At 60.2% G+C, this 57,122-nt stretch carries 52 protein-coding genes (1 of these 52 running past the window's edge); 26 read left to right on the top strand and 26 right to left on the bottom strand.

Annotated features, from left to right (window positions below; translation table 11 throughout):
* The 3 genes in view from DSM14862_RS19100 to glpD are tightly spaced (at most 13 nt apart) and all read right to left on the bottom strand, a layout consistent with a single transcriptional unit that may run on beyond the window.
* Positions 1–906: the 5' portion of an ABC transporter ATP-binding protein gene (locus tag DSM14862_RS19100; RefSeq protein WP_007121389.1), read on the bottom strand. The gene continues 180 nt to the left of window position 1, outside the view; 906 of the gene's 1,086 nt are visible here — the first part of the coding sequence; the start codon lies at positions 904–906; the stop codon falls past the left edge of the window.
* On the bottom strand, positions 906–1,991 hold the full coding sequence (locus tag DSM14862_RS19095) for an ABC transporter ATP-binding protein (protein ID WP_243254629.1): 1,086 nt from the start codon (positions 1,989–1,991) through the stop codon (positions 906–908). Before DSM14862_RS19095 ends, DSM14862_RS19100 begins: the two co-directional genes overlap by 1 nt.
* A gap of 13 nt (positions 1,992–2,004) precedes the next feature.
* Positions 2,005–3,594, bottom strand: coding sequence for a glycerol-3-phosphate dehydrogenase (gene glpD, locus DSM14862_RS19090; protein ID WP_040702012.1), 1,590 nt, complete (start codon positions 3,592–3,594; stop codon positions 2,005–2,007).
* A gap of 222 nt (positions 3,595–3,816) precedes the next feature.
* Between glpD and DSM14862_RS19085 the strand changes: the two genes are divergently transcribed.
* Positions 3,817–4,584 (top strand): DeoR/GlpR family DNA-binding transcription regulator, encoded by a 768-nt coding sequence (locus DSM14862_RS19085; RefSeq protein WP_040702013.1) that lies wholly within the window; start codon positions 3,817–3,819, stop codon positions 4,582–4,584.
* An 8-nt stretch (positions 4,585–4,592) separates the two neighbouring features.
* Here the strand turns inward: DSM14862_RS19085 and DSM14862_RS19080 are convergent, their stop codons facing one another.
* The 3 genes from DSM14862_RS19080 to DSM14862_RS19070 all read right to left on the bottom strand — a co-directional run bounded on the left by DSM14862_RS19080 (position 4,593) and on the right by DSM14862_RS19070 (position 7,822).
* Positions 4,593–5,996: an alpha,alpha-trehalose-phosphate synthase (UDP-forming) gene (locus DSM14862_RS19080; RefSeq protein ID WP_050770481.1), complete on the bottom strand. Its 1,404-nt coding sequence runs from the start codon at positions 5,994–5,996 to the stop codon at positions 4,593–4,595.
* Positions 5,997–6,159: 163 nt separating this feature from the next.
* Positions 6,160–6,756 carry an exopolysaccharide biosynthesis protein gene (locus DSM14862_RS19075; protein WP_007121273.1) on the bottom strand — a complete coding sequence of 199 codons (597 nt, stop codon included), beginning with the start codon at positions 6,754–6,756 and terminating at the stop codon, positions 6,160–6,162.
* A 97-nt stretch (positions 6,757–6,853) separates the two neighbouring features.
* On the bottom strand, positions 6,854–7,822 hold the full coding sequence (locus DSM14862_RS19070; protein WP_040702011.1) for a DNA topoisomerase IB: 969 nt from the start codon (positions 7,820–7,822) through the stop codon (positions 6,854–6,856).
* 197 nt (positions 7,823–8,019) lie between these two features.
* Here DSM14862_RS19070 and otsB point away from each other — a divergent pair, with 197 nt between their 5' ends.
* Positions 8,020–8,766 (top strand): trehalose-phosphatase, encoded by a 747-nt coding sequence (gene otsB / locus DSM14862_RS19065; RefSeq protein WP_243254628.1) that lies wholly within the window; start codon positions 8,020–8,022, stop codon positions 8,764–8,766.
* Positions 8,767–8,811: 45 nt separating this feature from the next.
* Positions 8,812–10,587 carry a glycoside hydrolase family 15 protein gene (locus DSM14862_RS19060; protein ID WP_007121546.1) on the top strand — a complete coding sequence of 592 codons (1,776 nt, stop codon included), beginning with the start codon at positions 8,812–8,814 and terminating at the stop codon, positions 10,585–10,587.
* On the opposite strand, the gene DSM14862_RS19055 is transcribed toward DSM14862_RS19060, so the two are convergent.
* From DSM14862_RS19055 to DSM14862_RS19025, 7 genes are all read right to left on the bottom strand, one after another.
* A complete protein-coding gene (locus DSM14862_RS19055) occupies positions 10,584–11,186 on the bottom strand; it encodes a LysE family translocator (RefSeq protein ID WP_243254627.1) in 603 nt (200 codons plus the stop codon). The two genes, DSM14862_RS19060 and DSM14862_RS19055, sit on opposite strands and share 4 nt — an antisense overlap.
* A gap of 125 nt (positions 11,187–11,311) precedes the next feature.
* On the bottom strand, positions 11,312–12,850 hold the full coding sequence (locus DSM14862_RS19050; RefSeq protein WP_243254635.1) for an indolepyruvate oxidoreductase subunit beta family protein: 1,539 nt from the start codon (positions 12,848–12,850) through the stop codon (positions 11,312–11,314).
* Positions 12,851–12,852: 2 nt separating this feature from the next.
* Entirely contained in the window at positions 12,853–15,003 is a 2,151-nt protein-coding gene (locus DSM14862_RS19045; protein WP_243254626.1) for a thiamine pyrophosphate-dependent enzyme, read from the bottom strand.
* A 9-nt stretch (positions 15,004–15,012) separates the two neighbouring features.
* A complete protein-coding gene (locus DSM14862_RS19040; protein ID WP_243254634.1) occupies positions 15,013–15,444 on the bottom strand; it encodes a MarR family winged helix-turn-helix transcriptional regulator in 432 nt (143 codons plus the stop codon).
* Between the two features lie 51 nt (positions 15,445–15,495).
* Positions 15,496–16,287: a cyclase family protein gene (locus tag DSM14862_RS19035; RefSeq protein WP_040702036.1), complete on the bottom strand. Its 792-nt coding sequence runs from the start codon at positions 16,285–16,287 to the stop codon at positions 15,496–15,498.
* A 175-nt stretch (positions 16,288–16,462) separates the two neighbouring features.
* Positions 16,463–17,425, bottom strand: coding sequence for a dihydrodipicolinate synthase family protein (locus DSM14862_RS19030; RefSeq protein WP_007121336.1), 963 nt, complete (start codon positions 17,423–17,425; stop codon positions 16,463–16,465).
* A 131-nt stretch (positions 17,426–17,556) separates the two neighbouring features.
* Positions 17,557–18,255, bottom strand: coding sequence for a GntR family transcriptional regulator (locus DSM14862_RS19025; RefSeq protein ID WP_007121337.1), 699 nt, complete (start codon positions 18,253–18,255; stop codon positions 17,557–17,559).
* A gap of 347 nt (positions 18,256–18,602) precedes the next feature.
* On the opposite strand from DSM14862_RS19025, the gene DSM14862_RS19020 reads away from it, so the two are divergent.
* From DSM14862_RS19020 to DSM14862_RS18940, 17 genes are all read left to right on the top strand, one after another.
* Positions 18,603–19,610, top strand: coding sequence for an ABC transporter ATP-binding protein (locus DSM14862_RS19020; RefSeq protein WP_007121338.1), 1,008 nt, complete (start codon positions 18,603–18,605; stop codon positions 19,608–19,610).
* Positions 19,607–20,716, top strand: a complete 1,110-nt coding sequence (locus tag DSM14862_RS19015) for an ABC transporter ATP-binding protein (RefSeq protein WP_007121339.1) — start codon at positions 19,607–19,609, stop codon at positions 20,714–20,716. The genes DSM14862_RS19020 and DSM14862_RS19015 overlap by 4 nt, the downstream gene beginning before the upstream one ends.
* Positions 20,717–20,757: 41 nt before the next feature.
* Positions 20,758–22,272 (top strand): ABC transporter substrate-binding protein, encoded by a 1,515-nt coding sequence (locus DSM14862_RS19010; protein ID WP_243254625.1) that lies wholly within the window; start codon positions 20,758–20,760, stop codon positions 22,270–22,272.
* A gap of 67 nt (positions 22,273–22,339) precedes the next feature.
* Positions 22,340–23,284, top strand: coding sequence for an ABC transporter permease (locus DSM14862_RS19005; RefSeq protein ID WP_007121231.1), 945 nt, complete (start codon positions 22,340–22,342; stop codon positions 23,282–23,284).
* A complete protein-coding gene (locus DSM14862_RS19000; protein ID WP_007121232.1) occupies positions 23,284–24,183 on the top strand; it encodes an ABC transporter permease in 900 nt (299 codons plus the stop codon). The genes DSM14862_RS19005 and DSM14862_RS19000 overlap by 1 nt, the downstream gene beginning before the upstream one ends.
* An 11-nt stretch (positions 24,184–24,194) precedes the next feature.
* Entirely contained in the window at positions 24,195–25,988 is a 1,794-nt protein-coding gene (locus DSM14862_RS18995) for a gamma-glutamyltransferase family protein (RefSeq protein ID WP_007121233.1), read from the top strand.
* A gap of 3 nt (positions 25,989–25,991) precedes the next feature.
* Positions 25,992–26,753, top strand: coding sequence for a DUF1028 domain-containing protein (locus DSM14862_RS18990; RefSeq protein ID WP_007121234.1), 762 nt, complete (start codon positions 25,992–25,994; stop codon positions 26,751–26,753).
* Positions 26,754–26,757: 4 nt separating this feature from the next.
* Entirely contained in the window at positions 26,758–27,600 is an 843-nt protein-coding gene (locus DSM14862_RS18985; protein ID WP_007121235.1) for a sulfite exporter TauE/SafE family protein, read from the top strand.
* Positions 27,597–28,310 carry a FadR/GntR family transcriptional regulator gene (locus DSM14862_RS18980; protein ID WP_007121236.1) on the top strand — a complete coding sequence of 238 codons (714 nt, stop codon included), beginning with the start codon at positions 27,597–27,599 and terminating at the stop codon, positions 28,308–28,310. Before DSM14862_RS18985 ends, DSM14862_RS18980 begins: the two co-directional genes overlap by 4 nt.
* Positions 28,311–28,498: 188 nt before the next feature.
* Positions 28,499–29,479 carry a phosphate/phosphite/phosphonate ABC transporter substrate-binding protein gene (gene phnD / locus DSM14862_RS18975; protein ID WP_007121237.1) on the top strand — a complete coding sequence of 327 codons (981 nt, stop codon included), beginning with the start codon at positions 28,499–28,501 and terminating at the stop codon, positions 29,477–29,479.
* Positions 29,480–29,533: 54 nt separating this feature from the next.
* Positions 29,534–30,307, top strand: coding sequence for a phosphonate ABC transporter ATP-binding protein (gene phnC / locus DSM14862_RS18970; RefSeq protein WP_243254624.1), 774 nt, complete (start codon positions 29,534–29,536; stop codon positions 30,305–30,307).
* A complete protein-coding gene (gene phnE / locus DSM14862_RS18965; RefSeq protein WP_007121373.1) occupies positions 30,304–31,098 on the top strand; it encodes a phosphonate ABC transporter, permease protein PhnE in 795 nt (264 codons plus the stop codon). Before phnC ends, phnE (DSM14862_RS18965) begins: the two co-directional genes overlap by 4 nt.
* Positions 31,095–31,904, top strand: a complete 810-nt coding sequence (gene phnE / locus DSM14862_RS18960; protein ID WP_007121374.1) for a phosphonate ABC transporter, permease protein PhnE — start codon at positions 31,095–31,097, stop codon at positions 31,902–31,904. Before phnE (DSM14862_RS18965) ends, phnE (DSM14862_RS18960) begins: the two co-directional genes overlap by 4 nt.
* Positions 31,901–32,806 (top strand): HAD-IIA family hydrolase, encoded by a 906-nt coding sequence (locus tag DSM14862_RS18955; protein WP_007121375.1) that lies wholly within the window; start codon positions 31,901–31,903, stop codon positions 32,804–32,806. The genes phnE (DSM14862_RS18960) and DSM14862_RS18955 overlap by 4 nt, the downstream gene beginning before the upstream one ends.
* Positions 32,807–32,921: 115 nt before the next feature.
* The gene (locus DSM14862_RS18950; RefSeq protein WP_007121376.1) at positions 32,922–33,905 is read left to right on the top strand and encodes a TRAP transporter substrate-binding protein; all 984 of its coding nucleotides are present in this window, start codon (positions 32,922–32,924) and stop codon (positions 33,903–33,905) included.
* A gap of 66 nt (positions 33,906–33,971) precedes the next feature.
* Positions 33,972–34,490 (top strand): TRAP transporter small permease, encoded by a 519-nt coding sequence (locus DSM14862_RS18945; RefSeq protein ID WP_007121377.1) that lies wholly within the window; start codon positions 33,972–33,974, stop codon positions 34,488–34,490.
* Positions 34,483–35,766 (top strand): TRAP transporter large permease, encoded by a 1,284-nt coding sequence (locus DSM14862_RS18940; RefSeq protein WP_243254623.1) that lies wholly within the window; start codon positions 34,483–34,485, stop codon positions 35,764–35,766. Before DSM14862_RS18945 ends, DSM14862_RS18940 begins: the two co-directional genes overlap by 8 nt.
* Before the next feature lie 38 nt (positions 35,767–35,804).
* Here DSM14862_RS18940 and DSM14862_RS18935 read toward each other — a convergent pair whose 3' ends face one another.
* On the bottom strand, positions 35,805–37,301 hold the full coding sequence (locus DSM14862_RS18935) for an aldehyde dehydrogenase family protein (protein ID WP_243254622.1): 1,497 nt from the start codon (positions 37,299–37,301) through the stop codon (positions 35,805–35,807).
* A 180-nt stretch (positions 37,302–37,481) separates the two neighbouring features.
* Between DSM14862_RS18935 and DSM14862_RS18930 the strand changes: the two genes are divergently transcribed.
* A complete protein-coding gene (locus DSM14862_RS18930) occupies positions 37,482–38,354 on the top strand; it encodes an NAD(P)-dependent oxidoreductase (RefSeq protein ID WP_007121367.1) in 873 nt (290 codons plus the stop codon).
* A gap of 9 nt (positions 38,355–38,363) precedes the next feature.
* On the opposite strand, the gene DSM14862_RS18925 is transcribed toward DSM14862_RS18930, so the two are convergent.
* From DSM14862_RS18925 to DSM14862_RS18890, 8 genes are read right to left on the bottom strand one after another with little or no spacing between them, the layout of a single operon-like run.
* Positions 38,364–39,089 (bottom strand): SDR family NAD(P)-dependent oxidoreductase, encoded by a 726-nt coding sequence (locus tag DSM14862_RS18925; protein ID WP_007121368.1) that lies wholly within the window; start codon positions 39,087–39,089, stop codon positions 38,364–38,366.
* Positions 39,086–39,868 (bottom strand): cyclase family protein, encoded by a 783-nt coding sequence (locus tag DSM14862_RS18920; RefSeq protein WP_007121369.1) that lies wholly within the window; start codon positions 39,866–39,868, stop codon positions 39,086–39,088. The genes DSM14862_RS18925 and DSM14862_RS18920 overlap by 4 nt, the downstream gene beginning before the upstream one ends.
* Positions 39,865–41,112 (bottom strand): SDR family NAD(P)-dependent oxidoreductase, encoded by a 1,248-nt coding sequence (locus DSM14862_RS18915; protein WP_007121370.1) that lies wholly within the window; start codon positions 41,110–41,112, stop codon positions 39,865–39,867. Before DSM14862_RS18915 ends, DSM14862_RS18920 begins: the two co-directional genes overlap by 4 nt.
* Positions 41,109–42,278 carry a thiolase family protein gene (locus tag DSM14862_RS18910; protein WP_243254621.1) on the bottom strand — a complete coding sequence of 390 codons (1,170 nt, stop codon included), beginning with the start codon at positions 42,276–42,278 and terminating at the stop codon, positions 41,109–41,111. Before DSM14862_RS18910 ends, DSM14862_RS18915 begins: the two co-directional genes overlap by 4 nt.
* Positions 42,275–43,900 (bottom strand): AMP-binding protein, encoded by a 1,626-nt coding sequence (locus tag DSM14862_RS18905; protein WP_007121289.1) that lies wholly within the window; start codon positions 43,898–43,900, stop codon positions 42,275–42,277. The genes DSM14862_RS18910 and DSM14862_RS18905 overlap by 4 nt, the downstream gene beginning before the upstream one ends.
* Positions 43,897–44,376 (bottom strand): aromatic-ring-hydroxylating dioxygenase subunit beta, encoded by a 480-nt coding sequence (locus DSM14862_RS18900; protein WP_007121290.1) that lies wholly within the window; start codon positions 44,374–44,376, stop codon positions 43,897–43,899. The genes DSM14862_RS18905 and DSM14862_RS18900 overlap by 4 nt, the downstream gene beginning before the upstream one ends.
* Positions 44,373–45,707, bottom strand: a complete 1,335-nt coding sequence (locus DSM14862_RS18895) for an aromatic ring-hydroxylating dioxygenase subunit alpha (protein ID WP_007121291.1) — start codon at positions 45,705–45,707, stop codon at positions 44,373–44,375. Before DSM14862_RS18895 ends, DSM14862_RS18900 begins: the two co-directional genes overlap by 4 nt.
* A gap of 11 nt (positions 45,708–45,718) precedes the next feature.
* Complete coding sequence (locus DSM14862_RS18890) at positions 45,719–46,669, bottom strand: PDR/VanB family oxidoreductase (protein WP_007121292.1); 951 nt, start codon at positions 46,667–46,669, stop codon at positions 45,719–45,721.
* A gap of 136 nt (positions 46,670–46,805) precedes the next feature.
* Between DSM14862_RS18890 and DSM14862_RS18885 the strand changes: the two genes are divergently transcribed.
* The 5 genes from DSM14862_RS18885 (at position 46,806) to DSM14862_RS18865 (ending at position 51,468) form a co-directional block, all read left to right on the top strand.
* Positions 46,806–47,300, top strand: coding sequence for a MarR family winged helix-turn-helix transcriptional regulator (locus DSM14862_RS18885; RefSeq protein WP_007121293.1), 495 nt, complete (start codon positions 46,806–46,808; stop codon positions 47,298–47,300).
* A 139-nt stretch (positions 47,301–47,439) separates the two neighbouring features.
* Positions 47,440–48,459: a TRAP transporter substrate-binding protein gene (locus tag DSM14862_RS18880; RefSeq protein WP_007121294.1), complete on the top strand. Its 1,020-nt coding sequence runs from the start codon at positions 47,440–47,442 to the stop codon at positions 48,457–48,459.
* A 58-nt stretch (positions 48,460–48,517) separates the two neighbouring features.
* The gene (locus tag DSM14862_RS18875) at positions 48,518–49,021 is read left to right on the top strand and encodes a TRAP transporter small permease (protein ID WP_243254620.1); all 504 of its coding nucleotides are present in this window, start codon (positions 48,518–48,520) and stop codon (positions 49,019–49,021) included.
* On the top strand, positions 49,018–50,331 hold the full coding sequence (locus tag DSM14862_RS18870; RefSeq protein WP_243254619.1) for a TRAP transporter large permease: 1,314 nt from the start codon (positions 49,018–49,020) through the stop codon (positions 50,329–50,331). The genes DSM14862_RS18875 and DSM14862_RS18870 overlap by 4 nt, the downstream gene beginning before the upstream one ends.
* Positions 50,332–50,415: 84 nt before the next feature.
* Positions 50,416–51,468, top strand: coding sequence for a M42 family metallopeptidase (locus tag DSM14862_RS18865; RefSeq protein WP_243254618.1), 1,053 nt, complete (start codon positions 50,416–50,418; stop codon positions 51,466–51,468).
* A gap of 28 nt (positions 51,469–51,496) precedes the next feature.
* Here DSM14862_RS18865 and DSM14862_RS18860 read toward each other — a convergent pair whose 3' ends face one another.
* The 4 genes from DSM14862_RS18860 to repA all read right to left on the bottom strand — a co-directional run bounded on the left by DSM14862_RS18860 (position 51,497) and on the right by repA (position 57,122).
* Complete coding sequence (locus DSM14862_RS18860; RefSeq protein WP_243254617.1) at positions 51,497–53,464, bottom strand: sensor histidine kinase; 1,968 nt, start codon at positions 53,462–53,464, stop codon at positions 51,497–51,499.
* Between the two features lie 153 nt (positions 53,465–53,617).
* Positions 53,618–54,772: a plasmid replication protein RepC gene (gene repC / locus DSM14862_RS18855; protein ID WP_040701969.1), complete on the bottom strand. Its 1,155-nt coding sequence runs from the start codon at positions 54,770–54,772 to the stop codon at positions 53,618–53,620.
* A gap of 176 nt (positions 54,773–54,948) precedes the next feature.
* A complete protein-coding gene (gene repB, locus DSM14862_RS18850) occupies positions 54,949–55,947 on the bottom strand; it encodes a plasmid partitioning protein RepB (protein WP_040701972.1) in 999 nt (332 codons plus the stop codon).
* Complete coding sequence (gene repA, locus DSM14862_RS18845; protein ID WP_040701970.1) at positions 55,947–57,122, bottom strand: plasmid partitioning protein RepA; 1,176 nt, start codon at positions 57,120–57,122, stop codon at positions 55,947–55,949. Before repA ends, repB begins: the two co-directional genes overlap by 1 nt.

Below are 57,122 nucleotides of genomic sequence, written 5' to 3'. Positions count from 1 at the left end.
GCGGGTTACCTTGGCAGGCAGCCCCAAGCCTTCGCCGTTGAGGCGGATAAACTCGGGCCGGACGCCCAGTTGCGTTTTGCCACCTTTGGGGGCGTAGCTTTTGGTCAGGTCAATGCTTGTGCCCGCGACCTGCGCGGCATTCCCCGAGATTTGCGCGTCAAACAGGTTCATCCCCGGTGAGCCGATGAAATAGCCCACGAAAGTATGCGCGGGCCGTTCGAACAATTCCTGCGGTGTGCCAATCTGCACGACGCGACCATCGTACATCACCACGACCTTATCCGCGAAGGTCAGCGCCTCGGTCTGGTCATGGGTCACATAGATCATCGTATGGCCGAACTCGTGGTGCAGCGATTTCAACTGCGTGCGCAATTCCCACTTCATATGCGGGTCGATCACCGTCAGCGGCTCATCGAACAACAGCGCGTTGACATCTTCGCGCACCATGCCCCGGCCGAGACTGATCTTTTGTTTGGCATCCGCCGTGAGGCCCCGCGCCTTGCGGTTCAATTCGTCTTCCATGCCGATCATCTGCGCGATCTGCTGAACGCGGCTCGCGATATAAGAGGCATCCGCACCCCGGTTGCGCAGCGGGAAGGCGAGATTGTCGCGCACGGTCATCGTGTCGTAGACCACCGGGAACTGGAACACCTGCGCGATGTTGCGCTCGGCGGTGGGGGCGTGGGTCACGTCCACATCGTTAAACAGGATGCGACCCTGCGAAGGCTGCAACAGCCCCGAAATGATGTTGAGCAACGTAGACTTGCCGCAACCGGAAGCGCCCAAAAGCGCATAGGCTTCGCCGTCGATCCAGTCGTGGTTCAATTCCTTGAGGGCAAAGTCATCCTCATGGCCGGGGTTCGGCAGATAGGAATGCGCAAGGTTATCAAGCGTGATCTTGGCCATTATGCCGCCTCCGCATAGGGCGCGGCAGAGACGAGAGCCCCGTGCGCGTCAAAGAGATAGATATGCGCTGGATCCAGATAGACCGACAGCGGCTGACCCGGCTTCAGGTGCTGGATGCCATGCACCAGCCCGACCCATTTTGCGCCGTGATAGTCGAGGTGAACAAAGGTTTCCGATCCGGTGATCTCGGTCACGTTCAGCTTTGCGTCAAACGCGATCGCGCCCGGTGTTTGCGCCGCGAGTGTCAGGTGGTTGGGGCGGAAGCCAGCGGTATATTCGCCGTCTCTGAGGCTCGCCATACTGGCGGGTGCGGGCATTTCGCCGCCATCGAAGCGCAGGGTGCCTCCCGATTTGGTCATGCTCAGGAAGTTCATCGGCGGGTCGGAGAAGACCCGCGCCGTCGTGGCATTCTCGGGCCGGCGGTAGACGCTTGGCGTCAGGCCGAATTGCGTCACGCGGCCCTCCCAAAGCGTCGCGGTGTTGCCGCCCAAAAGCAGCGCCTCTTCCGGCTCTGTCGTGGCATAGACAAAGATCGACCCGGCGCGTTCGAAAATGCGGGGGATCTCGGCGCGAAGCTCTTCGCGCAATTTGTAGTCGAGGTTTGCCAGCGGCTCATCCAACAGGACGAGACCTGCGTTTTTCACCAGCGCCCGCGCCAAAGCACAGCGCTGTTGCTGGCCGCCCGAAAGCTCCAGCGGCTTGCGGTCAAGCATCGGGGTCAGCTGCATCAACTCTGCCGTCTCGCGCACTGCGCGGTCGATCTCGTCTTTGGATTTACCGACCAACTTCATCGGCGAGGCGATGTTGTCATAGACCGTCATCGACGGGTAATTAATGAACTGCTGATAGACCATCGCCACCTTGCGGTCCTGCACCCGCATGCCGGTGACATCCTCGCCGTTCCAGATCACTTGTCCAGTGTTGGGCACATCCAGCCCGGCCATCAGCCGCATCAGCGACGTCTTGCCCGCAGATGTCGGCCCCAAGAGCACGTTCATCGTGCCCTTTTCCAAGGTCAGGTCGGTCGGGTGGATATGCGTTTGACCGCCCACTTTCTTCGACACGTTTTTCAGGATCAAACTCACGTTCGTCCTCCCCTCATTCTGCCGCAGAGGCAGCTTGTTTCGCTGCGCGCGCCTGCATCCATTTATCCAGACGCGCAACCTGCGTCTCATTCAATCGCAGCCCAAGCTTGCTGCGTCTCCAGATCACGTCATGCGCGGTCTGCGCATATTCGCGGTCCATCAGCCAAGCCACCTCGCGCGCGGTCAGCGTCGCACCGAAATGCTCGCCCAAATCCGAAAGCGTCGCGGCCTCGCCCAGGATGGTGCGTGCATCGGTACCATAGGCCCGTACAAACCGCGCTGCCCAGCTTTCATCCAAAAATTCGTAATCCGACCTAAGCCGCGCGATCAACCGCGCCACACCGTCCACCGGGAAATCCCCGCCGGGCAGCGCCACACCAGCGGTCCAATGCCCTGACAGCCCGTTGAAATGAGGGGCGATCAGCTCCAGCGCATCCTCGGCCAGTTTGCGGTAGGTGGTGATCTTGCCGCCAAAGACATTGAGGATCGGCGCGCCGCCGGTTTCATCCACTTTCAGCGTATAGTCCCGCGTGGCCGCTGTGGCGCTGCTGGCCCCGTCATCATAAAGCGGGCGCACGCCGGAGTAGGTCCAAACGATGTCTTTGCGGGTGATGTCCTGCTTGAGATAGCCGTTTACGAAGTTGATCAGGTAATCTTGTTCTTCGGGGGTGCATTCCGGGGCGACCGAAGGATCGGGGTGATCTGCATCGGTGGTGCCTATGAGGGTGAAATCTTGCTCATAAGGGATCGTGAAGATGATCCGCCCATCGGTCCCTTGGAAGAAATAGCATTTGTCGTGATCGTAAAGCTGTTTGGTCACGATATGGCTGCCGCGCACCAGCCGCACCCCTTCGGAGGAGTTCAGCCGCACGGTGTTGTGGATAATCTCGCCTACCCATGGGCCGCCCGCGTTGACTAGCATTTTCGCGCGGATCACTTCTTGCGGGCCGTCTTTGCCGTGCTCAACCGTCACGGCCCAGACACCACCCTCGCGAGAGGCCGCGAGCACTTTGGTCTGCGTCAGGATGCGGGCGCCGCGCAATTCTGCGTCGCGGGCGTTCAGCACCACAAGGCGCGAGTCCTCAATCCAGCAATCAGAATATTCGAACGCTTTTTCGAACCGATCCTCCAGCGGCGCGCCCTCTGGCGTGTCGCGCAAAGAAAGGCTGCGGGTGGCGGGCAGAATTTCGCGCCCGCCGAGATTGTCATAAAGAAACAGGCCCAAGCGGATCAGCCAAGCCGGACGGCGGCCGCGCATCCACGGCATGAACAGCCGCAGCAATTTGGAGGTCGGCGTGTCCCCCTCAAAGCGCATGTCGCGGTGATAGGGCAGCACGAAGCGCATCGGCCAAGAGATATGCGGCATGGCTTTCAGCAACACTTCGCGTTCGGTCAGCGCGTGCCGCACGAGGCCGATCTCGAAATACTCAAGGTAGCGCAGACCGCCATGAAACAGTTTGGTCGAAGCCGAAGAGGTCGCGGAGGCCAGATCATTCATCTCGGCCAAGGTCACGCTAAGACCCCGCCCTGCGGCATCGCGTGCAATACCAGCACCGTTAATACCGCCGCCGATGACGAAAAGATCGACCGGGGCCGTGGTCATATGGCTCTCGGGCTGTTGGTTCACGATCCGGCCCTCCCCCAAGCTCAGACTGTCCAATTCGGGGGCAGTGTTACGAAACGACTCTCATTTGCACAAGTTTTATTTTCGTTTATGTTCGTTTTACCGGCATAGCGAACATGTTAAGCGTAAGCTGCTGCGCGATTGCTTGCGTTAGCCAAAGCGATGGAGATAATGCGCCAACAGCAGGCAGGAGCGACGCCCATTTCACAGACATTCCGCCATCCCGACATTCTTGAAATCGCCCGACGCGAAGGCAAAGTCACCGTCGATGGGCTGGCCGAACATTTCGGCGTCACCCATCAGACCATCCGCCGTGACCTCACCGAACTGGCAGATAGCGGCAAGTTGGAGCGGGTGCACGGCGGCGCGGTGCTGCCCTCGGGCGCCAGTAACATCGGCTATGCCGAGCGGCGCAACCTGCATGAGGAGGCTAAGACGCGCATCGCCCGCGCCTGTGCCGAACACATCCCTGACGGCTGCTCGGTCTTTCTCAACATCGGCACCAGCACCGAGGCAGTGGCCCGCGCGTTGCTCCATCACCGCGATCTGATGGTGGTCACAAACAACATGAACGTGGCCAATATTTTGGTCGTCAATCCCGAATGCCGCATCGTGCTAACGGGGGGTGCGCTGCGCCGCATGGACGGTGGCTTGGTCGGCAATCTGACGATTGAGACGATCCGTCAGTTCAAATTTGACATTGCGGTGATCGGCTGCTCGGCCATGGATGCGGATGGCGATCTCTTGGACTTCGACATCGAAGAGGTGGGTGTCAGCCAATGTATCATCGCACAGTCGCGCAAGACCTTTCTGGTGACGGATCATTCCAAATTCAAACGCTCTGCCCCGGCGCGCATCGCCTCGGCCCGAGAAGTTGATATGTTCTTTACCGATCTGCCCCTGCCCGCTGGCTTGGCTGAAAAATGCGACGGCTGGGGAACCGAAGTGCACTTCGCCCCGGAGGAGTGATGCTGATCCTAAGCCTCTGACCATTCCCGTGCCGGCGGTTTGACCACCAGCGTTGCCGCGCAGGTCTTGAGCGCCTGTACGTAAGTCTGGCTCCACCGGCTTACGTCGGTCGCGCGCACCTGCGCCATGCATTTGGCATGACGGCGTTTGCGCTCCTCCAAAGGTAGGGCCAATGCCGTTTTCAACGCTTCGCTCATCTCTTCGATGTCATAGGGATTGACCAAAATTGCATCGGTCAGGTCTTCGGCGGCACCCGCCATATGCGACAGGATCAATACGCCCGGGTCTTCGGGGTCTTGTGCTGCGACGTATTCCTTAGCGACAAGGTTCATCCCATCCGCAAATGGCGTGACGATCCCCACCCGCGCACGGCGGTAGAGCCTTGCCAATAAATTGCGGTCAAGATTGCGGTGAATATAACGCAACGGGGTCCAGTCGATCTCTCCATGCTCGCCATTCACGCGGCCAACCAATTCTTCCAACTCGTAGCGCAACTCGCGGTAGGCGGCGACTTCCTCGCGGCTTGGCGGGGCGATCTGAACCATACTCACACGCCGCTCACGTTCATCACGGGTTTCAAGGTAGCGGCCAAAAGCACGGAAACGATTGGGCAGGCCCTTGGAATAATCCAGCCGGTCCACGCCAATGACAATGTCGCCTGCCATATCATCGGCAAGCCGATCTTGCTCGCTTCCTCCCTGTGCGGCCTGCACAAAAGTTTCCACGTCGATGCCAATGGGGAAGGACCGGATCGCCACAGCGCGTGCACCGCATTTGATCGTGCCGTTCATTAGAAACTCGGCATCAGTCTCGGCGCGGAACATCTCAAGGCAGCGCGCTACGTCGGCGCGGGTCTGCAAGCCAACAAGGTCATAATCCGCCAGCCAATGCGCCAGATTGGCCTCCCGCGGGAGGGCGCCCATGTCACCCAAAGCGGGGAAGGGAACATGCAAGAAAAACCCAATTTTGCCCGTAAAGCCAAGTTTGCGCAGTTCTGTCGCAAGGGGAAAGAAATGATAGTCATGCACCCAGATCATATCGTCCGGCGCGGCGACCTTCATTACCTGACGGGCAAGGCGCGCGTTCACAGCGCTATAGCCCCGCTCAAACCCACGGTCGAGCTTTACCAGATCGCCACGACGGTGACAGACGGGCCAGAGCACCGAATTGGAAAAGCCGAGATAGAAGTTTTTGTAGTCTTCTGGGCTAAGGCTGAAGCTCAGCCGTGCATATTCACCCTGATCGCCGTATTCGCTTAGACTTTCAGCAGGGTCATCTGTGGTTTCAGGATGCGAGCCGATCCAGACGCCGCCGATTTTGCGTAGCGTCTCATGCAGTGCAAACACCAATCCACCAGAAGGGGCGGCCTCTGACGGGATACGATTTGAGATTACAATTAATCTGCCAGCCATTTTTTGCCTCGGGAACAATCATTTTCGGCCGCCGAGCCTGAATTGACGGAACGCCGACCACCACTAACGGTTTAATGGTTCAATTCACCAAAGGTTCCCATCTGGGACGCCGCCGGTCAAACCTTTTGCAGCCGGAGCAAGGTGATACGGCCAGATTATTTTTTTAGCGCCCAAGAAAGAACCATGTAACGCCAACAGGCAGCAGCGACATCAATATCATCGAAAGGATCACCACCCTACCGTCCCGCATGAGGTAGCCCGCCGCGAATATAGCGATCATTGCAGAGGCAATGGAGCCGGAAGTTGGTACGATCTCCATGAACGGCATAAAAATGGTAACTGAAAGCACCATAATCAGCGGTAGATATATCCATGGGCGATGGAGCAAGAACGTCGTGCGCTCATGTAAAAACCGATCCACAAATGACACCGGACGGCGCAACCACTTGACGCCTGCACGAAGCTTTTTGGCAGCAATATCCCGGCGCATGATGAAGCCGGGGAGCCATAGCTTCTTGCGGCCAAAAATCATCTGAACCACCAAAAACATGACCACAAGGCCCACAAAGGCCGTGACCCCGGGAATGCCGCTGGCAGGCGACGTGGATATCAGGCTGAACGCGAAAATGGTTGATGCAAAGGAATGTTTGCCCAGACAGTCAATGATTTCTTCGACGGTGATCTGCCTATCCGCCCCTCCGGAAAGATGCTCCATTTGATCAAGAACACCGCTGAGAGTTGACCCATCTTTATCGCTCATGAAATTCGCATCCTTCTAAAAATAGGCTAAACGCTATTCATGTTAACAATGCTTGAGCGCGGTTAAAGTTCGGCTGAACAACAAAAGAAACTTATGCCTACGCGCGCAAAAACGCCAAAAGCCCACGTTCGGCTTGGGTCATATCGTCTATATCAGGGGGTTCCGGCAGGTCCAGCGGATGCTGACAAAGGTCGATCACCTGCGGATGGATATAGCTGTTGCGTGCAATGGTGGGTGTATTGTGCAACCGCTCAGCGGCGGCCTCAGCCATCGCCTTAATGGTCGGTCTATCGTGGATCAGCGCCACATTGAACGCCGCGACCGAGCCTGCCCAAGTGCGAAACGTCTTGGCCGAGAACCCTTCTACGGCTGCAGCGTCGGAAATGTAATCGTTCAACGCCGAAGAGGTTAACGTGCGCGACGTCCCATCGTCATCAACCCAGGTTAGCAGGTCGGCGCCCGGCAGGTCGCGAATCTTTTCAAGTGCGCGCATAAGGGTTCGATTGGCAATTTGTCGACGCACCCGTTTGCCCCCTTTCGCCATGAAGGACGCCTGCAACTTTCCATCGCGCAACGTCAGGTGCCGCCGTTTCAGCGTCAGCGTGCCATAGGTGCGGTTGGTTTTGGCATAGACCTGATTGCCCACCCGCAGAGACAAACGGTCAATCATCGCGACCGCGGCCGCTAGTGCAAAGGCGCGGTCGCCCAGTTCGCCTTTCAGATCACGGCGGACCCGACGGCGGAGCCGGGGCAGGGTTTCGGCGAAATCGACCAAACTCGCGTATTTTTCCTGCGCTTGCGCCTCGGACCAGAGCGGATGATAGCGATATTGCTTGCGCCCCCGCGCATCGAAACCTGTGGCCTGTAGGTGGCCATTCACATGAGGGCAGATCCAGACCTGTTCATAGGCCGGGGGCACCGCCAACTTTACCAGCCGCTCGCGTTCAACCTTGTCTTTGATGCACGCGCCATCCGGCGCGAAGTAAGAAAACCCTCGCCCGCAGCGTCGGCGGGCAATGCCAGGCTTACTGTCGGGGTAGTATCTAAGCGAGGACGGTGCGTTCATCGGGGTTTCCGGGGGCAAGCATGCGAGGCAGGCAATAGAGGGCGACGTTCTGCTTAACGTTCTTGCAGTGCATGGGTTCCCGCTGTGCGCTCTGCAGGTCTTTGCGCAGTTGCAGCATAAAGACTTTGATTTCGCTGCGGCGACGCATAGGTTTCTCGGTGAAATACCCGCGTCATGAGACGGATAGACCCGAGCCTATGGACAGCACCACCTTGCCGCACAACGATCTGCCGCCGCTGATCCCAGTCCAGCGCCACGCGTTTTTTCTGGATCTGGACGGCACTTTGGCCCCCATCGTCGACAATCCAGAAGATGCCTGCCTGCCCGATCGTACGCGCCAATTGCTGACCCGTCTCGTTGCGGCGACCGATGGCGCGGTGGCGGTGATCTCGGGTCGTGCGCTCGCGGATGTGGATGGCATTCTGGGCGCATTGCGCCTACCGGTTTCGGGCTCTCACGGTCTTGAGCTTCGATTGGGGGCCGATGATCATGTGACGACACAAGACGCAGGCATCCCCACCGAGGTCATTGACCGGGTTGAGAAATTTGCCCTGCTGCAGGGTGTCACGTCAGAGCGTAAGCCCGGCGCGATCGCCGTGCATTACCGCAAAGCACCCGATCAAGGCGACGCCTGCCGTGCCTTTGTCGATAGGCTTACCAGTGAAAACGCCAGCCTGCGTGGCCTACACGGCAAAATGGTCAGCGAGGTCGCGCTTAAAGGTGTCGACAAGGGTGGCGCGGTTGAGCGTTTCATGGCCTCTCCCGTCTTTGCCGATCGTCTGCCTGTGATGGTTGGCGATGATGTAACCGACGAAGACGGGTTTCGCGCAGCTCAGGCATTGGGTGGCTTTGGTATCAAGATCGGTCAGGGGTCCACGCAGGCGCAGCACCGGATCGACGATGTGGCAGGCTTTGCCGATTGGCTAGAAGAGATTTTGCGCTGACTTGGTTCGCCCGGCAGACGCGTTGAGAATGGAAAAGAGGAACTTATGGATCTGGGTGTTATCGGGAACTGCGCTGTTGCAGCATTGGTCAGTCGCGAAGGGGCAATCAATTGGTTCTGCTTGCCACGATTTGACGGTGATCCGGTCTTTCACAGTCTCATGGGGCATGGTGCTGGCGAAGAGGGTGATGGTGAATTTGCCGTCGAACTTGAAGGCATGACCGAAAGCGAACAGAGCTATCTGCCCAACACCGCGATCCTGCGCACGGTATTGCGCAGTCCCAAGGGCGCGGTTGAGATTATCGACTTTTGCCCCCGTTTTTCGGCCTATGGCCGCAGCTTTCGCCCGCAAATGTTGGTGCGCCAGGTGCGGCGTATCGAAGGTTCGCCCCGTGTGCGGATGCGTCTGCGCCCGCGCTTCCAATGGGGGGAGGTCGCCCCGACGCTTACCCGCGGTTCCAACCATGTGCGTTTCGTCGGGCCAGAGCAGAACATGCGCTTGACCACCGACGCGCCGATTGACCATGTGCTTGACGCGCGGCTGATCAATCTTGAAGGCGAAATGACCTTCATTCTCGGCCCGGACGAGACGCTGTCAGACAGTGCCGAGCAGATCGGCACCACCTTTCGCACCAAAACCACGCGCTATTGGCAGCGCTGGACGCAGCGGCTGGCGATCCCCTTTGAGTGGCAAGAGGCCGTCATCCGCGCTGCGATCACGCTGAAACTGTGCAGCTATGAGGCCACGGGTGGGGTTATCGCCGCGATTACCACCTCGCTGCCCGAAGCCCCGGATTCAGGGCGCAATTGGGATTACCGCTATTGCTGGGTCCGTGATGCGTTTTTCACGGTCCGCGCGCTCAACAGCCTCGCTGCGACCCGTACGTTGGAGCATTATTTCCAATGGCTGATGAATGCCGTCGCCGATGCCGAAGGCGGGCATATCCAGCCGGTGCTGGGGCTGGGGCTTGAAACGGCATTGACCGAACGCATCTCGCCCAGCTTGCAGGGGTTTCGCGGCATGGGGCCGGTGCGGATCGGCAATCAGGCACATGAGCATTTCCAGCATGACACCTACGGCAATATCATCCTCGGGGCGGCGCCCGCTTTCTTTGATCACCGCCTGCCCCTCAACACCGGGCGCACGGCATTTGAACAGTTAGAACCTTTGGGCGAGCAGGCTTGGGAATTGCACGATCAGCCCGATGCGGGAATTTGGGAGCTGCGCAGCCGCGCGCGAATTCACACGTCTTCGTCGCTGATGTGCTGGGCCGCCTGTGACCGGCTGGGCAAGATTGCGCGGCATCTGGAACTGGAAGATCGCGCCACCCTTTGGTCAGACCGGGCGGAGGTGATCCGCGATAAAATCCTCGACAATGCATGGTCAGAGGACCGCGGCGCCTTTGTCGAAAGCTTTGGCGGCAGCACCTTGGATGCAAGTGTCCTGCTTATGGGGGAGGTCGGTTTCCTGCCGCCGAAAGACCCGCGTTTCATCGCGACGGTGGAGCGGTTGTCCGAAGTGCTGGGCCGCGGCCCCTTCATGCTACGATATGAGGAAGCGGATGATTTTGGCGTCCCGGAGGTGGGCTTCAACGTCTGTGCCTTCTGGCGAATTGATGCGCTTGCTCGCATTGGGCGTGAGGAAGAGGCCCGCAAGCTGTTCGAAGAATTGCTGGAAGCCCGCAACCACCTTGGCCTCATGTCAGAAGACACGGCATTCGCCACGGGCGAAGGTTGGGGTAACTTCCCGCAGACTTATTCGATGGTCGGGATCATCAACGGCGCGATGCGTCTGTCGCGGCGTTGGGAGGCTGAGCTTTAACGCGAGAACAGCAGTCGCAACCCCAAGAGCCCCAGCACGACCGAGGCGACCCGGTCGAGGTAAACCTTTGCGCGCAGATAACGCTGGCTCACCGCTGGGCGGCTCATGCCGAAGGCGAGCGTGGTGTAGAAGATCACTTCAATGATCAAGTGGTTGGCGACGATCAACAGGTTCTCGCTCAAGCGCATCTTTTCCGGGAAGATGACCACCAGTACCGCTGCAGCGAAAAGCACCGATTTGGGGTTTAGGATGTTGATCATCATCCCCTGCCGGAAGGCATGACGAGCAGGTTTCACGGTGGTTGTCACAGGTTCACGCGCGCCGCGCCACATGCCATAGGCGACATAGAGTAGATAGACCGCGCCAACCCCTTTGACGAGGGCATAAGCCCATGGGAAAGCTAGGAATACCGCCTCCAACCCCAAGAGCGCGGCAAGGGTCCAGAAGGAGGCGACAAGGCCAAGGCCAAGCCCCACGGCGACGCCCGCCTGCCGCCCAGAACTCAGCGTGGTTTTCAGCGCGATCAGAAAGGCCGGGCCGGGGCTGAGGATCGACGCGATGAGCGCGATGTTGAAGGCGATGAGATGCGAAATTTCCATGGTGGTGACCCCGGTTGTTCAGCATCAGCTATGCGCGGCTTTCTCATCCGGTCAATTGGTATGCGAGCAACCTGCGCGTCCTTTCAAAAGTCACGCAGGATTTGCACAGAAAATAGGCACCGCCTCTAAACGAAAGAACGCACTGTCGCGATGGCCCCATCAAGCGCTTTGCCTTCGGCATCTTGCAAGGCCGCCTCCCGCAGGCGCGCAATCCATTGCGCCGCATCATCGCGCCCCCGCAGCAGATCAGCGGCATCCATCACCTTGTCGAACTTACCCAATCCCCGCGCGTGGGTGTCGGAATAGCCTTTGATAAGCCGACGACATTTCACCAGCTCCACCGCGACATCATAGTCGGCATCTACTTCAGCCAAACTGCGCGCAAGCCAATCATCTAGATGCGCCATCTCAATCGCGTGGCGGTGGGTTTTCAAGCGGTAGCCCTTGAGCCCCCCCAGCACATGCAGCATCAAGAATGCGGGCAGCCGGTCCGTGCGCAGGCGGCGGCCCTTATCAAACCACCGGTTCAGCCGGGCCATCCATGTGTCGCTTGCCTCCACCTTGGCCCCAAGACGCGCGGGCATTAGCCCTGCGATTTCCTCGGCGCGGGGGTGAAAGTATTCGGTCAACTGCATCAGGTTTGCGTCGCCCGCCCGCATTTCCTGCCGGATATGGGTAAAGCGCGGCGCGCGGGTTTTCAGGTCGGCGACACGAATGATGTCATCATAGGCCATGGCATTGGCGATGTATTTCGCAGCCTCCGCCGACAGCCGCCAATCGCAGGCGGCACTGTCACGGGCCAGCACGGTATCGAGCCGGTTGAGGTAGAGCGTGCCATAGGCGCAGTCTTGGAAATTTACCACCTTAGACAGGCCCGCAAACGCCAGATCATGCACCGCTTCCGGCAGCGCATCGGCGCGGGTGACAAGCCCGTCCCAGTGGCTTTGCAACGCTTGGGGGCCGGTAAGGCGGAAGGGGGTTTCGAACTCGTCCGTTGTGACGGGGGAGGCGGTAGGCAGATGGCCCTGCGCCGCATCATATCCCACAGCAAAGGCACGCAGCGAAGGCTCCACCCCTTTGCCGCCCGCGCGGATCGCATCTTCATAAGCTTCGCGACGGAACGGCAGCGCGCCAGAGCCAGCCAATGCGCCGAAAAGCGAGGCGGAAATGACAGAGCCCGCGCCGACGGCCAGCCCTTCCATATCCTCCAACACCAGTTTTTGCGCAGCAATTTCTGCAGCGGCGCGGACTTCATCCGCGTCGGCAATGCCGTCTCCGGGGGCCATCTTCTCGCTCACCGCAAGGGCGCGGTGGGTCGAGCCGATCAGCGTGGTGCGGTCTGGCGTCACGAAACCGCGCATCACCGCGCGACCGACTTCCATCATCTCAGCCGCGATCAACACGTCGACATCGCCCGCCGCAGGGGCGAGGGCAAAAACCGGCTCTAACGCGCTTTTGCGGGCCATTTCGACGTAATAGATCGTAGCCCCCGTCCGCTGCGCCACACCGGCGACCGAGGTCGCCTGACAGACATAGCCCTCGGCCCGCGCCATGGATTCGATCCAGCCCGTCAAGACGCCACCGCCCTGCCCGCCCACGGCCATGACCGCGAGCTTGATGATTTCACCGACACGTGCATCGGGTGTCTTTTGCGGCAGGATCATATTCACGTCGTCACTCCTTCGCTGCGCAGCCGCTTCGCGTCGCGCCGCCTTTGCAGCCAGTTGATGATCTGACTGGTCTTATCGGCACGCCACCGCTCAAAACGGGTCGGGTTATGCACCACATCGGCTTGATAGAAGGACGGGCAGAGCACCGCCGTATCGGCCACTTCGCCGCAGTTGCCGCAGCCGACACAGGTTTGATCAATATGCGCCACCGGATCATCGCGCAGCGGATCGTCGAGCCGTTTCAGCGACAGTGACGGGCAGCCCGAGAGCCGGATACAGGCGTGATCCCCGGTGCAAACATCCGCATCGACGCCAAAGCGCGGCACCTCCATGCGGCGGCCTTCCTTGATCGCTTTGTTGCGCAGCGGCTTCTCGCGGCGCTGCTTGTTCAGCATACATTCCGAGGAGGCGACGATCACCTTCGGCCCTTTGTAATCGGTGGTCAGCGCCTCGCGCAGCACCTCACGCAGCTTGCCGACATCATAGGTCCGGTCGATCTGGCGCACCCATTCCACACCCACGCCCTTGAGCGCCTTAGAGATCGGGTTATTCGTCGATTTTGTGTCATTATGCGCGCGGGACGACATCACATCCTGCCCCCCGGTGGCGGCAGAATAGTAGTTGTCAACGATCACCGCCACACTGTCGGATTTGTTAAAAACCATGTTCCCGATCGAGGTCGATAACCCGTTGTGCCAGAACCCGCCGTCGCCCATGATCGAGATCACCCGTTTGTCGCCGCCGCCGTCAAAGGCGGCGTTAGAGGCCGGTCCAAGCCCGTAGCCCATGGTCGAGCCGCCGATCTCAAAGGGGGGCAGAACGCCGAACAGGTGGCAGCCAATATCTCCGGTAATCTGGTGTTTGCCCAACTCCTGCTCGGTCAGTTTCATCGCGGCAAAGATCGGGCGCTCAGGGCAGCCGGTGCAGAAACCGGGCGGGCGGATTGGCACCGTGTCGGACAGATCGGGGATCGCGGGCGCTTCGGCATTGGGGGCGCGCACCTTGCCGGGCAACATGTCTGGTGCAGCGACCTTGAGGAAATCCGTGACCCCATCGAGCAATACCTGCCCGGTGTATTCGCCAGCCATCGGCAGCACGTCTTTGCCGTGCAGCTTCACCTTGCGTTCGAGCTTGTAGAGGTAGGAGCCGAGCTGCTGTTCGATGTGATCGGGCTGGCCCTCTTCGACCACCAGAACATGATCCTTGCCTGCGCAGAATTCGTCAAACTCATCGCGCAGGAGTGGATAGGTGACGTTCAGCACATAAAGCGGCACCTCGGTTTCACCGTGGATATCGGCTAGGCCGAGACGTTGCAGCGCGCGGATCACCGAGTTGTACATCCCACCCTGCACCACAATACCCAAGGGGGCTTCTTTGGGGCCAAAGACCTCATTCAACTTGTTCTCACGAATGAACTTCTCAGCCGCAGGCCAGCGGTTCTCGATCTTGTCCTTCTCATGCAGATAGGACATCGGCGGCAGCACCACGCGGTTAAAATCCGAGCGCGGATTGGCGGCGGCCTCGGCGACGGTCAACGGCGGGCGCTGGTTGTCGCAGGTCTCAAAACTGCCCGTGACATGGCACGACCGGATACGGACCATGAGCATGACAGGTGTGTTGCTGGCCTCGCTGAGCTCAAACCCGTCCTTCACCGCCTTCGTGATGCAAGGCAGGTTCGGGCGCGGGTCAAGCATCCAAAACTGCGATTTCATTGCGAAGCCGTGAGAGCGTTCTTGCATGATCGACGAGCCTTCGCCGTAGTCTTCGCCCACGATCACCAGCGCGCCGCCGGTCACGCCTGAGGAGCTAAGGTTCGCCAGCGCATCTGAAGCCACGTTAACCCCCACCGGGCCTTTGAAGGTCACCGCACCGCGAATGGGGTAGTGCACCGAAGCGGCCAGCATTGCCGCGGCGGCAGCCTCAGAAGCGTTCGCCTCGAACCGCACGCCCAACTCCCCCATGAGCTCTTCGGCATCCGCCAGCACATCCATCAGATGCGAAATCGGCGCACCTTGATAGCCGCCTACATAGCCGACCCCGTTTTCCAGAAGAGCTTTGGTGATCGCGAGGATACCCTCACCTGTGAAGACGTCACCGTCTCCTTTGCGCAGGTGTTCCACCTCTGCCTTGAACGAACGCTCGGCCATAGGACCCTCTTAAAAATCGTGTTTTCGGATATTACGCAGCATGGTGCGCAGCGTGGCCACAAAGGCCTCTTTCTCGGCGGCGTCGATGCCCTTGAACATCGCGCCATAGGCTTCGGCCATATGCGGCCAGAGCCGGGCATAGGCATCGCCGCCCTTTTCAGTCAGGTAGACGCGGGTTGCGCGGCTGTCGGCCGCGTCAGTCTCACGCCGCACCAAACCGTCGCGCACCAGCGCGTCCAGCGCGCGGCTCAGCGTAGATTGCTGAACCACCGCATAGACGGCCAATTCACGGATCAAGATCCCATCCGTGACCGAAAGCACCGCCAAGGAGCGCATCTGCGGCGTGGTCAAGCCAAGCGCCGCCATCTCGGCTGACAGGGCGGCATTATACCGCCCCATGATCCGGTTCATCAGATAGGGCGCGAAGTTATCGAGCCCCATCTGATCGAGCGGCGCATTCTCCGCCTTGGTGAGTGGCGTATCCGTCACCGATCAGCCCTTCGGCACCAGCGCCAGCGCCCGAATGGGGCTGCCGGTGCCGTTTTTGATCTTCAACGGTGCCGCAATCAGGATCGCGCCTTTGGGCGGCAGTTTGTCGAGGTTGGCAAGGCTTGCCAGACCAAAACAGTTGTTCTTGTGCAGCAGGTTATGCGCCGGGTACGGCGGCTCCATCCCGCCCGCTTGGCCCGCGTCGGTGCCGATGCATTGGGTGCCCCAACCAACAATCTTTTTGCTCATCAGATATTCAATCGCATCCGGGGTCGGTCCGGGGCTGTGGGGGCCGGTCTCATCCGCGTTGAGGAACCGCGCTTCGTCGTTCACATGGCTGTCCCAATCGGTGCGCATGACGACCCATTCGCCCTCGCCAATCTCGCCATACTCGGCCTCCCATTCCTTGATGCCCTTGGCGTCGAGCAAAAAGTCAGGGTCTTCTTGGGACTGTTGCGAACAGTCGATCACATTCACCGGCGCGACGAGGCGTTGCACGTCAAGCGTATCGGTGAACCCGTCTTCGTAATCTTTGCCGGTGATCCAATGGTGCGGCGCGTCGAAATGCGTGCCGGAATGCTCGCCCAAGACCATCCAGTTCCACGCAAAGAACGGGCCGTCTTCATCATATTCGCTGATCTTGTGGATCTCGACTTTCGGCGTCGGCTTGGCAAAATCGGCTGGCAGTTGCAGGATCGGCGTATCCGGCCCCAAAACACCAGAACAGTCCACCACTTCGACCCCGCCAGAGGCGAGCATCGCCCCGAAATCTCGCATTAAATCTGTTGCACTCATCTCAATTTTTCTCCCCAAATTGGCGCACCCGCTCCCGGTGCGTTGATCCCTGAGAGGATGCTAGTCAAATTTATATGCGTTTGCAATTATCTTCTTTGAAATGACTGTCCGGCAACGCAAAAGGCCCGCCGCAGATGCGACGGGCCTGCCCAGCCGGGGAGAGGTGGCCGGGAACTTAGGCCGCGTATTTGGCGACCGCGCCGCCTTGCTTGCTCCAATCGGCATACCAAGTGCGGAACAGCTTATACTGCGCCTCGGCATAGCCGCGTTGGCTGTCGCTCAGCGCGTCGGTCTCGTTAAAATGCAGCGCATATTCTGCATGGCCTTCGAGCACCATCAGATGCTTATAATAAAGCACGAGATCGGGACCCTCATCAAAGGAGGACAGAACACCAAGCGCCGCATCCAGTTCCTGCGCCCGCTGGCGCGCTTCGGCATCGCCCGCCGCTGCGGCTTGGCTAAGGGCCACCAGATGCAACACTTCGCGCGGCAACACGTTGCCGATGCCAGTGATGGCGCCCGTGGCACCGCAGTTGACGAAACCATGGAAAACAGTGGTGTCGACGCCAATCATCAGCGTCACGTCATCATCGCGGCTGGTGATGTTTTCAGCCGCATAGCGCAGGTCGTCTGCGCCGCCGAACTCCTTGAAACCGACGAGGTTCGAATGCTCGGCCCGCAGCGCAAAGAAGAGATCAGCGCGGGTGGCGAAACCATAATAGGGGCTGTTGTAGATCACGGCCGGAAGATCCGGCGCGGCGGAAAGGACAGCTTTGAAATGATCCTTTTGGGCAGCGACCGAAGTACCACGCGACAGGATGCGCGGGATCAACATCAAACCTTTTGCACCAACTTTCTGTGCATGGGCTGCGTGCTCGGCGGCCAGCTTGGTGTTCACAGCACCCGTACCAACAACGACCGGAACGCCCGCGTTGACCAAGCGTTCAACGCCTTCCATCCGCTCAGCATCGGTCAGCAGCGGCCAATCACCCATTGAGCCGCAGTATACGACCGCGCTCATACCATCGGCGATCAGCTTTTTGCCCATGCGCACCAGTGCATCGAAGTCGGGTTTGCGGTCTTCAGTGCAGGGGGTCATCAGGGCCGGGATGCAGCCGGAAAAAATCGAAGGGTTCATTTATCTCTCCATCATAGAAACCGGCTGCGTTGTTGCCGGGCTTGCCTGCATTTTAATGATTGTATTTTATTTGTCGACAAAAAATCTTTCCACGAGGCATGCTTTCTAAATTACGACATCACTACAGTAGCTTAGATGTCGATATGTTGCCGCCGGTCGCGTGAAATCAGCGCCTGAATCTGCCGCACGATTTGGTCGGCATGGGTTTTCGCCAGAGAATCCGCACGAGAGATATCGCGGGCTTCAATGGTCGCAATCAGGTCTTCATGCTCTTGCGCATACTCATTCGGGAGCTGGTCGTCGAAAGACTGGTAGTACATCCGCAGAAGCCGCCGCCCCTCATCCAAAAGCCGAAGGCAGAGCGATTCGTAATAGGGGTTACGCCCCGCGCGGGCGATCTCGGCGTGGAACTCTCGATTTGTGGCAATCATCGACAATGCATCTTGTGCCTCTACCGCCTTTGCGAACTCAGCCTGTCGAGCGCGGATAGCGGCCATATCTGCGGGCGTATGAAACTGTGCCGCAAGCCGCGTCGTGACGCGGTACATCAATGTCATCGCATCGAAAAAGGTGTGCAGATTCATGAAGTCGATGTTCGACACCACGGTTGAGCGGTTGGGCAGCGTGGTCACCAGCCCCTCGCTCGCCAGTCGCACCAATGCCTCACGGATCGGGGTGCGCGACATCGACAACCGCTCGGAGAGGCGAATCTCGTCGATGGGGCTCCCGGGGAGCAGGGTTAGGTCAAGGATTTCATCGCGTAAGATCGAATAGACAAATTGCGCCCCGGACCCGCGTTTGCGCTCTGCCGATTTAGGTTTGCTGGTCATGGGGTTATGCCGCCCTTTCGAAAATCTTGGCTCCCTTTTGATAAAGCAATAAATCGACCGCCCTTCAATAGCGCTGTCGCGGAGAAAGCGCTCCCACCCCCCTCAATTCATCCTTTCACAAATACCGTCCGCGCTCTCAACCGGGTGCCGTCCTTTCCAGTTGAACGCGCAGATAGCCTTGAAAAATCGCTTAAAAATTAAGCTGAACCGCGGAAACAACAGGCTCAAACCGACGCAACAGATTGAGCGGAAAGGACTCTTTTAAAAACTGAAATCCCCGGATTGACAGCGAGAAACATGCAACCGCATACTCGACCAATCTCATATTGGTTTAAGAAAGCGGTCCATTGCCCAACCCTGACACCGGTTCCGACAAGGTTTTACTCGAAGTGCGCGACTTCAGCTTGCGCTTTCGTGGCCTGCCGAGCGACCAGATCAATCACGTCAATTTCTCGGTCAGCCCCGGCAAGACGCTCTGCGTTGTCGGAGAAAGCGGCTGCGGCAAAAGCGTGACTTCATTGGCGATGATGGGGCTCTTGCCTGCAGGTGCTGCGACGATCCGGTCGGGGGAAATGATCTTTGAGGGGCAAAAGCTCGACCTTGCGGATCACAGGGCAATGCGCAAGCTGCGCGGCAGCCGGATGACGATGATCTTTCAAGAGCCGATGACCTCGCTCAACCCTGCGTTCCGCATTGGCGACCAGATTGCCGAAGCCGTGCTGGCCCATAGCGATGCCAGCAAATCCGAGGCCGAGGATAAGGCACTGGCGATCCTCAAGCGGGTCGGCATTCCCGCGCCGGAAAAGCGGATGCGGGATTATCCGCACCAGCTGTCGGGCGGAATGCGCCAGCGGGTGATGATCGCCATGGCGCTGGTGAACGACCCCGCACTACTGATCGCAGATGAGCCGACCACCGCGCTTGATGTGACCATTCAGGCGCAGATTTTGGAATTGATCCGCGACCTTCAGGCCGAGACCGACATGGGCACGATCATGATCACCCATGACCTCGGCGTCGTCGCCGAAATCGCTGATACCGTGGCCGTCATGTATGCCGGCACCATTGTCGAAACCGGTCCGGCGGAGCGTATTTTTAACGATCCGCAGCACCCCTACACAATCGGCCTTATGTCTTCGATCCCGCAGCTGAGCGGTCCGCGTGGGCGTTTGGCCACCGTGCCGGGCATGGTGCCGACGACGCAGAATATGCCCGAAGGCTGCCGATTTGCCACGCGCTGTCCCTTTGCACAGCCGGTCTGCGCCAAGGAGCCGCCGCTTGCCCCGCTTGAGGGCGGGCACGCCGTGGCCTGTCACTTCGCCCCGCTGGAAACCCATCTGGAGCAGAGCGCATGAGCGACCATATCCTCAAGGCGCGCGCGCTGAAAAAACACTTCAAGACTGGCGGCGGCATGCTGGCTGCAAGCGGCACCGTGAAGGCCGTCGACGGCGTGTCCTTCGACGTGCGGCGTGGAGAGACATTTGCCATCGTCGGCGAGTCCGGCTGCGGCAAATCCACCCTCGCGCGGCTCTTGATGCGACTGCTGACGCCGACCGAGGGCGATGTGCAGTTTGACGGTGCTGACGTGCGCAGCCTCGCTGGGCGTGATCTGACGGCGCTCCGCCGCGACATGCAGTTCATCTTTCAAGATCCTTTTTCCTCGCTGAATCCGCGCATGAGTGTCGGCAAGCTGGTCGGCGAACCACTGGAGACGCATTTCCCGAAAATGTCCGCCGCTGATCGGCGCGGCAAAGTGGCAGAACTGCTGGCCAAAGTTGGGCTGCGCCCCGAACACGCCGAACGTTATCCGCATGAGTTTTCCGGCGGTCAGCGCCAGCGGATAGGGATCGCCCGCGCGCTGGCCTCGGCTCCCAAGCTGGTGATCGGGGATGAACCCGTCTCGGCGCTTGACGTGTCGGTGCAAGCGCAGGTGATCAACCTTTTAAGCGATCTGCGCGATGAGTTGGGTCTCACGCTGGTCATCATCGCGCATGATCTGGCCGTGATCCGCCACATGAGCGACCGCGTGGCGGTGATGTATCTGGGGCAGATCGTCGAACAGGGCGATGTTGACACGGTCTACAACCACCCGCGTCACCCCTATACCCGCGCCCTTCTGTCGGCCATTCCGGTGGCCGCCCATGGTGCGCGCACGCCCCAGACGGCGCTTGAGGGCGAGATGCCCAGCCCCGCAAACCCGCCCTCGGGTTGCCGCTTTCACACCCGCTGCCCCTATGCCAAAGAGCGCTGCGCGAGCGAGCCGCCTGCCCTGCGCGAAGCCGATGCCGGCAACGGCCATATCGCCGCCTGCCACTATTTCGAAGAGATCGCCGCCGCCACGCCGGATATTGGCCTTGCCGATGTGCCCGAACGTGCCCCCGGTGCCGCCGCGCGCTTTGCGCTTTACGAAGATGCCATGCGGGACCGGACAACACTCCGCCCCCGCCAAGACCAACAATAACAGGCTGAACCAGACCAAATGAAACGACAGGAGAGTTCGATATGACACTGACCAAAATGACCCTTGCCGCCGCGCTTTTGGGGGCCACGACCCTCGGCGCTCAAGCGGCTGACCTGCGCATCGCGCTGCAATCGGATGCCGATGTGCTGGACCCCGACCAGTCGCGCACCTTTGTGGGGCGGATCGTCTATACGTCGCTGTGCGACAAGCTGGTGGACATCACGCCCGGCCTTGAGATCATCCCGCAGTTGGCCACCGAGTGGTCCTTTTCCGAGGACGGCAAGCAACTGACCATGAAGCTGCGCGACGATGCGGTCTTCCACGATGGCACGCCTTTCAATGCCGAAGCCGTGGCCGCCAACATCGACCGCAGCCAGAACTTAGAGACCTCGCGCCGCAAGTCCGAGCTGAGCTCGATCACCGGTGTTGAAGTGCTGGGCAGCCACGAAATCCGCTTTGATCTCGCCGATGCCGACGCTACGCTGATGGCCCAACTGGCTGACCGCGCGGGCATGATGGTCTCCCCCACCGCCGCCGAAGCGGCTGGCGATGACTTTGGCCTCGCGCCGGTCTGCTCGGGCCCTTACCAGTTCAAAGAGCGCGTAGCTCAAGACCGCATCGTGCTGGAAAAATTCGCCGACTATTACAACGCCGACGAATACCACTTCGATACCGTGACCTACCTGCCGATCCCCGACACCACCGTGCGTCTGGCAAACCTGCAATCGGGTGACGTCGACATGATTGAGCGTCTGGCCGCGACCGATCTGGCGCAGGCCGAAGCCGATGATGGCATCCAAGTCGAAAGCGCCGTGTCGCTGGGCTATCAGGGCATCACGATCAACGTGGCCAACGGCGACAAGGGCGACAACCCTTGGGGCAACGACAAGCGTCTGCGCCAAGCGCTAAGCTATGCGGTGGACCGTGAGGCGATCAATCAGGTCGTCTTTAACGGCGCATTCGCCGCGGGCAACCAGCCCTTCCCGCCAAACTCCCCTTGGTACAGCACCGATTTCGCCGTGCCCGAGCGTGACGTAGAGAAGGCCAAAGCGCTGCTGGCCGAAGCGGGCTTTGCCGATGGCATCAACCTTGAGGTGCAGGTGCCCAACACCACGATCCCGCTGCAACTGATGCAGGTCGTGCAATCCATGGCGGCTGAGGCGGGGATCAACATCTCAATCACCTCCAAGGAATTCGCCACCCTGCTGGCCGACCAATCTGCGGGCGATTATCAGGCGAGCCAAATCGGTTGGTCTGGTCGCGTGGACCCGGATGGCAACATCCACCAGTTCATGACCACCGAAGGCGGCATCAACGATTCTAAATACTCTAACCCGGAAGTGGATGAGCTGCTCGACAAGGCGCGCAAGTCCAACGATCAGGACACGCGCCGCGAAAGCTACACCGCCGCACGGGCCATCCTGAACGACGAGATGCCGATCGTGTACCTTTACCACGAGACGTGGATCTGGGCGCTGGACTCCGGCATCTCCGGTTTCACCCCCTATCCTGATGGCATGATCCGCCTTGAAGGTATGAAAAAAGAAGAAAGCTAAACCTTCTTCATCCGCACCGCCGGGCTGGTCCCGGCGGTGTCCCTCCCTCTGAGCGAGACGTTTTAAAATGCTGTCCTTCATCCTGCGCCGACTGGTGATCGCGATCCCGACGATCATCCTGATCTCGGTCTTTGTCTTTACCTTGCAAAAGCTGCTGCCGGGCGATCCGGTGCTGGCCATGGCCGGCGAAGAACGCGACCCGCAGGTGCTGGAATTTCTGCGCGAGAAATACCGCCTAAACGATCCCATTCCAGTGCAATACTTCACTTGGATCGGCAACGCGCTGACCGGGGATCTGGGCATCTCGCTGCGCACCAACCAGCCGGTGCTGGAGCTAATCGGACAGAAACTTCCCGTGACGATCCAGCTGGCGACGATGGCGATGATCTTTGCCATGGTGATTGGCATCCCTGCGGGCATCTTCTCTGCCGTCAAGAAGGGAACTGTCACCGACTATATCGCCAATGTCGTGGCCCTGTCGGGCCTGTCGATCCCTAACTTTTGGCTTGGCATCATGCTGATCCTGCTGGTGTCGGTGAAATGGAAACTGTTGCCCGCCTCTGGCTATGTGCCGCTGAGCGAAGACCCCATTCGCTCAATCACCGTCATGCTGATGCCCGCCTTCGTGCTGGGCACGGCGCTTGCCGCGACGCTGATGCGTCACACCCGTTCCGCCATGCTGAGTGTGATGAGCAGTGATTACGTCCGCACCGCCCGCGCCAAGGGTCTGGTTGAGCGCAAAGTGATCCTGAAACACGCCTTTCGCAACGCGCTGACACCGATCGTTACCCTGACCGCCCTGCTCTTTGGTGAGCTGATCGCCGGGGCCGTGCTAACTGAGCAAATCTTCACCATTCCCGGCTTTGGCAAGCTTGTGGTCGATGCTGTATTCAACCGCGATTACGCCGTGGTGCAGGGGATCGTGCTGGTCACCGCTGTCGGCTTTATCTTTATGAACCTGCTGGCCGATGTCGCCTATGTGCTGCTGAACCCCCGCCTGAGGAAGCAATAATGGCTCAACCTGCCACACCCATCACCATTGACGCCGAAAGCGCCGCTGATCCCGTCCTCTCGGCACGCCCTGAAAACCGCGTCTGGAAAAAGTTTCGCAACCATCGCAGTGCCATGCTGGGCGGGGTGCTGGTGGTATTCTTCTGCGCTATTGCATTGCTGGCGCCCATTCTTCCGATCCCCGACCCCTCTGCGACCGATTGGGGCGCGGTGCGCAAAGCGCCCTCGGCGGCGCATTGGCTAGGCACCGATGAATTGGGCCGCGATGTGCTGTCGCGTCTGATCTGGGGGGCGCAGGCCTCTTTGCTGGCGGGTGTCGTTTCGGTCGCCATCGCGCTTGGCCTTGGCGTGCCATTGGGCATCATCGCGGGCTATTTTGGCGGTTGGACCGATGCGGTGATTTCACGCTGCACCGAAGCTCTGCTGGCTGCACCCTTCTTGATCCTTGCCATCGCCCTGGCGGCCTTTTTGGGGCCAAGCCTGACCAACGCCATGATCGCTATCGGCATCTCGGCCACGCCGGTCTTTATCCGTCTGACGCGCGGTCAGGTGCTAAGTGTCGCTGCCGAAGATTACGTCGAAAGCGCGCGCGCCATTGGTCTCAGCACGCCGCGCATCTTGCGCCGCTATATCTTTCCTAACGTCCTGCCACCCGTGCTGGTGCAGGCCACGCTGACCGTAGCGACCGCGATCATCGCCGAAGCGTCGCTGTCGTTTCTTGGCCTCGGCCAACAGCCGCCGTCCCCCTCTTGGGGATCAATGCTGAACACGGCGAAAAACTTCCTCAATCAAGCGCCTTGGATGGCGCTCTGGCCCGGCATCGCGATCTTTATGGTTGTGCTTGGCTTTAACCTTCTTGGCGATGGGCTGCGCGATGCGCTGGACCCGCGCGAACACTGACCGGAGACGACATGACCACCTTTACCACCCGCCCCGAGATCCGAGGCTCCTTCGGTGTCACCACCTCGACCCATTGGATTGCCTCGACCGTCGGTTTCGGCATTTTGGAAAAAGGCGGCAATGCCTTTGACGCCGCCGTGGCTGCGGGTTTCGTTTTGCAGGTGGTCGAGCCGCATTTGAACGGCCCAGCTGGCGATTTGCCGATCATCTTTCACGACGCGGAGAAGAAAGAAACCAAGGTCGTCTGCGCCCAAGGCGTCAGCCCCGCCGCGGCCAAGCTAGAGCATTTCGAGGAGCTGGGGCTCAAACTGATCCCCGGCTCGGGCCTTTTGTCGACAGTGGTGCCCGGTGCCTTTGACGGCTGGATGCTGATGCTGCGCGACCATGGCACGATGGGCCTGCGCGATGTGCTGCAACCGGCGATCGACTATGCCCGCGACGGCCACCCGGTGCTGCCGCGCGTGTCGAACACCATCAAGGGGCTGGCCGAGTATTTCGCCGCCGAATGGCCCACCTCCGCCGCCGTGTGGACGCCGGGTGGCAAGGCCCCTGAGCCAAACGCCAACTTCAAAAATCCCGATCTGGCCGCCACCTATGAACGGTTGGTAATCGACGCCGAAGCCGCAGGCGAGGACCGCGCAACGCAGATCGAGGCCGCGCGGAGGATCTGGTCCGAAGGTTTCGTGGCGGATGCGATCTTTGACTACCTCGACGACGCCTGCGTGCATGACGTGTCAGAGCAAAAGAACAGCGCCCTGCTGGCGCGCGAGGACATGGCCAAATGGCAGGCCAGCTATGAAGACACGCTCAGCTATGAGTACCACGGCTGGACGGTGCATAAGACCCACGCATGGTCGCAGGGGCCTGTGTTTTTGCAGACCCTCGCCATCCTCAAACATTTCGATCTTGCCGCAATGGACCCGATGGGCGCCTCCTTTACCCATACGGTGATCGAGGCGATGAAACTCGCTTATGCCGACCGCGAGGCCTATTACGGCGACCCAGAACAGAGCATCATCCCAATGGAAGAGCTGCTCTCTGACGCCTATAACGCGGAACGCGCGAAGCTGGTCAATGGGAATGCTTCGCTTGAGCAACGCCCCGGCGTGATTGCGGGGCTGGAGCATCTGGCCGAGCGTTATATCGAACGCGCTGCCCGTGATTTCGGCATCAAGAATGCCGCCCCCCAAGAGCCCACCATGGCGCATCTGACCGAGAAGCGCGGCGATACTGTGCATCTTGATGTGATCGATCGTTGGGGCAATATGGTTTCGGCCACGCCTTCGGGCGGGTGGCTGCAAAGCAATCCGGTCGTGCCGGGGCTTGGCTTTCCGCTGAACTCGCGCGCGCAGATGTTTTGGCTTGAACGCGGTTTGCCCACCTCCCTCGCCCCCGGTCGGCGTCCGCGCACCACGTTGACCCCCTCCTTTGCCGAACATTCGGACGGGCGGCAGTTGGTCTTTGGCACACCGGGTGGCGACCAACAGGACCAATGGCAACTGATCTGGTTCCTGCGCTTTGTGCATCACGGGCTCGACCTGCAAGAAGGCATGGACGCGCCGTTGTTCCATACCATGCATTTCCAAAGTAGCTTCTTCCCCCGCCAGGCCCTGCCCGGCGAGATGATGATCGAACCCAATGTCGGGCCTGCGGTCATCGACGGGCTGCGCGCGCGGGGCCATATCGTCACCGTGGCCGAGCCGTGGTCAGTGGGGCGCATGACCGCCGCGCTGCGCCACCCCGATGGCAGCCTTCAGGCCGCCGCGACCCCCCGCCTCATGCAGGCCTATGCCGTAGGACGTTGACCCATGACCTATTCCATCATCGCCCGTGACCCCGACACCAAAGAGATCGGCATCGCCGTCGCCAGCCGCTTTTTCGCCTGCGGGGCTGCCGTGCCCTATATCGGACGCCGTGTTGCAGTGGCGACGCAGGCTTTCGTGAACCCGCTTTGGGGGACCGAAGGCCGGCGCATGTTGGAAGGCGGCGACCCTGCCGAAGCGCTGCTGAAGGAATTCGCCGCACGCGACGCGGGACGCGATATCCGCCAGTGCCACATGCTCGACGCGGATGGGAATTTCGCGGCCCACACCGGCGTGGGCTGCGTCGATTGGGCCGGGCACCGCGTCGGCGACATGCATTCCGTCGCAGGCAATATGCTGACCGGGCCGGAGGTGGTGGAGGCCACGTTTGAAACCTATGCCGCCCGCAGTGATCTGCCGATGGCCGAGCGTCTGCTCGCTGCCATGCGTGCGGGCGAAGAGGCGGGCGGCGACAAGCGCGGGCGTCAAGCGGCGGGGCTGGTGATCCACCGCGGGCAGGACCACGCCTATCTCGACCTGCGCGTCGACGATCACGGCGATCCACTCAGCGAACTAGACCGGCTGCTTGAGGTCGCAGGTGAGCGCTATCTGCATGTGGCCGAGGCGATGCCGAGCCTTGAGAATTTCTCAGGCACCTCGGACCGCGGCCCCATTGATGCAGCCATCACGCAGGCCGAAGAGGCACGCAAGGCAGCGGGGAAACCCAGCCGGTCACTGGCGACAGATTTAGAGATAAAGAAAGATTAACCCGATGAACGCGCTCGATTTTGGCCAGCTTCTGCCCCTCCTCGCTATTGCGGTGACCGCCGGTATTTTTGGCGGTATCCTTGCGGGTCTGCTTGGCGTGGGCGGTGGCATCGTGATTGTCCCTGCGCTCTATCTTGCCCTGTCGACGGCGGGGATGGACCCGGCGATTACAATGCAGGTAGCCGTTGGCACCTCGCTTGCGACCATTGTCTTTACCTCGCTGTCTTCGGGCTATGGCCACTTCAAACGCGGCGCGATTGATATGGACTTGCTGAAACTCTGGGCGCCCTCGCTTTTGGTTGGCGTTGTCATCGGCGCGCTTTTGGGGGGCTATGTCTCGGGGCTGATCCTGGTTGCTGTCTTTGCCACCGTCGCAGCCCTCGTCGCCATCGACATGATCTTTCGTAAAACGAAGGACGACCCCACGCCGCGCGGCTTTGCCAAACCGATCTGGGCCGTTCTCGGCGTGATCACGGGCGGGCTTTCGGCGATGATGGGCATTGGAGGGGGCACCATCGGCGTGCCGTTGCTGAACTTTCTGGGCTATGACATCCGCCGCGCCGTTGGCACCTCTGCCGCGATTGGCTTTATCATCGGGCTGCCCGGTGCGGTGGTCTATGCGCTGACCGGGCTCGGGGCCGAGGGGCTGCCGCCTTTCTCACTTGGCTATGTGAACCTTGCCGCTGCGGCGATCATCATCCCGCTGACCAGCAGCTTTGCCCATGTCGGTGTGAAATTGGCACATAGCATCCCGCGCCGCGCGCTTCGGTTTGCCTTCGGAATTTTCCTGATGATAACATCACTGCGTATGTTGTTTGATCTATTCGAAGCGTTTTCCAAGTCATGAACCAAAACCCCCAGACCGCCCCAAGAGAAGACGAATTGGCCGAACGGCTGCGCGGGGCGATCCGACAGGGGGATATCTTGAACGACGGGCGCATGCCGCCCGAGCGGGCACTGGCGGAACATTTCGGGGTGAGCCGCGCGCGGCTGCGGTTGGCGCTTGGCCTGCTGCAAGAGGATGGCACGATCTACCGCCGTCATGGTCAAGGCACTTTCGCCACGCCGCCCCCTGCCACCAATGCCGACAGCCTGCGCCACCTCGCACGGCAGGTGACGCCAAGCGACGTGATGGAAGTGCGCCTTGAGGTCGAACCCGCCCTTGCTGCCCTCGCCGCCGACCGCGCCCGCCCGCAAGAGATCGAGCGCTTGGATCAGTTGATGCGCGCCACGCTGAACCTCAGCGACCCGGACGCCTATGAAGCCGCGGATGACATGTTCCACTATAAGATCGCCGAGATGGCCCGAAATCCGCTGTTTCTTACCGTCTACGAATCCATCCGCGCAGTCCGCCGCGAAGTGGCTTGGACCTCACGCCGCCGCACCTATCACGCGCCCGAAACACTCCAGATCCTTGGTGAGCAGCATATGACGCTGAACGACGCCATTGCGCGGCGCGACTCTCTCGGCGCAGCCTCGGCGATGGAACAGCATTTGCTCACGGTTTCCAAAACCCTGCTGCGCGACCGGGTGCGCAAGATCGAAATTGATCTCTGAAGCCCCCGTTTCGACAGGTTAAATCACGCTCGGGCGCGCCCCTCATTCTCCCGGTGGGCGTGACGGCTTTGTGACAAAATAGTCCGACCACGCACCAGTATAGCTTGCAAACGAAACTGTTCGATGTTCGTATCTGCGCATTATTGTATTCCGCGCCAGATGCGTGGATTCTCAGGGAGGAGAACGCAATGTCTCACAAATACCTATTCGCCGCAGGTCTCACCGCGGCCTTCACATTCACCGGCGGGCTCGCCTTCGCGCAAGAAGACTGCGAGCGCGGCACCTTGGACAAGATGTTCTGCGATGCCGATGGTGATCTGGTCGCCGATGCGCCCACCGATCCCGAAATGTTGAAAGACCCTTCAACACTGGTTTTCGCCTATACCCCCGTCGAAGACCCGGCCATCTACGAAGACATTTGGACCCCCTTCATCGACCATCTCGAAGAGGTCACCGGCAAGGACGTGCAGTTCTTCGCCGTGCAGTCGAACTCCGCCGAGGTTGAAGCCATGCGCTCGGGTCGTTTGCATATCGCTGGTTTCTCCACCGGGCCGACCCCATTTGCTGTGAACCTCGCGGGCGTCGAGCCTTTCGCCATCATGGGCGCGGATGACGGTCAGTTCGGCTATAAGCTTCAGGTCTACACCCAAGCCGACAGCGACATCAAAGAGATGAAAGATCTCGCGGGTAAGCGCATCGCGCATACTTCGCCCACGTCGAACTCCGGCAACCAAGCGCCGCGCGCGCTCTTCCCCGATCTGGGTGTTGTGCCGGATCAGGACTACGAAGTGACCTATTCGGGCAGCCACGATCAGTCTATGCTGGGTGTTGTCGCAGGCGACTATGACGCGGCCCCGGTGGCCTCCGAAGTGGTGGACCGCATGGCCGAGCGTGGTCTCTACGACCCCGAGGAGGTGCGCATCATCTGGGAAAGCGACCCCTTCCCGACAACCTCTTACGGCGTGGCACATGACCTCGCGCCCGAGCTGAAGGACAAGATCAAGGAAGCGTTCTTCTCCTTCGACTTCGAAGGCACCGCACTGGGTGAGGAATTCGCGGGCGTGAGCAAGTTCGTCCCGATCACCTACAAAGATCAATGGGCGGTCATCCGTCAGATCCAAAAGGCGAACGGTGTCGAGTACACGCCCCAAGGTCTCGCCGCCGAATAATCGTTTAACGTCGGGGCCGGCCAATGGGTCGGCCCTGCACACAAGGTATCCTACATGTTGAAAATTACCGACCTCGTGAAGCGCTATGGCAGCGGTGATCCGGTGCTGAAGAACCTCGACCTGACGATTGAGGGCGAAAGCGTCGTGTCGATCATCGGCTCATCGGGCGCGGGCAAATCCACGCTGCTGCGCTGCATCAACCGATTGGTGGAGCCGACTTCGGGGTCGATTGTGCTGAACGGCACCGAACTCACCAACCTGCGCGGCAAAAACCTGCGCGCGGCGCGGCGCAAGATCGGCATGGTGTTTCAGGGGTTCAACCTTGTCGACCGTCTGACCGTGATGGAGAACGTGCAGTCGGGCCGTTTGGGCTATATCTCAACATGGTCAGCCGTGACCCGCCGCTATCCCAAAGAAGACATTCGCCGCGCTTTCGAACTGATGGAACGTGTTGGCATCGCTCAATACGCCAACACCCGCGCCGACCAACTATCGGGCGGTGAGCGCCAGCGTGTCGGCGTGGTTCGCGCCCTGATGCAAGACCCCGACATTCTACTGGCCGATGAACCGACCGCATCGCTTGACCCAAAGACCTCCGAGCAGATCATGGGCCTCTTGCGCGATCTGGCGGGCGAGTTGAAATTGCCTGTCCTAATCAACATTCACAACGTGACCGAGGCCAAGGAATACACCGACCGCATCGTCGGCATGCGCTATGGCCGGATCATCTTCGACGACGTGCCCGCGCAGTTGGACCAAGCGGCGATGGATCAAATCTATGCAGGCAGCCCCCATGCGGACCGCGCCAAAGATGGGGCCGCCGCATGAGCGCCCCCCGCGATACATGGAAAAGGCCGCCCTTCATCGCCAACCCGGTCCTGCGGTGGGCGGTGATCTTGGGCGCCATCGCCTATTTCGGTTGGGTCGGTCTGACCATGCCGATCGATTGGAACCGCGTGGCCGAAGGGCTGGGCCGCGCCGGGCGCATTTTTGGCGGGGCCTTTCCGCCCAGCTTTGAACGCTCCGGCCTGCTGATCGACGGCTTTCTCGAAAGCCTGAAGATTGCCATTCTCGCCACGGCGGGCGGGGTGCTACTGTCGATCCCCATCGCCTTTATGTCGGCGCGCAATGTGGCCCCAAAGCCGATCTTCTATCTGGGCCGCGCGATCATCATCGTGGCGCGCAGTTTCCACCCGGTAATCGTGGCGATCCTTTTCGTTAAAGCCGTGGGCTTCGGCCCCTTCGCAGGCGTTCTGACGCTGATCGTATACTCCATCGGCTTCGTCGCCAAGATGCTGGCTGAGCGCATCGAAGAGATCGACTTCGGCCAAGTCGAAGCAATGCGCGCCGCGGGTGCGCCCTATTTCTCTACCCTGAGCTACGCAATCTTCCCGCAGATCATGCCGCGCCAGATCGGCCTCACAATCTACCAACTCGACAGCAATCTGCGCGCCTCGGCGGTGGTGGGCATCGTTGGCGCCGGCGGCATTGGGGCGACGCTCGCCAACGCTTTCGGGCGTTATGACTACGACTTCGCCCTTGCCATCACCATGGTCATCGTCGGGGTGATCCTCGTCTCCGAAGCCGTCAGTGGCGTGATCAGAAAGCGCATCCAATGACGACCCTGGCAGAGAAATTCGGTCGCGACGACTGGACCCGCTTCACCCTGCGCCAACGTATGACGCGTTATGCCGTGATCTTTGGCTGTGCGCTGGCCATCGCATGGGCGCTGACCTCAATCGAGGTCATCTGGCCTTGGGTCTGGGGCGCGCCGGAGCAAATTGGTGACCTCTTTGGCCGCATGTATCCGCCCGACCCCAGCAACCTTGAGACCATTCTCAAAGTGCTTTGGGACACGGTGAACATCGCCACTTTCGCCACGAGCTTCGCCGTGATCCTGTCACTGCCGGTGGCCTATATCGCCGCGCAGAACACCACGCCTAATCGCGCCACGCTTTGGCTCGGGCGGCTGATCCTCGTGACCTCGCGTTCGGTGAATACGATCATCTGGGCGCTGCTCTTCGTGGCGATCTTTGGCCCCGGCGTGGTCGCCGGCATCCTTGCGATCATGTTCCGCTCCATCGGCTTTGTCGGCAAATTGCTGGGCGAGGCGATCGAAGAGATCGACAAACGCCCTGTCGAGGCGTTGGAGGCCACAGGCGCGTCGCGTTTCAAGGTCATCGCCTATGCCATCGTGCCCCAAGTCATGCCGACCTTCTGGGCTGTGGCGATCCTGCGGTGGGACATCAACCTGCGCGAATCCACCGTTCTGGGCCTCGTCGGCGCGGGCGGCATCGGGATCATCCTGCAAGGGGCTATCGACACCTTTAACTGGCCCGAGGTCGCCACGATCCTCATCGCGATCATCGTGCTGGTGATTATCGGCGAGGTCATCTCGGCTTATCTGCGCCGCCGCATCTTGTGAGTGTCGGGATCGATCCCGCGCAGGCGCTGGCCGAATACCAGCGCCTGCGCCCCCGCCTGCCTACTTGTGACAAGCATGGAGCGGGTGAGGAGGCAGCACGTTTTCTCGACATTATCGCCCCCTATGACCTGATCTTGTTCGATGCTTACGGCGTGTTGAATGTTGGCGAGACAGCGATCGACTGTGCCGCCGAGACCATCGCGGCCCTGCGCGCCATGGGCAAGGCAGTCTCGGTCGTGTCGAACTCCGCCGCCTACCCCAAGGCGCATATGATGGAGCGTTACGCGCGGCTCGGGTTCGATTTTACGCATGATGAGGTGTTTACAAGTCGCGACGCACTGCTTGACCGCGTGGCGGAAGAGCCTAGGCGGCACTGGGGTGTGATGCTTAACCCCGTCAAGGACATGGCAGAGTTCGCGGCACTTGGCGCGACCGTTTTGGCAGATAATCCTAAGGTCTATGAGCAGGTTGAAGGTTTCCTTCTGGTCGGTGCAGACGGCTGGACCGACGCGAGACAACTGCTGCTCGAGACCAGCCTCGCCCGCCACCCCCGGCCCGTCTTCGTCGGCAACCCCGATCTTGTTGCGCCGCGCGAAGATGGTCTGTCGCTTGAACCCGGCTGGTTCGCGCATCGGTTGATCGACGCGACCGGTGTCCCGGTGCATTTCTGCGGCAAGCCCTTTCCGGATATTTTCGAACTCGCCCTCGCGCGACGCAGCACCATCGACCCTGCCCGCGTGCTGATGGTCGGCGACACGCTTCACACCGACATTCTTGGCGGTGCGCAGGCAGGCTTTGCCACGGCGCTGGTCACCGGTCACGGCTCTCTTTTAGGCTTGGACGTTGGCGCGGCAATCAGGGGCTCTGGTATCACGCCCGATCATATCGTTAGGGAGATTTAGGCGCCCCAGACTGGGGAAACATTGTCTACAAAGCGCTTCCACCCCATTGCCATTTTAACGATCCGCCGCTAGCAGTTTTCATGACCTTGTTAATAAGTTCGCTGGAGGATACAAAATGTTCAAAATCACGAAGCCCACGGCAATTATCGCCACTTTGGCCGCACTCACCGGAGGAGCACTGAGCGCGCAAACCGAAGTGAAAATCGGCTATGCCCTTGCCCCCGACAGCCACTACGGCGTCGCGGCGCAGAAGTGGCAGGAAGTCGTCGAAGCTGAGACCGACGGGAAGTTCAGCTTCCGCCATTTCCCATCCTCCGGCCTGGGCGGTGAGCGCGAAGTGGTCGAAGGTTTGCAGCTTGGCACTGTTGAGGCGACCATCGTCTCCACCGGCACGCTCAGCAACTTTGTCCCCGCCACCGGCGTGACCGACATTCCCTTCCTGTTCCGCAGCCTTGACCACGCGCGCCGCGTGCTCGACGGCCCAATCGGCCAAGATATCCTTGCCGAGTTTGACGGCGCGGGCATGGTAGCGCTGGCGTGGGGTGAGCAGGGTTTCCGCCACATCACCAACAACCGCAACGCGATTGAGAACCCTGAAGATATCGCAGGCATGAAGCTGCGCACCATGGAAAACCCGGTGCACCTTGATGCCTTCAACGCCGCCGGTGCTGCGCCAACGCCAATGGCATGGCCCGAGGTCATCAGCTCGCTACAGCAAGGCACCATCGATGGGCAGGAAAACCCGCTGTCGGTGATCGTGTCAGTCAAGCTGGACGAAGTGCAGAAGTATCTGACGCTGTCGGGCCATGTGTATTCGCCCGCGATGTTGCTGGTCAGCAAACCCTTCTGGGAAGGTCTTTCGGACGAAGACAAGGCCGCTTTTGAGAAGGGCGCGACCGAGGCTGTGGCTGCCATGCGCGGCTTCGTCGATGATGTCGAGCAAAGCGGCGTCGCGACGCTGAAAGAGCGCGGCATGGAAGTCAACGAGCTGACCGAAGAGCAAAAGGCGACCTTCCGCGCCTCGATCGAGAGCGCCTATGAAGGCTACTATGAGACCTACGGTAAAGAGCTGATCGACCAGATCGCCGCGACTGAGTAAGCGCGACAACATTCGAAAAACGGCCGGGAGCAGCGCTTCCGGCCGTTTTGCACGGGAAGGAAAACCATGCGCAGATTGGAACAGCTATTCGTCAGGTTGAATGCCGCCGTGGTGATCGCTTGCTTGACGGGGATGGTCTTGGTCGTTGGGGCCAATGTCGCCCTACGGTTCAGCACCAATCATTCGCTGTCATGGTCTGATGAGGTTGCCCGCTATCTAATGATTTGGATGACATTCCTCGGCGCAGGTCTCGCCCTGCGGCAGGGCGGCCACGTCGCGATTACCAATTTACATGATGTGATGAGCACCCGGACCCAGCGGATATTGCGCGCAGCGATCGTCGCGATTTTGTTGTTTTTCTTTGCTTATATGGTGCAGGTCGGCTGGGACTACATGCAGCGCGCGCAATATCAAATGTCCCCCGCGCTGCGGCTGTCATTTCGCTATGTCTATGCTGCCATGCCGGTGGGTTTCATTCTGCTGATCGTCCATCTGCTGATCATCGCCAAGTCATTCATTATGGCGGGTCACTACCACCACGCCAACTGCGAGACCGAGAGCATGCCGGGGGCCGCCAATGGCTGAAATTCTGTTCCTGTCGCTTTTTGTCCTGATGGTGCTGGGGCTGCCGGTGGCCTTCGCCATGGCGATCTCGGTCTTCGCGGCGATTGGCCTGGGAAGCTCCTATCCGCAGATCGTCGTGGTGAAAGAGATGTTCTCGGGTCTCGACAGCTTCCCCCTGCTGGCGGTTCCCTTTTTCATCCTTGCCGCTGAGATTATGACCGGCGGCGCGATCACCCACACTCTGCTGCGCTTTGCCGCCCAGTTTGTCGGCCATCTGCGCGGCGGGTTGGGCTATGCCAATGTGATTTCCTCGACGATGTTCGCGGGGATCTCTGGCTCTGCTTTGGCGGATGCCGCCGGACCGGGGGCGATGATGATCCGTATGATGGAAAAAGGCGGCTATGACCGGCCCTATGCCGGGGCGCTGACGATTTCGTCGGCCGTGGTTGGGCCGATTATACCACCGTCGATCGTGATGATTATCTACGCATTGCAGGATCAGGAAGTGTCCGTCGGATCGCTGTTCATGGCGGGTGTCATTCCGGGGCTTTTGCTCGCCGTTGGCAGCCTTGCCGCCAATGGGTGGGTCAGTTGGAAACGCGACTACCGCAGCGATGAGGCGCGGCCCGACCGAGCGCAGATGTGGCGCAATACCTTCATGGCGCTGCCTGCGCTTGGGCTGATCGTGCTGATCGTCGGTGGCATTCGCGGCGGCATCTTCACCCCGACTGAGGCGTCGGTCATCGCGGTGTTCTATGCGCTTTTCTGCGGGTTCTTTGTCTACCGCGCGCTGCATCTGCGCGATCTGCCCGGCCTGATCCTGCGCGCCGCGCTAATCTCTTCGGCAGTGCTTTTAATCCTTGGCGCCGCGCGGGCCTTTGCATGGGTTCTGGTGATCGAAGGCGTGCCGCAGTTTCTGGCCGAGACGATCATTTCATGGGAGTTGTCGCCGATCTTGTTCCTCTTGGCGGTTAACGTGTTGCTGCTGCTCTTTGGGCTATTCATGGACCCGCTGCCGGGGGTGATGATCTTGGTGCCGATCTTGGCGCCGATCAGCCACGCGCTCGGCATTGCGCCGGATCATTTTGCGATTGTGGTGATCGTGAACCTGACGCTTGGGCTGACAACGCCGCCGGTGGGGAGCTTGATTTTCGTGGTATCTTCGGCGGTGAACCTGCGCCCCGCTGCGCTGATCCGTGAAATGCCGCCGTTCTTTTTGGCGAACTTTTTGGTGCTGATGCTGCTGACCTTTGTGCCAGCGATTAGCACTTGGCTGCCGAAAATCAGTGGCTTCTAAAATGGCCCGCCCGGCGGTGAGGCCGGGCGGCGTTCAAATCATTCCGTTTGGATCCATACCGCCTTTGTATCTAAATACGCATGAAGGTGCTCGATCCCGCCTTCCTTGCCATAGCCAGACATCTTCAGCCCACCAAACGGCACCGCGGGATCAATCGCGTGGTACATGTTCACCCAGACCGAGCCTGCCTTGAGGCGCTTCACCGTCCGGTGCGCTGTGCTGAGGTCGCGCGTAAAGATGCCCGCCGCCAAACCATAGGGCGTCGCATTGGCCCGCGCGATCACCTCTTCCATCGTGTCGAAAGGCAGGACCGAGATGACGGGGCCAAAAATCTCTTCGCGCGCGATGGTCATGTCGTCGGTCACGTCGGCAAAAATCACCGGTTCAAGGAAGTTACCCCCGGCATAGCTCTCCCCCTCGGGCCGCGCGCCGCCGGTGACCAGCCGCGCGCCTTCGGCTTTGCCCGCAGCGATATAGCCCTCGACCTTCTCAGCCTGCACGGCATTGATCAGCGGGCCGAGGTCCGTGCCGTCGTCCAAGCCGTGTCCGATCTTCAGCCCACGTGCAAAGGCGGCCAGCTTCTCGATGAACTCATCCTGAATCTCTCGCGCCACGAACAGCCGCGAGCCCGCGATGCAAATTTGCCCCGAATGCGCATAGACCGCCATTGCCGCCACCGGCACGGCCTTATCGATATCGGCATCCTTGCAGATGATCAGCGGAGATTTCCCCCCCAGTTCCAGCGTGATCCGCTTAAGGTTTTCGACCCCGGCGCGGGCGATTGTCTTGCCCGTGGCGGTCGAGCCGGTGAAGACCACCTTGTTGACGTCCGGATGCTCGGCCAGACGCGCGCCCGCTTCGCGCCCCGTGCCAGTGACCACGTTGACCACCCCATCGGGCACACCTGCCTCTTGCATCAATCGCGCGATCAGCAACGGGGTCAGCGGCGCGTCTTCGGAAGGTTTTAGAACGACGGTACAGCCCGTCGCCAATGCTGGGGCGATCTTCCAGATCGAGGCCGCCGTGGGCGCGTTCCAAGGGATGATCGCCCCCACCACGCCCACCGGCTCACGCGTGGTGAAAGAGAACATCGACTGCGAGACCGAATTTTCAATCACATCGCCGTGCAGCGCCACAGCCTGGCCCGCGTAGAACCGCAGCATCCCGATCACTCGGCGTTTGTTGCCCAAGGTCCGCGCCAACGGCAGGCCCATGTCGGCGGTGTCAGAGACGCAGAGCTTCTCCCAATCCCGCTCCATCACATCGGCGATGCGCAAGAGCACCTCTTGCCGGTCGTAGGGCGTGAAGGTTGACCACTCCCCCTCAAACGCCCGGCGCGCGGCGGCGACGGCTGCATCGACATCCTCGGCCCCACCACGCGGTACCGTCGCCAGCGCCCGGCCCGAGGCGGGATCGATCACATTCAGCACCTCCCCCGACAGCGCGGGCACATCCTTGCCGTCGATGAACATCGGACAGAACTGCCCGTGGTAGAGGGTCTCGGCGATCTGGTGGGGGTCGAAGGTCAGGGTCATATCAGCCTCATTCAATCAATGGGTCATTCCTATCAACCGTTGTGTCGGTTTCAAATATACAAAGCCCTGTTTGGCCGAGAAAATCCGCCTCATCTGCGTTGCACCGTGGCAGGCCGCGCGGTAGACCTTTCCCCATGGGAACCGCGCACAGAGGTGGCGGTGGCAGGCGAAGGAAAATCCATGAAAATCGGTATGATCGGTGTCGGCCTGATGGGCCATGGCATTGCCCGCAACGTGATGCGGCGTGGTGGTTTTGCGCTTGGCTATTTCGACCATCCCGGCAACCAGTCGACTGATGAGTTGGACGGTCTGGGGGCCACAGCCTTCGACAGTCTGAGCGATCTCGCCACTGCTTCCGACGTGATCATTCTCTGTGTCACCGGCTCCCCGCAGGTCGAAGCGATCCTGACTGGCGAGGGCGGTGTGATCGCGGGGCTAAAGCCCGGCGCGGTTGTGGTCGATTGCTCCACCTCCCTGCCCGCCTCGACGCTGAAGATGGCCGAAGCGGTCAAAGCGGCGGGGGGCGATTTCGTCGACGCACCGATGACCCGCACCGCGCAATTCGCCCATGAGGGGAAGCTGAACCTACTGGTCGGGGGGGACGCGGCGGTGGTTGAGAAAGTCTCTCCGGTGCTCGCCTCCTTCACCGAAGAGGTCAAACATGTGGGAGAGGTCAGCGCAGGCCACCGCCTGAAACTTCTGCACAACTATGTCTCTGTAGGCTTCATGTCCCTGCTCGCCGAAGCCGCCGCGCAATCAGCAGATGCAGGCATTGATCCGCAAAGTTTCGTGGATGTTTTGGCCAATGGCGGCGGTGCCAGTGTCGCGCTTGATCGGCTGTCGCCCTTCATCGTAAACGGCAACCGCGAGGCGCTGCCCTTTGCGATCAGCAATGCGCTGAAAGACTTTGACTACTACCGCCAGATGTCTGCCCAAGCAGGTGCGCAGGTTGAGATTGCCGACGGGGTTTACAGCGCCTTGTCTAAGGTCGTCGAAAAGGGCGCGGGCGAAGCCTATGTACCTGAACTGGTTCAGCATTTCCGCAAGGGTTGAGGGTCGGCGTCAGAGCGTCAGCGTCCCGATGCTCGACCCGCCGCAAACAAAGAGCGTCTGGCCGGTGACGAAACTGTTGGCTGGATCGCAGAAGAACAGAAAGGCGTTGGTTACGTCCTCGACCTGCCCCAAGCGCCCCACCGGGATCCGTTTGGCCAATTCCGCCTCGCGTTCGCTTTCTTTGGGGATGATGCCCCAAAAATTGTCGGTCTGCACCGGACCGGGGGCCACGACGTTGACGGTGATCCCATGCGGTGCAAGCTCCAGCGCCCATGTGCGCGCCATGCCAATCATCCCCGCTTTGGACGCCGAATAGGCCGTGCGCGTCGACGCGCCCAAGGCGGCGCGGGAGGCGTTGAACATCACCCGACCGAAGCCTCGGTTTTTCATTGCCGGAAGGAACGCTTGCAGAAGCGTCAGGGCCGCGCCGAGGTGCAGTTGCGCCAGACCTGTGATGTCTTCGGGCTTGGCCTCTTCGATCAAATTGGGCCAGATCAAACCGGCGTTATGCACCAGATGGGTCACGTCATAGCGCGCCGCGATATCGGCTGCCACGGCAGAGACGGAGGCGGGATCGAGCAGATCGGCTTCGATATGCTCAACGGCTTCCGCGTCCCATTCCGGCTTGCCTCGGGCGATAGAGACGACGCGGTAGCCGCGCTCCAGCAGACGCTGCGCCAAATCGGCACCGATCCCCTTGCTGCCCCCGGTGATGACGGCGGTGTACTCGCTCATGGTCTCTCTCCCGGTATCAGCGCCAGCACCCGTAATGGGCTGCCGGTTCCGCCTTTGATCTTGAGCGGCGGTGCAATTAACATGGCGCCCGTGGGCGGCAGTTGGTCGAGGTTGCACAGACATTGCAGGCCATATTTCCCTGCCCCATGCAGCAAGTAATGCGCAGGAAACGGTGGATCGTAGTGCATCCCCTGCCCCGCATCGGTGCCGACGGTTTCGGTGCCAAAGCCGCGAATGCCGCGCTCCAACAGAAGGGAGATTGCGGCGGGTGTGGGACCGGGCGAATGGGCCCCGTCCTCGCGCATGTTGAGGTAGTCCGCGCCGCTGCGTTTCGACCAGTCGGTGCGCATCAGCACCCAGACGTCTGCCGGGATCGTGCCGTGTTTGGCTTCCCAATCGTGGATGATTTCGGGCGTCAGTTCAAAGTCATCGTCCTGCCCTGCCCCCTCGGAGCAGTCGATCACAACCACCGGGCCGATGAAGGCCTCGGGCGGGATTTCATCGACCGCCCCATTCGCCACGTCTTTGCCGGAGACCCAGTGGATCGGCGCGTCGAAATGGGTGCCGGTGTGTTCGTTCAGCGTGAGGTTATGCCACTTCCACGCCGGGCCGCGATGATCATAGGCCGAGACTTCCTCCATCCGGAACCGCGCGCATTGGCCGAACTCTGGCGGTAAGACAATGACTGGGAAATCGGGATCAAGCCGGTGCGTCAGATCGACGACCTGTGCCGCGCCGCTTGCCAGCGCATCGGCCAGTGCTGTGATTGCATCGCTCATGCTCCGTTCCCCCGCATCTCGCGTTCCATCAGCGCCGGATCGTCCAGCCAACGGGCCAATGCATCCTTAGCCACATCACCGCAGGCAACCTCTTCCAGCCCGTCGACCAGGCCACTCACCACTGTCCGCGCCAGCGCGGGGGGGGGGACTTTGGGCGGCGGCAAAGGCTGGTGCCATTCATCATCCACAGGCCCGGTATAGACATTCATCACCCGCAATCCGGAACTGGAAAACTCCGCGCGAAGAGTCTGGCTGAGCGACCGCGCCGCCGCTTGCGAGGCATCAAACCCGCCGAACCCCGCCGCCGGGGCCAGCGCCCCGACCGAGAGCAGATTTACCCACGCCACCGCTGAATTTACCCCATCCGCCGTGCGCGACGCCATCGCCGGGCCAAAGCTCTGCGCCAGCCGCATGAGACCCAGCACATTGGTCTCCATCCCGTCGCGGGCAAAGATCGTATCGCCACCCAGCACCCCGCCGGGGCGGATGAACTGCGCGGTGTTTATCAGGATATCAACCTTCCCCGCGATCTCAGCCGCGAGGCGGGAGACGGAAGCGGTGTCGGTCACGTCAAGCGGCATGAGGCTGACGTTCTTGATCCCCTCAAGGGCCGCACGTCCTTCCCACCGCCGCCAGTGCTCTGGCTCACCAAGAAAGACCTGCGCCGCACCTGCTTTCAGAAGCGCTTGGGCCAGCGGCAGGGCCATGGGGGAGCGGGCATCGGTGATCAGCACCCGACGGTGTTTCGGGTCGCTCGACATCGCGCGCAGTATTGAGTCGTCTTGCATAAATTCGCTTCCCTCTCGCGGCAGGGCTACCATGACCCCCTGCCCGGCCCGGTCCAACTTAAGCGCCAGACGGACGTTATCGCCACGCCCGACTTCGCCGTGTAGATTGCATACCGCCACCGGCCCGACGGCGAGTTGCACCGTGCCGATCCGCCACGGCAGACGCTCGCGGAAGTAGGGGTCGGGTGAGACCCGGATCGTCGTTTCGGCCAACACCTCGCCAGTCGGATTAGTCTCGCGCCAATCAAGCGCCACAGACAGGCATTTGCAGCAGGCATCACGCGGTGGATATTGAACCGCGCCGCAGTCAGCACAATGTTGCAGCGCAAACTGCCCCCGCCCCGCGGCAATCGCCAGCCCGAGTGCCGCGCGTGAGCGTTGTGCAGGCGGTAGGGTTGGCACTGTGCTGCGCTTTTGCGGGTTCTTCTTTTGCGGCGGCGTCAATGGGTCGGTCATACCCCGCCCCCTTCGATGATCGCCGCTGCCGAACAAACGCCCCGGTCATAGTTGATCATGCCAAAGCCCGAGACCAGCGCCCGCTGTGCGTTTGCCACCTGCGTGCCATCGGCCTGTCCGGTTACCTGCCGTATCGCCTCGACTAGCCCCAAATAACCACCCGCGGCCCCGGCTTGGCCGACCGATAATTGCCCGCCAGAAGTGTTATGCGGGAAGTCGCCCGAGATTGTCAGATCACGCTGACGGACGAACGCGGCCCCCTCCCCCTTGGCGCATAAGCCGAGGTCTTCGAACTGCATCATCGAGATCACCGGATAGTCGTCGTAGGTTTGCAACAGGTCGACGCCCTCAGGCCCATGGCCCGCCATGTCATAAAGCTCATCAATATCCACGCCCCAGCCGCCGCGCAGTTGCATTGGGTCTTCGGGGTAGGCGTTGTGCCGCTCGATTGTGCCGCTGATCCGGGCGAAGGGCAAATTGCGGCGCGCGGCCTCGTCTTCGCGCATGACCAAAAACGCCTCGGCCCCGGCGCAGGGCATGACACAATCGAAAAGAGCAATGGGGTCCGAGATCATCCGCGCATTGAGGTATTGATCGAGGGTGAGTGGGGTCTTCATCAGCGCCTTGGGATAGCGCAGCGCGTTGCCACGTTGGGCCACGGCGATCTGGCCAAAATCCTCTCGGGTGGCGCCGTATTCCTGCATATAGCGGTCCATCAGCAGGGCGAAACTCGCGTTGGGGCCGCCGAAGCCGTAGGGGAAGGTCGCATCCATCGAAAAGCGCGAAAAGCCGCTGAGGAGTGTGCGGAAACTGTCGATCCGGTTCGCGTCGCCCGCCACACAGGCGACCACATCCACGTCCCCCGCTTGCACCGCCCGCGCGGCGCGGCGCAGGGCGATCACCCCGCTGGCCCCGCCTGTGGGCACGGTATCGAGCCAGCGCGGGCTGAGGCCTAGATGCTGGGTCAGCCCCACTGGCGTGTCGGGCGCGAGCGAAAAGCTGGAAACCGAAAAACCGTCCAACGCCGCCGGGGCGATCCCCGCTTGGCCCAGCATGTCGCGCAGGGCGCGGGCGATCCACCAATGCGCGGTCGCATTGCTATAGCGCTGATAGGGCACCGAGGTTGGCGCGGCGATGACCACGCCTTCATAACTCTGCCGTTTCATGCAGCCGTCCGTTTCTTCAGCCCGCGCATATCATGGGTTGTGGGATCGTCGCGCAGGTCAGCCGCCAGCGTTTTCAGCACTCCGCGTTGAAGTTTCTGCGTCGCGGTCAGTGGCAGTGTGTCGACGAAAGCGATGAAGCCGGGGGCTTTGTAGTAGGCAAGTTGAGTGAGGCACCATCGGGTGATTTCCTGCGCCAAGTCGGCAGGATCAGCGCCCGCGTCTTTCGCGACGATACAGGCAAAGACCTCATCCCCGCGCACCGCGTCCGGCACGGCGGCGACGGCGGCGCTGGCCACAGCGGGGTGGCGCATCAGGGTCGATTCCACCTCCACCGCCGCGATGTTTTCGCCCGAGCGACGGATCACGTTTTTCTTACGGTCGACAAAGAACATAGCGCCGTCAGGCGCGCGGCGCACGATGTCACCGGTGTGGAACCAGCCGCCCTGCCATGCCTCATCCGTGGCTTGGGCATTCTTGAAATAGCCCGCGAAAAATCCCCGCCGGGGGTCGGTGCCCGCACGGCGCACCAGCAGTTCGCCCTGTTCCGCCTCTTGTCCGGCGTCATCGACCAGCCGTACGTCCAGCCCTTGCTCAACCGCACCGAGACAGCTTTCGCCCACCCGGCGTGGTGCGCGGTTGGCGCAAATCACGGCGCCTGCGCCCGTCTCGGTCATGGCCCAAGCCTCCACCAACGGGAAGCCGAAACGCGCCTCAAAACCGGCGTGGAGTTTCGGGTCCACCCCCGCGCCGAAGCCGAAGCGCACGGCGTGATCGCGGTCCTCGTCGCTTTCTTCGGCCCCCATCAACATAGATGGCATCACGCCGAGGTAGTGCAGGCAGGTCGCCCCCGACGCCCGGACCGACGCCCACCAGCTGCGCGGATGGAACCGGTCAAGTGCGGTCAGACAACCGCCCACGGCGATCATCGCCATAAAGGAATAGGCCATCGCGTTCATGTGGAAGATCGGCAACGGCGTGATCATGCGCTCGCCGTCCTGCGACAGGGCGCAGAGCCCGCCTGTGTCTGCGTACCAGCGTCCGGCGTCGAGGAAATAGGTGTTGGTCAGGATGCAGCCTTTGGGCTGACCCGTGGTGCCGGAGGTGTAGAGGAGTGCCGCTTCCGCATCCTCCGCGCCGCCCTCCCTAGCCGCGATGGCCGTGCTTGAGACCGGCGCAGGGAGAGGATCGCCCGGTGCAATCACTGGCATTTCGCGCCCCGCTTGCCGCGCTGCCGCGCGCAGATCATCGCCACGTGCCGGGATCGCCACGGCCAAGACCGGCTCGGCGTGGTCGATCATATAGCTGAGCTCCGCCGCGCGTAGATCGGGGTTCACCGGCACCACCGACAGGCCCAAGCCGTTCAACGCCAGCCACCAGAGGAAAAATGCCGGGCGGTTCTCCATCAGCAGCATGACCCGCTGGCCGGGTAGGTAGCCCGCCGCCGCGATTTTCTCCCGCAGAGCCGCGACCTCGCGCGCGGCTTCGGCGTAGGTCACCTCCCCCGCCGCGATCCCGTAGAGCGCTGCCGTTTCGGGCAGGACATTCAAAAAGCCCCGTTCGGGATACCGCTTTGCGGTGTTTTCAAAGGCTGCGCAAACCGTTTCGATCTCTGGCGCGATCATGGCAGCAACTGAATGTTGCGAAAGGCCGCGTCGCAGTTGACGATATCGACCCGTTTGTTGGCGATCCGCAGTGCGCCGTCGACCAAGGACAGCTCATGCCGCGCAGTGACAGCGAGCAGTTGCTGCTCATCCAGTCGCGTTTCGACGTAGTGCATGAAGGTTGTCGTGACGAAACGCCCCGCCTCCAAGTCCATTTCATCGACGAAAGGACGCTGGATCACATGATGACAGCGGCTTTTGGGTTTTTGGCTGAAAGTCCGCGCGCCGTTGAGCCGTTCGACGCGTAGTTTCAGCATGAACATATCCTCATACATCAGCGAGGTTTGATTGATCGGATCGGTCTGTTGATAGTCCAGCGGCATCCAGTAGTGCCCATCCGGCAGCCAGAGGTTTAGCCATTCGGTATAGTGCCCCTCGTCCAACATGCGCACTTCGTCATAGATGAAGTCGATCAGGGTTTCGCGCGTCACGCTCATTCCGCAGCCTCCGCTGTTTGGCCCATGGTCATAAATTTGACCCACGCATGGAATTGGTTGCGCATCTGGCGCTCGGTTGTGCCGTTTTCGACCGCTTCCGTCTCGAAGTCTTCGTCGTCTTCGATCAGCCGCTGGATGTTGACCCATTCCAACCCGTTGACCATCAACCCTTCTTGGGCACGCTCGTACATCTCCAGATCATCGTGCCCGACGATGGAGGTGGGCGCGTTGATCATGCGGTTGTACATCGCGGTGCGGGCGGTCAGCTCATCCGGCGCGTCCACAAGGCGGTAGATATAGCTTTCCACCACCGTGCGGTCCGCCGCGATGGGGATGAAGACCCGCAGTTGCTGGATCGGCCCTTTGATCATGATGTTAGGGAAATAGACCGTGTTGTGGCGGTTTTCGTCCAAGATCGCCTTGGCTTTTTCCTCTCCATAGCTTTCGCAGAGCGCTTCGAAATAGCCGGGGATGGCGGAATAATCGGAGTGGATTGAATGGTTTACGCCCGTGTGCCCGTGGCCGTTGGGCCATGTTCGGATGCCCATGCCTTCGAAAAACTCGTAAGGGGACATAAAGGGGGCGATGATCTCCATCGCCGCAGGTTTGGGCGCGCCTTCGGGCAAGTCGAGCTCTTCGTAAAGCTTCACCGCCGTCCCGGCAGAGCTTTCGTGGGCCACCATCGGGTGGCAGGTATCGGTCTGGTTTTCGACCAACATCTTCCAGTTGCAGTGATGCATATAGCGCAGCGGCGGGCCGACGACTTCGAGCCGTCCTGCGGGGGAGCGGTCCACCATATTGTCGAGTGACGACAGGCTCTCGCCGAAGAACTCTTCGAAGCTGATGCCCTCTTCGGCAAGCCGGGCGAAGATAAAGCCACGGTAGTTCTTCACATCCCCGACGCTGCGCATGCCCTTGCCGCTGTCGGTGTCTTCTAGCCCGGTATCTTGGTAGCCCTTCTTGAGCGGGATCGCCAAAAGGCAGCCGTCGGTCTTGAAGCTCCATGCGTGATAGGGGCAGCGGAAGAACTTGCCGGTGTTGCCCTGCCGGTCAATCACGATCTTGGTGCCCTTATGCGGACAGCGGTTCAGCAGCACATGGATGTCGCCCGTCGAATGGCGCACCTGAATGACCGGCTGGGTGCCGATATGGGTGCTGAAGTAGTCCCCCTTGTTCGGCGTCTGGCTTTCATGGCCGACAAAGACCCAAGCATTGGCGAAGAGATGCTTCATCTCCTGCTGGAACACCTCTTGATCGGTGTAGATATCGCGGTGCACCTGATGTGGCTGCACGAGGGCGGCCAGTGCCGCCGGGCTGTCGTAACGTCCCATGATTTCCTCCCTCAGATGTCGAGTACAAGGCGCGGTGAATTGGCGCGGCTGACACAGATTTGCATGACGTTGCCTGCGGCGCGTTCGGCCTCAGACAGCACCACGTCGCGGTGATCGGGGGTGCCGCTGATGACGTCGCATTGGCAGATGCCGCAGTCGCCGCGCTGGCAGTCGTACATGACATCGACGCCGCCCGCTTCCAGCACGTCGATGATGGATTGGCCGGGCGGGATGGTGAAGACCTCCCCGCTTGAGGCCAACTCGACCTCAAAGGCGCTGTCGCCTGCTTGCTCTTGCGGTGCGTCGAAGAGTTCAAAATGGATGCGGTCCGCCGCGATACCCGCCGCTTCGGCCTTGGCCTTTACCGCTTCGATCAACCCCTTGGGGCCACAGACATAGAGATGCGCGTCGGCGCCCGCAGAGGCAATCACCGCGTCAAGGTTCAGCGCGCTGTCGTCGTCGTCGCAATGCAGATGCAAGGCATCGCCGAAGGTATCGCGCAGAGTATCGCGATAGGCCATGAGCGGCGCGCTGCGGCCAGAGTAGTGAAAGGCGAACGCCTGACCGGCGGCCTTGAGTGTCGTCGCCATTGAGATCATTGGCGTGATGCCAATCCCCCCCGCCAGCAGCACCGCAGGCGCGCCCGGCGTCAGGGCAAAGTCATTCTTTGGGGCGGCGCAGGAGATTTCTGCGCCGGATTTTAGCCCATGCATATGGATCGAGCCGCCCTTGCCCTCAGGCTCACGCTGGACGGCGATGCGATAGCATTCTGGGGCTTCGGGGATCGGGTCGAAAGCGATTAGGGAATAGGCGCGGGTGTCGCCGTCGGGCAGGTCGAAGAGCACATGCGCACCCGCCTCCCACGCCGGCAGCGCGCTGCCGTCTGCTGCCCCAATCTGGAACTCGCTGATGCGATCGGTCAGCGCTGTGACCTCGCGCACAATGGCGTTGAATTTCGACATGTGACGTCCTCCCGTGACAAACAATATGATTTTTCATATAGTTTCGGTCAAGGGTTTTCTTGCAAAGCGCGAGTTTGCCCGCCATTTAAATAAGCCGAGGCGTAAAGGGCCGCTTTCCATCAAAGGGTTAACAGGTGTGACGCAACAGATAACCGACGCAGGCACCAACGAAGAAACAGCGCAGGATGGGGGATTCGTTTCTGACTACCTGCTCTATCTCTTGGCGGCGGCCAGTGATGTTGCGAGCGCGCAGTTCCACGCGCAGGTACGCAAAGCCGGGCTGCGCGTGCCAGAATGGCGGGTGTTGGCCTGCCTTTCAGACACCGATGGCGCGATGATTACCCAATTGGCCCGACAGGCATTGGCCGAGCAATCACGCCTTACACGAATCATCGCTCAGATGGAGGAGCGCGGCCTGTTGATCCGCCGCAGTGACCCTGCCGATGGCCGGCGCGTGCGGGTCTATCTGACCGATGCAGGCCGCGCGCTGGCCGCTGAACTGGTGCCCCAAGCGCGGCGTCATGAGGCTGCTTTGATGGAAATGCTCAAGGGCAATGAGGGGGCGCAATTGAAACCGGCGCTGAAATCCCTGCTTGCGGCGTTGGATGGCTCAGCGGACCCGCAGGGCTGATTTCACCCCCTTGCTCCCACCATAAAAAACAGTTCCAATCGTGATCTAAATGTGAATATATGAAAAAGCATATACTTGGCGACACGGGTTTGGGAGAACCCCGCCGAGGCATATCGAACGATATGGGGAGGAGCCCAAAATGACCAAATTCACCAAGTTTCTCACGACCAGTGCGCTTGCGCTCTGCACCGCGACCGGCGCTTTTGCGGCCGAGACGCTGACCATTTCCACTTGGCTGCCGCCGAGCCACCCGGTCAACACCAGCATGTTCACCCAGCTGACAGAGATGATGTCGGAAGCCAGCGATGGGCTAATCGAGACCGAGTTGAAGAACGGCCTTGCCCCGCCCCCCGCGCAGATGGACCTGCTGCTGGATGGCGCCGCTGATATCGCGATCCTGTTCCACGGCTACACGCCCGGTCGTTTTGTCGGCACCAAACTGGTGGAAATCCCCGGTTATGAGGGCAATGCCGAGGCGGCTTCGGTCGCGCATTGGCGCGTGCATGAGGCGATGCTTGCAGATCTCGACGAACACCGCGGCGTTAAGGTGATTGCGCTGACCACCCATGGTCCGGGCCAAATCCACTCCAACAAAGAAGTTGCTTCGCTGGATGACCTGCAAGGCCTGAAGACGCGCCTTGGCGGTGGTGTTTCGGCGGATGTGGGGGCTGAGCTTGGCCTTGTTGGCATTCAGGTGCCCGCGCCCAAGGTTTACGAGACGCTCGATTCCGGCGCCGCCGACGCCGTGGCGATGAACATGGGCGAGCGGATCAGCTTCAAGCTGAACGAAGTGGCCAAGAACGTCTATGAAATGCCCGGTGGTTTCTACCGGGGTTCCTTCTCGGTCATCATGAGCCAAGAGACCTTTGATGGCCTGCCCGAAGACGTGCAACAAAAGCTCGACAGCGAAGTCTTTGGCGAAACCGCGAGCCGCATGATGGGTGCCGTCTGGGATCAAAGCGACGTAGACGCGCGTGAGGCCACCGAGGCTGCAGGTGACAACAAAATCGTCACCGCCTCCGAAGAGGATCAGGCCCGCTTTGCTGAGATGGCCGCCAAGGTACGCGACAAGGTGATCGCCGAACTCGACGCGGCAGGTGTAGATGGTCAGGCCGCCTATAAGATGATGCGTGAGGAAATGGCCAACGCGAGCCAGTAACCCCCACCGTCAAAGGGGCCGGATGCAGCAGCAATCGGCCCCCAGCCAGGGAACCGCTATGCGCACTTTCATCCGACTAACTGCCGCCCTCTCGGCCCTGCCGATGACGATGGCCTCTCTCGCGCTTTTTGCGCTGATGGTGCTGACTTTTTCCGACGTTATCATGCGCTCGGTTTTCAACGCGCCGATTGAGGCTGCGACGGAGCTGATCCGGATCGGCATCGCGTTGATCGTCTTCTCGGCCCTGCCTGTGCTTTCTGCCCGCGAAGGTCATATCGCCGCTGACTTGTTGGATCACCCCTTTGAAAAGTGGGGTCTACAACGCTGGCGCGACGGGTTGATCACACTCGCCTGCGGCGCGATGCTGTGGTTTCCGGCGGGGCGGGTCGTTGACCTCGCCTACCGCGCGCTCAGCTATGGCGACGTCACCGAATACCTTCAAATTCCGACATTCTATATCGGTATGTTCATCGCAGTGATGACCTATCTCACCGCTGTCGTGCTGATCCTGCGCGGGCTTTTGCGCCTCTTCGCGCCGCAACTTTTGGACCCTGCCACATGATCGCATCTGCCATCGGCTTTGCCGCCGTTTTCGTCCTTGTCTTACTGCGCCTGCCGATCGCATTTGCCATGGGCATCGTTGGGATGATCGGGCTGGTCTATGAAACCAGCTACCGCGCCTCAATCTCCATGGTGTCGCGGCTGATTATCGACACCAGCCAAGACTATGGCCTCTCGGTGATCCCGCTCTTCATCCTCATGGGGCTTTTCGTCAACAAAGGCGGCATCAGCCGTGAGCTTTACCAAGTGTCCAACGCCTTTCTGGGTCATTTCCGGGGCGGTTTGGCCATGGCAACCATCGTCGCTTGCGGCGGCTTTGCGGCGATCTGTGGCTCGTCCCTGGCCACGGCGGCGACCATGTCCAAGGTCGCCATGCCAGAGATGCGCAAATACGGCTATGCCGACAGTCTTTCGACCGCCTCCATTGCGGCGGGCGGCACGCTTGGGATCCTGATCCCGCCGTCGGTGATCCTTGTGATCTATGGGCTGCTGACTGAGACCTCGATCGGCGCATTGTTCATCGCGGGAATCGTGCCCGGCGCACTTGGCATCCTGCTCTACCTCTGCGCGGTCCGCTTTTCCGTCGCCATGAACCCCGAAGCCGGCCCCGCTGGTCCCCGCTCCACATGGGGCGAGCGGTTGCGGGCGCTCAATCACGTTTGGTCGGTGCTCGCGCTCTTTGCGCTGGTGATTGGCGGGCTTTATGGCGTGCTTGATTTCTGGCCGATCCATTTGGCCTTCTCGCCGACCGAAGCGGCGGGGATGGGGGCGGCAGGTGCTTTCCTCATTGCTTTGGCGCGGGGCGGGCTCAGCTGGGCCGGGCTGCGCGAGGTGTTAGAGGAAACCACGCTAACCACAGCCTCGCTATTCTCGGTGCTGATCGGCGCGTGGATATTCTCGAACTTCGTCAACCTTGCGGGCCTGCCCGAAGGGCTGCTGGCAACTGTCACCGCGCTCGATCTTGGCCCTTGGGTAGTGATGGGGCTGATCCTCGTGATCTACATCGCGCTCGGCTGTATTTTCGAGAGCATGTCGATGCTCTTGCTGACCGTGCCAATCTTCTTTCCGTTGGTCACCAGCCTCGGCTTCGACCCGGTGTGGTTCGGTATCATCGTGGTGGTGGTAACAGAGATCAGCTTGATCACACCGCCCGTGGGTCTGAACGTCTTTGTCCTCAAGGGCGTGGTGGGCGATGTCTCTACGGGTACAATCTTTCGCGGGGTTACACCGTTCTGGCTGGTCGACATCCTGCGGCTGATCCTGCTGCTGATCTTCCCGGCGCTGGTGCTGTTCTTGCCCGGCCAGATGTAAGCCCCCTGCCCTATCGCCGCGCCTGTTTGCACTTCGGCAGGCGCGGCGCGATAGTGCGGCCAAATCATTAAGGATGAGGCCAGCATGAACATCGACCTATTGAAAGACCTTTGCGAAACCCCCGGCGTGCCGGGGCGCGAACACCGCGTGCGCGATCTGATCACCCGCGAGATCGAAGGGCTGTTTGACCATGTGGAGACCGACGCAATGGGCTCCCTCCTTTGTCGTCGTGATGCAAAGGCAGGCGACGGCAAAGCGCCTAAGATCATGCTGCTTTGCCATATGGATGAGATCGGCTTTCTGGTCAGCCATGTGTCGAAAGACGGGTTTCTTTACCTTCAGCCTGTAGGCGGCTTTGATCCGCGCAACCTGTTCTCGCGCCGTGTGTTGGTCTGTACTGAGCAGGGCGATCTGAAGGGCGTGATGAACCCGGGCGGCAAGCCCATTCACATCTCCTCCCCCGAAGACCGCAAGAAGATCCCCGAGGTGTCGGAGTTTTTCGTCGATCTGGGGCTCGGGGAAGCAGCGAAAGACATCGTGAAAATCGGTGACTTCGTGGTGATGGATGAGCCCTTCCTTGAGATGGGCGATCAGTTCGTTTCCAAAGCGCTCGACAACCGGGTGGCCTGCTGGCTGGGCATCGAAGCGATCCGCAAGCTGGCCGACAGGGGGCGCGGGGCAGAGATTCACGTGGCATTCACCTGTCAGGAGGAAGTCGGCCTGCGTGGCGCGCGCACCGCGGCCTATAAGGTGCAGCCTGATATCGGACTGGGCATCGACACCACGCTGGCCTGCGACACACCCGGCGTGCCCGATCACATGGCGACCACGCGTCTTGGTAAGGGGTTTGGCCTGCATGTGCGCGACAGCAGCTTTATCGCCGATGTGGGTCTTGTTAGTGAGATTGAGAAACTCGCAGAAGCGCGCAACATCCCCTTCCAGCGCACCATGCTCGCCGCCGGGGGACAGGATGGCGCTGCAGCCCAGCAAGCTGCCGCAGGCGCACGGGCTGTGGGGATCGTGGTCGGTACACGCTACATCCATACGGTGACCGAGATGGTGTCGAAAAGCGATCTACAGGCGGCGTTGGACATCCTCGTTGCCTATCTCGAAGGCTTCGATGGCAAGGCCGCCTAAAGCCCCCCCCCTGAGCGCAACGTGGCGCTTAGGGGTCATCCCCGTCCTCTGGTGTCTGCGGCAGCCAAACGGTAAAGGCCGCGCCCCCCTCTGCCCGATTGCGCACGGTGATGATGCCCCCGGCGCGTTGAATGAGCGTCTGCGAGATCGACAGGCCAAGTCCCGTCCCCTCCCCCGGTTTGGTGGTAAAGAAGGGATCGAAAAGGGAGCCAAGCAAATCGTCTGGAACGCCCGGCCCGCTGTCACTAACTGAAAGCGCCACCCCCGCCACTCCGTCCCGCTCGGCCTCTGCCAGATGCAGGTCCAACCGCCCTGCCCCCTGCATTGCCTGCACGGCATTGACCACGAGGTTGACCACAACCTGTTGCACTTCGCCTGAGTCCGCACGAACCGGCGGCACCTCCTCAAACGTGCAATGCACCTCGACCCCGCCTCGGCTGATGAGGTGATCGACGAGGACAAGACAGTCCTGCACCAAGGGGCGCAGCGCGATATTATGTTCACAGTCGGAGAATTCCGATGGCGCTGCGAACTTGAGTAATTTGCCGACGATCACTTCGATCCGGGACACCTGCCTGTCGATTAGGGCCAGTTCAGTCGCCACGGGCTCGGCATTCTCGCCCAAGGTTTGCCGGATGACATCAACGTTGCCCATGATGACCGCGACCGGGTTGTTAATCTCATGCGCGACCCCGGCGGTAATTTCGCCGATTGAGGCGAGCTTTTCACTCATAACCAATTGACGGAAAGTCTGCTCCAGTTTTTCATTAGCCTCACGAAGCTCGGCAGTGCGTTGGTCGACACGCTGGTTCAATGCGTCGTTCCAACTGCGCAACTGCCGATCGCGTTCCTGCACCTGCTCCAACAGCCAGTCCAGATGCTGTGCCACGGCACCAATCTCATCCCGTGCGGGCACCCGCCCAATCCGCGCTGACAGTTCACCCTTGCCGACGCGGTGCATCACTTTTGTCATCCGTTCAAGCGGCGAAAAGATACCACGTGCCAGCCAAAGGAACACCGGGGCAGACAACGCCAATACTGCAAAGAAGGCCGCGAGCATCCACCAGAATGCCGCGCGTTTGGCCTCTGCGAAAGGTGCTTCGAGGAAGCCTACATACAGCATCCCTACCCGCTCTCCAAAACTATCAGTGATCGGTTGGTAGGCCGAGATATACCAATCGTTCACCACAAAGGCCCGGTCGAGCCAGGTGCGACCGTCAATCAATACGGCCTTTCTGACCTCAGCCGAAACGCGGGTGCCAAGGGCGCGAATATCTTCAAACAAGCGCACATTCGTCGAAATTCGCAGGTCATCCAGAAAGAGTGTCGCGGTGCCCTGTCGATCCCCTCCGGTCGCGGCATTGAGGTAAACGAGATCGTTGATGGTATCGATGAAATCAAGGTTCCGGTTCAGCAGCATCCCCCCGACCAGCACACCTCGCGTGCCATTAAGGTTCACCGGACTTGCCGCATGCACCACCATTCCCCGGTCCTCGATCTTGCGGTCTGTAGGGACAGCTGCAGGTGTATCTACGAGAGGCACCTGGGTGCGCACAGGCAAAGCGTCATTGAAAGTTGCCAGCCGTGCATTGCTGAAAACGTCAATCTCTACGCTGCTGCTGCCCCGCGAGGCGCGCGCTATCACGGGCCAGTCCTCACCGGCCTCTATAGCCGCCTCAATCGGGAGGAATGTTAAGAAGTCCAAGTCCAACTGCTTTCGCGTGCTGTCAAAGAACGTAGCCAGCTCGGTGCCGGGCCGTCCCAGCCAATGACTGAATTCGACAGAACCCGCGACGGCGTCCAGCTCATCGCCCGTTTGTGCCAGTAACCGAGAAAGATATTGGTTCGCGATTTTCAATTCGCTTTCGACATTCGCGATGAGCACTTTGTCGTAATCCGCCGTCCAGCGCGACATGCCCAAGATCAGCAATAACGGCATCAACACGATGAGGGGTGTCAAAGCGAGGATCAGTAGGCGCAGGCGAACGGAGGTCATGGGCTATCCCGAAAAACTTCTGCCAATCTACCCGCTGGTCGCCCACGAGTGAAGGGTGGGAGCGGCTCCGCCGGCAATGATAGCGAATTAGAAGCTCAAAAACCCATGTTGCCAGCCACAAATAACCCTAAACCACTGTAAAACAACTATTTTTCAGATTGTCAGCTGACAATTACGACGGTTGGTCAATGCTGAAAGCATAGGATTAAGTGAAAATGCGCCATCTCGGGCCATTTGTGTCAGCCGGCGGAGGTAAGCGCCCGGGCTTCGAATTGTCGCAGCTTTCTCTAGCAGACAAAGTACCGTGATAGCAGCGCTCTCTGCACCCATATCTCGTTTTGCCTCATTCAAGACGGGCAGGTCAATCCCCAGCATGGGCGCGATCTGGTCTCCGACACGTACAAGGTCATCCCAGCTTCTCAAAGCCTGAGGGAAGAAACTGCGAACTTCTGTGCAGGCTGTCACAATTTCTGCCAGTGTGACCCCCTTTTTTTGTTCTGGGCTTTGCGCACTATTATTGCCAGCCGTCTCTGATTGTACTGCCATCGCTTGATCGCTCTTTTCAGAGTCAAAATAGTATTTATTTGAATCCTGTTTGTGCCGCTCATTTTGCCTGTCACTGGCGCTCAGTTGGTCTGTATCAAGGGCAGGGAGGGTCGATACACACGGGGTTTCGATCTCATCCTCTGCTGCCTGATCGAGCGCTTCATGCAAGATACGTTCCATTGACTTAAGAGCGGCTTCATCAGGTTTGCGCCGCAGCAGCCGGCCCACGTCATCCGCCAAAGCATCTGCGCCGCCCTGACCGATCAGCGCATGCCTTAAAACCAGAATTCTATCGCGCAGAGCTTGAATGCGTTCATGCTGCGCTTCCGCTTGCTGTGCCGCAGTCTCGATCATTTCGGCTTGGACGACCAGCGGGGCGAGGTCGAAGCCAAAGGCCAGCGCAATCGCTCCCCCTCGGTTACGCGCAAAACGTTTGCGGTTTGGACTGTCGTGGCGTCCGATCAGGCCAAGTCTCACCAACTCAGCAAGATGCCGTCTTAACGTGCTCTCGGGCATCCCGTGCAGTCTCTCTGAGAGCCGTGCATTGGACGCAAAGACGATACCCGCCGCGCCATCAGGGATGTGGCGGCTTGGCACAAAGCTAAGCAGGGCCTTTAATACGGTGAGGGTGCGGTGCGACAGCTCAAAGCTATCTGCTGCCGTTGTCAGCCGGTCGAGCAAGGCCCATTTATCCGGCCCCTCGCATGACACCTGGGTAGCCGATTTCGGCCGCCCGAACGCAGTTCGGAACGTGTTTTCCATGTAAATTCACGAAAGACAACAAAATACCTGCCCTATCCCACCGGGTAGAGTTGACATCGATAAATCTTTGGGGCTATCTCGAAGGTGCAAAGTTTGAGAAGGGCCTTCCGGGATTTATCCTGGGGGGCTTTTCTTTTGTGGTCCTGATGTGCCTCCTGTTGCTGCTTCCTCAAATCTCACGCGCGGGTCTTTTGCCAGCGGTCGTGAATCTCTTGCAAAAGCTCTTCTGCATGTGCATCGAGCCAAGTATCGAACCCTTCAGCCGCGCGTGCGGGCACGGTGACAGTGACGCCCCGTTTGCCACTGCGAATGTCGGCCACTGCTTTTCCTTCGCGGCTCCGCAACGTCCGCGGCTTGGCCGAGGGGGCAGGGGATGCTGCTGCCTTTGCGGGCTGCGCAGAGGATTGCTTATAGATAGCCTCGAACCGCTCGTCCGAAGTCAGCCCATCCCAATCGCTGTGCGCCATCCGGCCCTCGGCACGCGCTTTGGCGCCAGGCATCTCAAAGAGTTTAACCAGTGCCATCCAACGATCACGGCCGATTGAGGGCGCGGAGCCTACTTGCCGCAAAAAGGGCAGGTCAAAGGCATGGCCAACCTTGAGCATTCGACTGACCATTGGCAGATCAATCGAAAGTGCGTCAGCAATTGTCTGCCGATCATGCCCGCCCGTATCAAGTTGTGCAGCAAAGCTGGCTTTTTCGATGAACGACAGGTCCTGGCGCGCGGTATTCTCTTGACCTTGCGCCATAACCAACGCGTGATCGTCAAGTTGCCGGACCATCGCCTTTACAGGCATCCCGAGCGACTTCAACGCTTGGAGCCGCCGACGCCCGTAAACAATCTCAAAACGACCCGGGGATTTAGGATGGGGCCGGACGAGTACCGGCACCTGTTGACCATAGGTCTTCAAGCTGTCCTGAAGTTGCTTTTGGGCCTGTGTATCAGTCCCTAAACGGTCTTCGACCCCGGCCATGTCAATCAATGCACCGTCCAACTCCTGAACGGCATTCTCTTGCATCCGATTTAGCGATGACTGTAGTGCGCCAACGGCCCCACGAGGCATTAGGCTCGCCTTGGGTTTGGGCTTAACAGGCTCTAATGCTGAGGCTTTAGAGCTGCTCTCTACCTTGTGCGAAGTATCATGGTCCGAAGATAAAATTCCTTTGCGTGCCATCAACGCCCCCATGCTTTCTGGATCATGGTTTCGATCTCATCATTTACAAGATTGAGCGAGTCTACCGCCCGGTCATACGTCGTTCGATGGAACTGCGACCTGTCGACCTCATAAATAGTTTGATGGGTGAGGCCGGCATCAGAAATTGCGGTGGATTTCAGCATTGGTGCCACCATAACTTCTTCGTCGAACAGCTGACGCAGGAAGGATAGAACCTGTTGCTGAGGTCCATCATTGGGCTCGTAGCGGTTGATCAGGAAACGCAGGAAGTCAAATTCCATGCTCGCCCCTGCATTAGAGACTACATCCAACAAGTCAGCGCTCATCTGCAAGAACTGCGACATTGAGGCGACATCGAGCATATTCGGCACGACCGTGATCAGCACACCAGTCGAGGCGCAGAGCGCTGACATGGTCAGATACCCCAGTTGCGGCGGACAATCGAAGATAACCGCATCATAGTCCTGCTCTACGTCCTGCAGAGATGTGGCCAGCCGTGCGAAAAACGCCGGCTGCGTGTTGTTTAACAAGGCTTGAGGGGTCTCGTGCTCAAATTCCTGAAGCATCAAACCGCCGGGGGCAAGATCGATACCAGTGAAATAGGTTTTCTGGATGACATCGGCCAAGGGAACGGGATCATCATACTGAATCGCGTCATAGATAGTGCCCGAGTTCAAGAAATCGTACTCAGGACGATAGCCAAATAGCGTTGTTAGAGACGCTTGAGGATCGATATCAACGCAGAGGACACGGTAGCCTTTTAGGGCCAAACGCTGGGCGGCATGGATTGCACTTGTTGTTTTACCGCTGCCACCTTTGAAGTTCAAAAAGGACAATACTTGCAGCTTATCCCCATCACGGCGGCCGCGTTGATAGGCGCCGCGTGATTTCGCCGTCCCCTCCAACGTCCGACGGATGTTCAGCAGATCCTCGGCGCTATAATGGCGCCGCCCACCGGGGCTGGTTTGGACCTCAACGATCTTATCGTCAAAATGTAGCTTGCGGAGGAAACTTGTGGAAATGCCAAGCAATTCAGCAGCTTCTCCTGCAGAAAAGCGGCGAAGTTCCTTGCGCGCGTCAGGTGCAAACACCTTTAGCATATGACTTTCCAACGCTTCGGAAAGCGTTTCCGCATTAAGGCGGATCCGTGTATTGATGTGTACAGTGTTAGTCAC

Source organism: Sulfitobacter indolifex (assembly GCF_022788655.1).
Taxonomy (GTDB): Bacteria; Pseudomonadota; Alphaproteobacteria; order Rhodobacterales; family Rhodobacteraceae; genus Sulfitobacter; species Sulfitobacter indolifex.
The sequence above is the reverse complement of the archived record's forward strand: the minus strand, read 5'-3'. Positions and strand labels throughout refer to the sequence as shown.

Coding starts and splice junctions, on each gene's coding strand:
- phnC (WP_243254624.1), top strand. CDS start 29,534: ATGTTGAAAATTACCGACCTCGTGAAGCGCTATGGCAGCGGTGATCCG.
- DSM14862_RS19045 (WP_243254626.1), bottom strand. CDS start 15,003: ATGGCCGAGCGTTCGTTCAAGGCAGAGGTGGAACACCTGCGCAAAGGA.
- DSM14862_RS19000 (WP_007121232.1), top strand. CDS start 23,284: ATGGCTCAACCTGCCACACCCATCACCATTGACGCCGAAAGCGCCGCT.
- DSM14862_RS19040 (WP_243254634.1), bottom strand. CDS start 15,444: ATGGGGCTCGATAACTTCGCGCCCTATCTGATGAACCGGATCATGGGG.
- DSM14862_RS19030 (WP_007121336.1), bottom strand. CDS start 17,425: ATGAACCCTTCGATTTTTTCCGGCTGCATCCCGGCCCTGATGACCCCC.
- DSM14862_RS18900 (WP_007121290.1), bottom strand. CDS start 44,376: ATGAGCGTGACGCGCGAAACCCTGATCGACTTCATCTATGACGAAGTG.
- DSM14862_RS18895 (WP_007121291.1), bottom strand. CDS start 45,707: ATGGGACGTTACGACAGCCCGGCGGCACTGGCCGCCCTCGTGCAGCCA.
- DSM14862_RS19005 (WP_007121231.1), top strand. CDS start 22,340: ATGCTGTCCTTCATCCTGCGCCGACTGGTGATCGCGATCCCGACGATC.
- DSM14862_RS19055 (WP_243254627.1), bottom strand. CDS start 11,186: ATGGAAATTTCGCATCTCATCGCCTTCAACATCGCGCTCATCGCGTCG.
- repB (WP_040701972.1), bottom strand. CDS start 55,947: ATGGCACGCAAAGGAATTTTATCTTCGGACCATGATACTTCGCACAAG.
- DSM14862_RS18860 (WP_243254617.1), bottom strand. CDS start 53,464: ATGACCTCCGTTCGCCTGCGCCTACTGATCCTCGCTTTGACACCCCTC.
- DSM14862_RS19035 (WP_040702036.1), bottom strand. CDS start 16,287: ATGAGTGCAACAGATTTAATGCGAGATTTCGGGGCGATGCTCGCCTCT.
- DSM14862_RS18990 (WP_007121234.1), top strand. CDS start 25,992: ATGACCTATTCCATCATCGCCCGTGACCCCGACACCAAAGAGATCGGC.
- glpD (WP_040702012.1), bottom strand. CDS start 3,594: ATGACCACGGCCCCGGTCGATCTTTTCGTCATCGGCGGCGGTATTAAC.
- DSM14862_RS19025 (WP_007121337.1), bottom strand. CDS start 18,255: ATGACCAGCAAACCTAAATCGGCAGAGCGCAAACGCGGGTCCGGGGCG.
- phnE (WP_007121373.1), top strand. CDS start 30,304: ATGAGCGCCCCCCGCGATACATGGAAAAGGCCGCCCTTCATCGCCAAC.
- DSM14862_RS19010 (WP_243254625.1), top strand. CDS start 20,758: ATGACACTGACCAAAATGACCCTTGCCGCCGCGCTTTTGGGGGCCACG.
- DSM14862_RS18995 (WP_007121233.1), top strand. CDS start 24,195: ATGACCACCTTTACCACCCGCCCCGAGATCCGAGGCTCCTTCGGTGTC.
- phnD (WP_007121237.1), top strand. CDS start 28,499: ATGTCTCACAAATACCTATTCGCCGCAGGTCTCACCGCGGCCTTCACA.
- DSM14862_RS19070 (WP_040702011.1), bottom strand. CDS start 7,822: ATGAACGCACCGTCCTCGCTTAGATACTACCCCGACAGTAAGCCTGGC.
- DSM14862_RS18915 (WP_007121370.1), bottom strand. CDS start 41,112: ATGACCGACCCATTGACGCCGCCGCAAAAGAAGAACCCGCAAAAGCGC.
- DSM14862_RS18945 (WP_007121377.1), top strand. CDS start 33,972: ATGCGCAGATTGGAACAGCTATTCGTCAGGTTGAATGCCGCCGTGGTG.
- DSM14862_RS18865 (WP_243254618.1), top strand. CDS start 50,416: ATGAACATCGACCTATTGAAAGACCTTTGCGAAACCCCCGGCGTGCCG.
- DSM14862_RS18910 (WP_243254621.1), bottom strand. CDS start 42,278: ATGAAACGGCAGAGTTATGAAGGCGTGGTCATCGCCGCGCCAACCTCG.
- DSM14862_RS19015 (WP_007121339.1), top strand. CDS start 19,607: ATGAGCGACCATATCCTCAAGGCGCGCGCGCTGAAAAAACACTTCAAG.
- DSM14862_RS18880 (WP_007121294.1), top strand. CDS start 47,440: ATGACCAAATTCACCAAGTTTCTCACGACCAGTGCGCTTGCGCTCTGC.
- phnE (WP_007121374.1), top strand. CDS start 31,095: ATGACGACCCTGGCAGAGAAATTCGGTCGCGACGACTGGACCCGCTTC.
- DSM14862_RS19050 (WP_243254635.1), bottom strand. CDS start 12,850: ATGATCCTGCCGCAAAAGACACCCGATGCACGTGTCGGTGAAATCATC.
- repC (WP_040701969.1), bottom strand. CDS start 54,772: ATGGAAAACACGTTCCGAACTGCGTTCGGGCGGCCGAAATCGGCTACC.
- DSM14862_RS18890 (WP_007121292.1), bottom strand. CDS start 46,669: ATGTCGAAATTCAACGCCATTGTGCGCGAGGTCACAGCGCTGACCGAT.
- DSM14862_RS18920 (WP_007121369.1), bottom strand. CDS start 39,868: ATGAGCGATGCAATCACAGCACTGGCCGATGCGCTGGCAAGCGGCGCG.
- DSM14862_RS18985 (WP_007121235.1), top strand. CDS start 26,758: ATGAACGCGCTCGATTTTGGCCAGCTTCTGCCCCTCCTCGCTATTGCG.
- DSM14862_RS18950 (WP_007121376.1), top strand. CDS start 32,922: ATGTTCAAAATCACGAAGCCCACGGCAATTATCGCCACTTTGGCCGCA.
- DSM14862_RS18875 (WP_243254620.1), top strand. CDS start 48,518: ATGCGCACTTTCATCCGACTAACTGCCGCCCTCTCGGCCCTGCCGATG.
- DSM14862_RS18925 (WP_007121368.1), bottom strand. CDS start 39,089: ATGAGCGAGTACACCGCCGTCATCACCGGGGGCAGCAAGGGGATCGGT.
- DSM14862_RS18870 (WP_243254619.1), top strand. CDS start 49,018: ATGATCGCATCTGCCATCGGCTTTGCCGCCGTTTTCGTCCTTGTCTTA.
- DSM14862_RS18930 (WP_007121367.1), top strand. CDS start 37,482: ATGAAAATCGGTATGATCGGTGTCGGCCTGATGGGCCATGGCATTGCC.
- DSM14862_RS18940 (WP_243254623.1), top strand. CDS start 34,483: ATGGCTGAAATTCTGTTCCTGTCGCTTTTTGTCCTGATGGTGCTGGGG.
- DSM14862_RS18905 (WP_007121289.1), bottom strand. CDS start 43,900: ATGATCGCGCCAGAGATCGAAACGGTTTGCGCAGCCTTTGAAAACACC.
- otsB (WP_243254628.1), top strand. CDS start 8,020: ATGGACAGCACCACCTTGCCGCACAACGATCTGCCGCCGCTGATCCCA.
- DSM14862_RS18980 (WP_007121236.1), top strand. CDS start 27,597: ATGAACCAAAACCCCCAGACCGCCCCAAGAGAAGACGAATTGGCCGAA.
- DSM14862_RS19080 (WP_050770481.1), bottom strand. CDS start 5,996: ATGGCTGGCAGATTAATTGTAATCTCAAATCGTATCCCGTCAGAGGCC.
- DSM14862_RS19075 (WP_007121273.1), bottom strand. CDS start 6,756: ATGAGCGATAAAGATGGGTCAACTCTCAGCGGTGTTCTTGATCAAATG.
- DSM14862_RS19060 (WP_007121546.1), top strand. CDS start 8,812: ATGGATCTGGGTGTTATCGGGAACTGCGCTGTTGCAGCATTGGTCAGT.
- DSM14862_RS18935 (WP_243254622.1), bottom strand. CDS start 37,301: ATGACCCTGACCTTCGACCCCCACCAGATCGCCGAGACCCTCTACCAC.